Source organism: Caballeronia arationis (assembly GCF_001544975.2).
In the GTDB taxonomy this organism is placed as follows: domain Bacteria; phylum Pseudomonadota; class Gammaproteobacteria; order Burkholderiales; family Burkholderiaceae; genus Caballeronia; species Caballeronia arationis.
Genome location: NZ_FCOG02000057.1, coordinates 1 through 41,085 on the forward strand (window position 1 = coordinate 1; position 41,085 = coordinate 41,085).

Genomic DNA, 41,085 nt, shown 5'->3' on the forward strand with positions numbered 1-41,085 from the left:
CCTCGGCTGGATTGGGACAAGGATCCTGTTTCCGGCTATGGTTGCCATACCTTCCTCCATCCACACCGGTATTGCGCACGGGTAATACCGCTGATCCCAGCATTCTGAAGGGACTGCGCGTGCTGCTTGTCGACGATTCGCTGGAAGGCCTCGAAGGCTTCCGGAGTTTGCTTGAACTAGAAGGGGCGCAGGTCAGAGCGGAATCGAGTCCCGAGGCAGCTCTCGAAGCCGCGAGCGAAAGCGAGTTCGATCTGATCCTGTCGGATATCGGCATGCCGACGATGAGCGGCTATGAACTGATTGCGAAGTTGCGCGAACTGCCGGCGTGTAGGGTGGTTCCAGCGATCGCTTTAACCGGTTTCGGACGCGAGCAGGACGCTGCCGAGGCACTACGTGCAGGGTTCGATGCGCATTTGGGTAAGCCTGTGACGCTGAATGCGCTACTCGTGGCTATCGGCGGAAACTTGGGAAAAAGTAGCGAATATTGAGTCGATGCACGAAGCGCTTTCTAAAGTCGATGTGGCACAAAACAGCGTCAAAAGTGCCCGGTTTCAGAGCGGAGGTTCGTTCTCAGCAGACCGTTGCCGCTCAATTGCTGGTCCGCTTTCAGGAACAAGCCGCCGTTCAAGCGTCGACCCAAAAGCACGGGCGAAGGGCCGGTTGGCCGGTTGCATTCAGTGAGAGGCCGCGTCACAAAGCTGCCGGCGGGTTGGGCCAATTTCTTCGATAGAGGGTGCGGTGGCGCGAAAGCGATTCATGGGGTGGTCCTGAACAAACGGTCGGGTGCGCTTGCGTCCGGCAGCGGTTGAACCTGTCGACCGCGTGGTTGACGTCGCGCACCTGACCTGCGCCCAGGAGCAATACCACAGGCCTTCTGCCCGCCGTCGACGGCAGGGTCCGATCCACGCGCGCGACACACTGTCGGGTCGACGCCCTAGACTGTTGCACGACCGCCGGCGACGGTTCATCGCGGGGGCCTGGTGCGACGTGCCGTGCGGAAGATAGTGATGTCCATTGAGGACATCACTCGTGCGAAGGCGTGCAGCGCCCGAGCTCCCACCGTGAATGGACCATCCCATGAAGGAACGTGCTGCGGATGCTCGTGAACCTCTTCGCCCGGCAGCGCACCCCAAGCATCGAGGAGCAATACCTCGCGCGGGCGGTCGATGCCCAGGACTTGCAGGTTCGGCTTCTCGTTCTCGAGCGCGCACGGCCCTAAGGTTCACGACCCCGGCGTCGCGCCGGTGGGTCGCCCCAGCGGCAACTTACATCGGCCGGAAGAGGTGGCCGAACGCGCGGCTGACCTTCAGCGGCCGCTGCAGGCCGCGCACGGCTAGACTGTAGTGGCCGTTCTCGTCGCGCGCCGCGCTCAGGATGGCGTTCGCATTGACCATGACGCCGCGGTGCACCTGAATGAAGTCGGTCGAGTCGATGCGCGCCATCAGTTCACGCAGGCTCATCCGCACCAGCGCTTCGGTCGTCGGCGTCACGACGTTAACGTATTTCTCCGTCGCCTCGAAGCAGATTACCTCAGCCACTGGAATCATACGCACGGTGTTGCCCGCGCCGGCACGGATGACCTTGATGCGTTCGCTCGATCCGGCCTCTGACGCCGCGATCGACTGCATGCGCCGCATCAGCGCAGCCCTGTCGCCCGCATCGGGTGATGCCGTGCGTGCGGCCAGCCGCACTTTGATCCGCTCCACGGTCTGCTGCAGACGCTCCGCCGTGGCGGGCTTGAGCAGATAGTCGACCGCGGCGCGATCGAAGGCCGAGACCGCGAAGCTGTCGTAGGCCGTGATGAACACAAAGAGCGGCTCGGCGCGATCGTCGGGCCATTCGTCCGCCACTGCCTCGGCCACCTCCAGGCCGGTACGGCCGGGCATCTTGATGTCCAGGAACATCACATCCGGTGTCGATGCCAGCCCAAGCTCCGTTGCCCGCAGGCCGTCTTCCGCGACGCCGACGATGCGAAGCTCGGGCCACACCTGTTCCAGCAAGCGGATCAAGGTGCGCGCGAGGACGGGCTCGTCTTCGGCGATGACAGCAGTGGGGGCGTCGGTGAGGGTCATGTCGGCGTCTCGTCGGGTCAATGGCAACGATGATTGGGACCCGCGCTGCGCCGGGTCAGGTGGGGATGAACACCACGGCACTCACACCGGTCGGTTGCCTCCGTTCCAAGAGGAGCCGGGCCGTAGACCGCCTTCAGCCGGTCGCGCACGTGTCGCAGGCCATAGCCGGTGCCGGTGGGGCGGCCGACCGCTTCTTCTTCCTCGTCCGCGGGCAGCCCGAGGCCGCTGTCGTTGATGCGGATCTCGATGCCCGCGGGCATCGCGCGCGCGACCACCTCGATGCTGCCTGAGCCGACTTTGGGCTCCAGTCCGTGCTTGATCGCATTCTCCACCAACGGCTGTAGCAGCATGGGCGGGACCTGGGTGGCCTCCAGGTCGGCCGGGAGTTCCAACCGGAAGGACAGGCGCGGCCCCATGCGCAGCGCCATGATGGCCAGATAGGCGCGCAGTTGAGCGAATTCCCGGCTGAGGGCGACCGACTCGGTCTGCGACGCGGCCAGCGCGCTGCGCAGGTAGACGATCAGCTGGTCGATCATCGACTCCGCCCGATCGACGTCCTCGCGCACCAGCGAGCGCAGGTTGGCCAGCGTGTTGAAGAGCATGTGCGGTTCCAGTTGGGCCCGCAGCAGGCGCAACTGGGACTCGACCGCCAGGCATTGTGCCTCCGAGCGCGCGGCGGCTTCTTGGGCGAGTTGCTCGCGCGTCGCAAACGAGTGCAGGCCCAGACTACCCACCACCAGGGTGAAGAGGATCGGGATCAGGCTGACGCTCAAGTAGCCGACCATGCGAAACGGCTCGCCCAGCAACAGGAAGGCGAACTGGTGTCCCACGAAGAAGCCGGTCGGAATGGCAATGACCCCGGTGAGGAGCCAGCGGGTCATCGATTTGAATCGCGCGAAGGCGCGCGTGTGCCGCAGCAGCAGCACGCAGGCCACCATCATCAGGCCCACGGACTCGTGGAACACTAGCAGCCGGGGCCAGGTGTCGAGCCCAGGGGACAGCACGTACAGCAGCGTCGCAGCGAGCGCCAAGAAGACGGCGGCGAATGCGATGGCGCGCAGCGCGCCTTTCAGCGTGTCGGGCCACAACTCGTCGGTGCGCGTCGAAGAGAAATACATGGTGGGCAGTGGTGCTTCGAGAGTGTGGACCCCCCGGCGAAACTCTTGGGCCAGCGTGATGCAAACGCCAAGCCGCTAGAGGCGCGAGCCCAGCGCCATCACGACCCCGACGCCAAGCCCGTAGGGAATGTGCGAGACCATGCTGGCCAGCAGGGCATTGGACCCGCGCGGCCCACGGCGGCGGAACCAGCCCCAGCCGAAGGCCGGCAGCAACACCAGCCAGGGCAACAGCGAAGCCGCCGCACCGAAGATTACACCACCCCAGAGGTGATGGGTGGGCGCGTTGAAGCCCGCGGCATGGACGAAGGCAGCGTACAGCAGCGCGACCCCGCCGCCGCCGACGAGAAAGTGAAACGCCCAGCCCGTTCGCACCTCGCGCGGCCGTGCCGGGGAGCGGGCGATGTCGGCATGAGCCCATTGCCCGCGCAGCAGGCCCAGTGCCCAGCGGCCGACCAGGGCGACGCTGACGCCGCTCGTCAGGCCCACCCCGGCGGCGAGCGTCTCGGTGATGTCCATCAGGACGGCGCCGACGATGCCGCCCACATAGGCCAGGACAAAGCTGTTCACGGACAGGTTCCTTCGCGTGGAAGCGGGGCGGGATCGACCCGCGAGGTCAGGGTGCCGGATGCAACCCGATTCAGGGTTGGGCGCAGCTGGCGCCGGCGCCGCATTGGCATTGCGGTCCGCAGCCGCCGGCGGTCTGCTCGGTGGCTTGCTGGCAGCCGCAGGTGCAGCCGGTACCGAGACACGTGGTGCAGTTGCAGGGGAGTTGCTGGGTCGCGTTCACGGAGGCGTTCATATGGCGTTCCTTCGGGTTACATCGACGACGGGATGTCTTCGATGGCTGCACTTTCGGCGCCGCAGCAGCGTACGGACAGTCCGATGAGACGAACGGTCGGCGCGCGTGCGGGAGTGGTCTCGCCGATCGACCGAGTGGTCACGCCATCGCGGCGTGCCGGGATGCCGGAGCGCGAATGCTGCGCCGGTCGCCGCCATCGACCGTTCGAGCACGGGTTCGGACCCTTGCCGGACCGATTTCGACTATTGGGCGCATGTTGCTGTCGCTGCCCGCCCGCGTCGCCGACATTGCACAGCGGCGAACACATGTCGCGTTCGCAGGACCAGGAGCACCGACGTGGACGAAGCGTACGAACAGGAAGTGGAACGGGCCAACCAGGCGCTGCGGCGGGCTGACTTCGAGGCCGCCTTGCGGCATCTCGAGCGGGCGCATGTGCTGGCCCAACGGATGACGGGCCGACACGCCTTCATCCATTGGCGGATGTTGGTCGCCGGCCTGCGCCGCGGCGACGTGCGCGAAATCGTCGGCCAGGTGCCACGGATCGTGGCCTCTATCCTGTTCTCGCGCCTGTGGGTGCCGCGCGGCAACAGCGGGCGGGCGCGTGTTAGTGCATTCAGGCCGATGCCCGTGCCCGACGACCTGCGGCACCTCGTGCCTTGAGCCGGGAGATCAGGCTATGGAATACATCGTCGGGACCGCCCTCGCGCTGCTCTTCTGCGGCGCGGCGGCGGGGCTGGGCATGGACCGCGAGCGCGTGTTCTGGTTTTGCATGACCTTCGACGTGACTGCGGCGGCGTTCGTGGCTTTGGCCATGCTGGCTCGCGCCCGTGGGGAGCCAGCGCTGAAGAGCTTCGGTCCCTGCCGAGCCCGGGCGCCAAGCGATCAGGGGCGCAGGTCCACCTAACCGCTGCGACATGGTCGTGCCCGCAGCACGGAGAGTCGTCATGAAGGCCGTCATCCACTCGCGCTACGACAACCCCGAAGTGCTCCAGCTCATGACGCTCGAGCGTCCCGTGCCGCAGAAGAACGAAGTGTTAATTCGCGTGAAGGCCGCCGGCCTCGATTACGGCTAGTGGCACCTCATGTCCGGCAAGCCTTACGCGATGAGGCTCGCGATGGGCCTGACGAGGCCGAAGCAGCGCGTGTTCGGAGTGGGCGTGAGCGGCGTGGTGGAGGCCACCGGCGCCGAGGTGACGCGCTTCAAGGTCGGTGACGCGGTGTTCGGCGCGCCATCGCGGACGCCTTCGATTCGGTCGGAGCAATTCGATCGGTACCGAGCAGGTAAGGCGAGGGGGCCGAAGGTAATGTCAGGCCTCGTCGCTCGGGTCGAGCATCTCTAGCCGAAACTGCCATCCTTCGAATGCTAATAGCATTGCACCGAAATCGTTCCATTCGACTCGCCGTCCGTCTATGATCACGCACGGCTGACAAGCGGTTTCGTCCCCATTCCACTCAACGCGGCCGCGGACCATCATCTCGGCAATCTGCAGGCCGCCGGCATCGGATCTCAGGTGCTTCGCCGCCAACGCCCGCTGCATCTTCTGAATCGACTTTCCCAACAGGGCGAACGGCTCCGATTCAGCGTCACCGAGTATCTGAAAGCGGTAGCCTGCGGAATCGTCGTCGCCTGCAAGCTCAAATGCCTCGAGCGACAGTTGCTCTCCGAGCAGCAAACTGCGGAAGTGGAACTCGTGTTCATTGCCGCTCGCATCCAACGTGGTGGTTTTCAGCGACCCGCTCGGCGCCGGGAATTCAGAGCAAATGGTGCAAGGCAGGAGGAAAGGCGAGGTCTGCTGTTATCGCGCAGCGCGGTCAATTCTTCCAGCGACAGTTACAACGCCTCGATCCCTTCTCGGTTGAAGCATCCGCCCTTCAGCGCGGCGCCGGTGCCGCTTAGGGGCGATCGGCCCAGCGCGGTGTGTGCGCTCGATAGAGCGTGGTTCCCGTCGGCAGATCGGTGAGGATCATCCAACGAAACCTGCACTGATCGACTCCAGGTAGTCAATCGCATCCTCCGTCCTGCCGTCCTGGGCCAACTGGAGGATCGTCTTATGGCGAAAGGCAGGAATTGGATGATTTTTGATGAGAAACAGCGCGCGGTCGAGGTCCGGTTGGACCGCGACCGCCGCCGACACTACGCGCATGAGCTCACGCAGGGCGGCCTGCAATCTCGGCGACTCGGGATGCGTGCGCAGCGTGTTCCGGTGCACGCCTGCGATGGTGGCCAAATCTTGCTGCTGCAGGCCGAGCACGTTGGCGAGATTGATCGCCGAAAGTCGGGACGTTCCCGCTTCTCGGGCAGACTTCAGCACGTCGGAGCTAAATCAGATGTCGTGTTCTGGATGGATGATTTACGCTATTTTCAACGGTTTGAATCCACGTAGTGTCGAAGGACGGCCCTGATCGGACAGGGGCGAGTCAGACCGTTCAGCGAATGCAAGCAGACCGTGGGCCACGTGTCGAAGGCGTCTTCGACTGCTGCACGATTGCCTGATCCGGATCGGCCCGCGTGAATGCGCGCGGGTTCTTCGTGTCCCGGTGAGGGTTTGGGTTTGCGTACCGCCACTCGTACGAATGGTCCTGGGTTTCCACGTCCATGCAGCCATGGTGCGGCGATTGCTGTTCTGCGTGAAACGAAGATCAGAACGAAGAGCGAGGTGACAACTTGGACATCCCCCGGCAAGTCGTATCCTTTCTTGGCTCCCGCGGCTTGATGCTTGCAACGGCAGAATCGTGCACTGCGGGTTACATGGCGTCGCTTGTTTCGTCGGTGCCGGGAAGCGGAAGCTGCCTGGACGTTGGCTTCGTCACCTATTCGCCTACGGGCAAAGCTGGGTTCCTCGGCGTACGCGAGGAAACCATGAAGCGTTACGGACTAACGAGCGAAGAAGTGGCACGCGAGATGTCAGAAGGCGCGTTAAGTCAGGAAGCATGCTGCGCGGACGTCGCGGTGTCGAACACGGGAGTTGCGGACGCCGCGCCGGAAGACGGTCCGCCGCCGGGTACGCAGTGCTTTGCGTGGTCATACAAACGACGGAACGGCGCAATCGTAACGTTCAGCGAGACGAAGGTCTTCGACGGAGAGCGCAATGAAGTGCGACGCGCCGCCGCGCTCTATGCGTTGTCGCGCATCGAACACTACTTCAATGGGTTGCCAGGACATTGAGCAAATTGAGACGGAGGCAAGCATGAACGAAAGCGGAAGTGAACTGAAGCAATGGCAGCAGCAGGTCATCCGCGACCTGGGTGTTCGCGAATACTTCGATGCCAATGCGGAACGCGAGCGGCGAGTTTCGTTCCTCGCGGACTATCTGAGCGCGCAGGGGTTGCAAACCTATGTGCTCGGCATTAGTGGCGGCGTGGATTCGTCAACGGCTGGACGCATTGCGCAACTGAGCGTCGAGCGCCTCCGCGAGCGCGGTTATGACGCACAATTCGTTGCGGTCAGGCTTCCATACGGATCGCAACGCGACGAGGAGGATGCGCAAACCGCGCTTCGATTCGTACGTCCGGATGAAACATTGACCGTCGACGTGAAGGGTCCGTCGGACGAGATGATGCAGTCGCTGAAGCGGGGAGGGGCGCAGTTCGTCGATGACTTCCATGAAGATTTTGTGCTCGGCAACGTCAAGGCGCGCGAGCGGATGATCGCGCAATATGCGATTGCCGGGGCGCGGCGCGGCGTGGTGATCGGGACCGATCACGCAGCCGAATCGCTTATGGGCTTCTTCACGAAGTTCGGTGACGGCGGAGCGGATGTCCTGCCGCTATCCGGCCTCAACAAACGGCGCGTGCGCGCACTCGCACGCTCGATGGGCGCCGACGAGCGCCTCGTCATGAAAGTCCCTACTGCCGACCTCGAAACGCTCACCCCGCAACGGCCCGACGAGGACAGCTACGGCATCACTTATGAAAATATCGACGACTTCTTGGAAGGCAAGGAAGTCGGTGGAGAAGTGCTAACGACGATACGCCGCTTTTACATGGCGACGCGGCACAAGAGGTCGTTGCCGATCGAAGTGCCTCGCAATTGATGCGGAAATGCTGAAATCGATCGTCTAGCCTCGCCGGCATTCCAGACGCACCCCAGCGAAGTGAGTCGCAGACCGAGTGGCTTACTGACTCGCTGCGGCGGGGGAGCTTGCTGCTGCCGGCGCCGGCGCCGACGCCATCGGCGCGGAGGCTGACGTGTCGATTGCTGGCCCGCCGCTTGCGTCCATCTTGCGTGAAGCTCATCATCAATTGCGGTGCCCCGTAAGGGAACTCGTCACGATCAATTTGCCATGTATGGAAGGTCTTGCCGTAGGTAGACACGAGGTCCTTAAAATAGACGCGCTCGGCAAGCTCGGGAATGCCGGGCGCGACTAAAACGCCGGACTTCACTTCATAGTGGTGGCTATGCCAGAGCCGCTTTTCTTCCGCGGGCATCAACTCGCGAGGCTGAGCGCGGCGCAAAGGCGCGTATCGAGCACTTCTTCAAGAATCTGTTCGCAGACAATGATGCTCCGGAGGAAGGGGGCATTGCAGAGAAGCGATACGTCGCGGCCGAGCGGTTCTCGCCGGTCGACGAATTGCGAATCGACGGTATACACGCCACGCTGAGTAGCGCCGTCGGTAGACCTCTAGCCAAAGGTTTGCTTGCGGCTCAATGTAGAAAGTTTTCTCGTTTGAAGGCCCAGTCGGTTGCGAGAATCGTAGGAGCGGGCGCTCTGCTTGTGAGGTCCATACTGCAGGTTGATTCTTGATGTCGTCCGAGTGGTGTTGATATGCGGAACCGTCTGGCGATTATGTGGCTTTTCAAACTCTCCGCAGTTTGGTCTCACACCTCAAATCCGATCTTCGAACAGCACGGCGAACTTGCCGACCACCCGGCGCTCAAGGTTACGAAGGTAGCAGGTCGCAGCCTGCGGTTCGCACGGCGCGGACAGCCAATTCTTGGCGGCTTACATGCGAGATGGCCCGCGCGGACGTTGAATCACGTCAAAACGCTTTCTTATGACCGTCTTCATCTCGAGTGTGCGGTTCCGGCGGGCTCTCCGACTTCGCACCCTCGACCGGCTTCGATCGGCGACATCGATACCGGGTTCGCTCTGCGGACTAGCCCGATCGGATTTGCGGTCGGTTTGATTCTCGACCCGACGGAGAGGAACGCGCGTGCTTCACGTTCGGCTGTCTGCTGCGAGCCTCAGCGCAAGGGAAGGTCGCGCTGGCGTGATGCGGTCGGAGAATTGCTGCCGCGTTGTGGTTAGCGCATGCCGTCGACGTCAACATCGCGATTGAAGGGCACGAGGGTCATATCAGCATCTCCTGCGCCACCGTCGTGCTGCGAAACCGTGGTCAGCGTTCATCCTTTGCGGAATGCGGCTTGCTGAATCAGGCCCACGCTCGCATGTGGACGGCGACATCCATCTCGCCCGTGCGCGAAGCTGGCGGCGACTCGAACGATCGGGTTACGTGGGGTCACTTCATCGAGGGAAAAGAATGAAAACCGCATTGCGAATGACGCTGACGCGGGCCGTCTGGTCGGGCGGTGCCGCGGGGCTTGCATCGGCGCTCGCCGCGGCGGCGGGTGCAAAACGGTCGCGCTGCACTCCATACGCTGCTCTGAACGCAGTCACACATTGCCTGTGGCAGGACGCCGCGCTGCGCGAGGACGCGGTGAGCGTGCGTTATACGGGACTGGGCGCAAGCATTCATCTTGGTAGCGCCGTTTTCTGGGGAGTATTGTTCGAAGCGCTTTGCGGACGTGATGCGCGCGCCGGCAAGGTGGCCGCTGCAGCCGCGACGACTGCCGCAGTCGCATATGTCGTCGATTACCATGTAGTGCCCGACCGCCTTACGCCAGGATTCGAAGTACACCTGTCGCGACAGGCGCTGGGGCTCACGTATCTCGCACTTGCCGCAGGCTTCGCAGCAGCGGCGCTCGCTCGTTCAAATAGCGCCCGGTGAAGGAACGAACGACGCCTTCGCAGCGTCAATAAGCGCGTTCCACGGCCTTCCCTGGCTCGCATATTCACAGCGACTCCCGCGTGAACGCCTCCGCGTCCGGAGGAAATGCACTGCACGCCTTGTGTAACTGGCGAGTGGGCGGCCGGCACGCCGCCTGTGAACGAGATTCGCGGTCGCTTTCGCAGGTGCGCGACATGATACCGACAATGCCCTTTGTCGATATGCTTGCGGCAAGGCGCTGCACTTCGTCAAATCCCACCCATTGACACTGCCAAATCTCGCTGGACGGCTCTGCTACTGCATCCGTCGAAAAGTCCGCGACAAAGACATAGTGGCGAGTCGCCGCGCCCCAGAATTCAAATAGATAATGAACTGCAAGGGCTGCGATTCGGGTCTCTTCTAGCAGTTCGCGCGTAGCCGTCGAGGAGAGCGACTCGTCGATTTTTCGACGGCCTCCCGGAAGCGCCCACCGGCCGCGTCTCTTGCGAACGAGCAAGATCCGGCCGTTTCTCGCACATACGACGCTGGCGCGGTGTTTCATTGGTTGAGTTCTTGACTATTGCGAGACGGATGATTTGCCGTCGATAGCAATCCCCGTTCCAATGCGATCTCCTTCAGATGACTTGCGATTCAGACGTCCAGCTTCACCTTGAGCCAGCCCGGCTGTCGCAAATCGAACGCTTTATAGGCATCGATCACGTTCATTATCGGCTCGCGGTTAGTCAGCACCAGCAACGGATCGAACGACCCGTTGCGGACGCGCTCGACAAGATCCGGCACGATCGAACGGTGATTGCAGTTGCCCATCTTGAGCGTCAGGTTCTTGTTCATCGCGGCGCCTATCGGGAAAAAGCGGTCGTTCGGCGGATATACGCCGATCACACCGAGCGTGCCTGCCTTTGCGAGCGCGGCCACGGCCCAATCGAGCGCCTGCGTAGGCGCATCGCCGGGTACCCAGTTGCCGCCCGTGGTGTGTTGCTGAGGCGTGACCTCGCGGCTTTCCGCCTCGCCTTGTTGCGCCGCTTCCGAAGAAGCAGCCGGGCCGGTGTGCGCATGCTGAGCGTCGACACCGACAGCATCGATTGCGCGATCGACGCCGATGCCGCCCGTGAGCGAAAGAATGGCCTCCGCCGGGTCTTCTTCGTCGAAGTTCACTGTCTCCGCGCCTTGCGCCCGCGCAGTTTCGAGACGATCCGGCAGGCGGTCCACGACGATCACCCGCCCTGCGCCGAGCAGCCACGCGCTTGCGATCGAGAATTGTCCGACCGGCCCTGCTCCGAACACGACGACAGTGTCGCCGCCTGTCACCTCGGCGAGTTGCGCCCCGAAGTAGCCGGTCGGAAATATGTCGGACATGAGGATCGCGCGGTCGTCGTCGATACCATCGGGCAGCCTGACGAGACTTGCGTTCGCGAATGGCGTGCGTGCATATTCAGCTTGTAATCCGTTGATCGGGCCGGTGGACTTCGGTCCGCCGAAGAAGGCCGTGCCCGCGCTTGCACCGTTGGGGTTAGCGGTGTCGCACTGAGCCGTATAGCCAAAGCGACAGTAGGAGCAGAAGCCGCAGGAAATCGTAGACGGGATCAGCACCCGGTCGCCGCGCTTCAGGTTGCGCACGCCTTTGCCCACTTCCTCGATGACGCCGACGCCCTCATGTCCGAGTATCGTTCCCGCCTGCATGCCGCCGAGCGTGCCTCGGATCATATGTAAGTCGGTGCCACAGATCGCGCTGGATGTGAGGCGCACGATCGCGTCGTTGTCGCGCTCAAGCGACGGGTCGGGTACGGTGTCCAGCGAGATATTGCCAATGTCGTGGAAGACGACTGCTTTCATGGGATCTCCTTCGAAGCGGTTCGAGACGCATCTTTCAGCAACCGTTGCGCCTAGCGCGATAGCCCCCGTGCCTGAGGGGCATCCTGATTGCTATACCAACGATAGCTTGAGTCTCAACCGGCGATGACTCGTGGAGGCGATCGTGAAAGCACTCAGGTGGCATGGAAAAAAGGACATTCGATGTGACACAGTTCCTGATCCACAAATCGAGCAGCCACGCGACGCAATCGTCAAGGTCTCGTCTTGCGCTATTTGCGGCTCGGACCTCCACCTTTTCGACGGCTTCATGCCGGGCATGGAACCCGGCGACATCGTGGGCCACGAATTCATGGGCGAGGTCGTCGAGGTCGGAAAGGGCAATTCCGCGCTCAAGGTCGGAGAGCGCGTCGTCGTGCCTTTCACCATCATTTGCGGCGAATGCGAGCAGTGCAAGCGCGGTTATTTTTCAGTTTGCGAACGCTCGAACCGCAACAGGGACGCTGCCGACAAGCTGTTTGGACACACGTCAGCCGGCCTCTTTGGCTATACGCACTTGACGGGCGGTTACGCGGGCGGTCAGGCCGAGTACGTGCGCGTGCCGTTCGCGGACAAGACGCACGTCAAGATTCCCGAAGGCCTGAGCGACGAGCAAGTTCTCTTTCTCGGCGACATCTTTCCGACCGGCTGGCAGGCAGCCATGCAATGCGACATCGAGACTACTGACACAGTCGCAATCTGGGGCGCGGGGCCTGTCGGACAGATGGCAATCCGGAGCGCCGTCTTGCTCGGCGCAAAGCAGGTGATTTCGATCGACTGCGTGCCCGAGCGCCTCGCGATGGCGCGTGCGGGCGGCGCCGTCACGATCGACTTCGAGGAGGAGAGCGTGCTCGAACGCCTCAACGACCTGACTCGCGGCAAAGGCCCCGAAAAGTGCATCGACGCGGTGGGCATGGAGTCGCACGCTACGCGCTCCATCGATTCGATTTACGACCGCGCGAAGCAGGCCGTGATGCTTGAGACAGACCGCCCCCATGTGCTGCGAGATGATCTATGTGTGCCGTCCTGCCGGCACGCTGTCGGTGCCGGGTGTCTATGGCGGACTCATCGACAAGATTCCATTCGGCGCATCGATGAACAAGGGACTGACCTGGCGCAGGGGGCAAACGCACGTCAACCGCTGGACCGATGATCTGCTCAAGCGCATCCAGGAAGGGCAAATCGATCCCTCCTTCGTCATTACGCATCGAATGCCGCTCGCGGATGGACCGTCCATGTACAAGACATTCCGTGACAAGGAAAACGGCTGCATTAAGGTCGTTCTGAAGCCATAGACGTTTCTTGATCGGCCCTTGCAGATACGTTCGCTTTGCGCGGACCTCGGGCGGGTCTGCGGTGTGTTTTAGTTACGGACGCGTTGAGTCCGTCAAGGAGAGGCAATGAAAACAACCGCCATCGTTATAGCAACGGGCGCGGCAGCTCTATTGAATGTTATCGCGCCGCGCATCGCTCGCGCCAAGACCTCGGCGGCGCCGGGAACCTCGCAGTATGGAAGCGGGTCGGGAAAGTCCGCGGCGGTCGAAGGCGGCGCCGGAGCTGCGGGGCAGCAGGGCACGGACCCCGCTACGCTCAGCCGCACGGAGGAACAGCGTATCGAGCGGCAGACCGCGAGAAGTGGCAATCCCCAGGCGGGCTTGAGGCGGCAGGATTGGAAACAGTAAGCCACCGAGCCACGCGAACGGCGATGGCTCATTGACGGTGTCACCTAAATCACAATATTTTAATGAATGATAGCCCCAAGGCGAACGCACGCAGTCGTAGACCTCTCGACCCCGAACTCGAAACGGCCCTTCGGAAGGTCTTCGGCTTTCCGCATCTGCGTCCCGGTCAGGAGGAGGTGATTCGCAGTGTCATCGAGGAGCACGATACGCTTGCCGTCATGCCCACTGGCGCCGGCAAATCGTTGTGCTACCAGTTGCCCGCGCTGCAGTTCGATGGCATGACAGTCGTCGTGTCGCCGCTCATTTCGCTGATGCGCGATCAGGCGGTCAAGCTGAAAGACGCCGGCGTCGCCACGGCGGTCATCAACAGCACACTGTCGGCGAGCGAAGACCACGAGGCCATGCAATCCCTGGCGAATGGCGCGATACGCATTCTGTTCGTCACGCCGGAGCGGCTCGTCAACGCGGAGTTCACGGCAACGCTCGCTCGCGATGAAGTGCCGGGCGTATCGCTTGTCGTGATCGACGAAGCGCATTGCATTTCTCAATGGGGCCACGACTTTCGGCCCGCCTATGTGGAGCTGATTCACGCGATCAAGCTGCTCGACCGTCCACCCGTACTCGCGCTGACCGCGACCGCCACGCCTGCCGTCATCGCGGACATCGTGAACGAGCTCCAGATGCAGCGTCCGAACATCATCAACACGGGCGTGTATCGCGAGAACCTGCACTTCGCCGTCGAGCAGCTGACCAATATCGAGGACAAGCGCACGCGCGTGGTCGAACTGGCGAGTACGACCGAAGGCAGCGGCATCATCTACTGCGCGACCATCGCCGAATGTGAGGCATTGCATGCGCTGCTCATCGAAGCGGGCGTCGATGCCGGGCGATATCACGGCAAGCTGGCGGCGAGGATGCGCTCCGAATCGCAAGATGCGTTCATGGAGAATCGCACACGCCTGATGGTGGCGACCAACGCATTCGGCATGGGCATCGACAAACCGGACATTCGCTTCGTGATTCATGCGCAGATGCCCGGCAGCCTCGATGCCTACTATCAGGAAGCAGGACGGGCCGGCCGCGACGGCGAGGTCGCGCGCTGCATCTTGTTGTTCGAGTTGAGGGACAAGCAGGTACAACAGTTCTTTCTGAGCGGACGCTTCCCCAGCGCCGAGACGATTCGCCGCGTTGCTAAAACGGTAAGCGAACTCGCGCGCGAAGGCGGGGGCGACACGCTGGAAAAGCCGCTCGAACGCCTGCGTGAAGCGCTGCCGACCATTGGCGCGAACAAGCTGCGCGTGGCGGTGGCGCTGCTCAACGATGTCGGCATGACGCGTCGCACGCGGCGCGGCGGCATGAAGCTGATCGACGACGGCGCGGCTTTCGCCCGTCTGCACGACGCGGCGAGCGAATACACGGCGCGAGCCGGGCGCGATCGCGCCGTGCTGGAGCGCATGATCGACTATGCGCAAAGCGCGCGCTGCCGCTGGCGCATGCTGCTCGAGTATTTTGCCGACGACGCCAGTGACGCACGCATGCGCGGGCCGCTGAAGTCGACGGAGGTCAGCTACCGCAAACCGGAAGACGAACTCGACGGCAAGGCTTGTGGTGTCTGCGACAACTGCGTGCATCCGCCCGAAGTGGTCGAGAGTGCGCGCGAACTGCGCGAGCAGGCCTTGGCGAGTGAGCGGCAAGAGCAGCCGGCACGCGCCGTGGACACGTTCGCACAAGGCGATCGGGTGCGCGTGCGCCGCTATGGCGTGGGCGAGGTCGAACTCGTTAGTGGCGAGCGCGTCGCCGTGCGCTTCGCCGACGACTCGACGCGCGCGTTTATCGCCCGCTATGTAAAGCGTGTGCCGCAGTGAGCGAATCGGCCTGCTGAACGAATTGCCGAAAATATTGCGCGGTACGCCGCAGCCCGTCATCGAGGGACGTAATCGGACGCCAGTTCAGCACATCGAGCGCACGCGAAATATCGGGCTTGCGATGCCACGGATCATCCATCGGAAGCGGCCTGAATACGATTTCAGACGATGATCCTGTCAACGCAACGATGCGTTGCGCAATCTCCAGCATCGACAGCTCCTGTGGATTGCCGAGGTTGATCGGGCCGGTCACGTCGTCGGGCGTGTTCATGAGGCGGATGAACGCATCGATCATGTCGTCGACGTAGCAAAACGACCGTGTCTGCAGGCCTTCGCCGTACACGGTGATGGGTACGCCGGCCAGCGCCTGCATCAGGAAGTTCGACACCACGCGCCCATCGGAAGGATGCATTCGCGGCCCATAGGTGTTGAAGATGCGCGCGATTTTGATGGACAATCCGTGCTGCCTTCGATAGTCGACAAAGAGCGTCTCCGCGCAGCGCTTGCCCTCGTCGTAACACGAGCGCGGCCCGATCGGATTTACATGGCCCCAGTAGTCCTCCGGCTGCGGATGGATTCGCGCATCGCCATACACCTCGCTCGTCGATGCCTGGAAAATCCTGGCGCCGACTCGCTTTGCGAGTCCAAGCATGTTGATGGCGCCATGCACGCTCGTCTTGGTCGTCTGCACCGGATCATGCTGATAGTGGACCGGCGAGGCGGGACAAGCCAGGTTGTAGATTTCATCCACTTCGACATACAGCGGAAAGGTGACGTCGTGACGCATCAGCTCGAAGTTGGTGCTGTCCAGTAGATGCGCGATGTTGTCTTTCGTCCCCGTGTAGAAGTTGTCGACGCAGAGCACGTCGTGCCCTTGCATGACGAGTCGCTCGCAAAGATGCGAGCCGAGAAAGCCGGCGCCGCCCGTCACGAGAATACGCTTGCGATGTGCTTCTTTCATGATTGTCCCTGTCGCGTTCAATGACTCACATTCAATGGCTTACGTCGTGCAACGCGTTGCTCCAGTCGCCTATAAAGCGGTCAATGTGAAAGCGCTCGAGCGCAGCACGTCGCGCGCCTTCGCCGAGCCGACGCGCTTCAGCGGGATCGCGCAGCAGCCGGTGCATTCGATCGACGAGCGTGTCCAGATTGGTATCGATAAAGCCGCTTTCATCATTGCGGATCACGGTGGCAAGCTCGGTTGTCGCCAAGCCGATGATCGGCATCCCGATCGTCATCGCTTCGACTATTGCAAGTCCAAGGCTCGTCCATCGGATAGGATTGAAGAAGAATCGATACTGCGCGGTGAAGGCGGCAAGATCGAGGTTGCCGATTTCTCCGATGCCGCCCGCCACCTCTGCATCCATGCCGACCAGATCGAGCGGCACGCGTCCCGCAACGTCGGCAAAGACGTCGCTGCCGAGGCGCCGTCCGCGGTGCTTAAGATGATTGACTACGACGATCCCCCGTGCTTTCTCACCGGTGTAACGCACGCCCTCCGGCACGATGACGCCGTGTTCGATCACCCGTACCGGCGTGTCCCCCGAGTCCCACATCAGTCGGTTGAAGTGCGTCACATGGACGAGCAGTGTGCGCGGGTCTTGTACCCAGTGGCGTTCTTCGAACGCGTTCTGCTGCGGCGGATCGTGCTCAATGTAGACGGTCGGAAGCCGCCGTTGCGCTTCGCTCAACACGTTCGCGCGGTCATCGAACCAGTGCGTGCGATGCTGAAACAGGATGACGTCAAACTGCTGCGACGCGACCTGATCGATCGGAATTTCATGCACGTTCTCGCCCCACGGGAGCACGCCGACCTTGCCTGCGTAACCGGGCGGATGCGATGGCTTCGTGACGAGATAGAAGTCGTGCGGGACCTGCGTCAGATAATAGAGGTAGTTGCCGTGCACATGCCACGTGAGGATGTGCAGACGGCGTTGGCGGTCAGTCGGCATGGGTCGTCGAAAGCGGTTGAGAAGCATAGCGGTTCAACTGCATGCGCGCGGTATTGAGTACTTGTTGCACGTCGATTGCGAGAGCGCACGGGTGACCGAAGGGACATTCGCTATACGAACACGGGCGGCATGGCGGATAGTTGGCGAGCACGCGATGGCGTTCGTGATCGAGCGGCGCCCAGCGGCGCGTATCGCTACCCGAAGCGATCACGACGCTCGGCGTGCGCATGGCGGCCGCGACGTGTGACAGGCCTGTGTCGTTGCACACCACGAGTTGCGCGCAGCCGACGAGCGCGGCCAGTCCGCCAAGCGAAGTGCGTCCGGTGAGGTCGGCCGCCAGCGGTCGGAGCGACGCCGCGAGCGTTGACGTCAACGTCGTCTCGCTGGCGCTGCCCGTAATGGCGATCTGCCAGCCGTCGCACGCCAGTTCGCGCGCAACTTGGGTAAAGCGTTCGAGCGGCCAGCGCCGCGAGGGCAACTGGGCGCCCACATGCACGAGGACCAGGCGCCGCGCTTCGAGTTCGAAGGCGTCCATGAGCCGCTGGCGTTCGTCGAGATCTTTTGCGCCTAACGGGATCTCGAGCGGCTGGTCGCCGGCGTCGCATCCAAGCGCCTGCATGAGGGCGATATAGCGTGTGGGTTCGGGGAGATCGTCGGGCCATGCGATGAATGAGCCGGGACGCGAGGCTTCGTCGGGCTGGACGAAACCCGCGTGGGTGCGCGCGCTCCATCGCGCGACGATCTCGTTCGCCACGCCGCCGCTGCCGTGCATCTGAATCGCAAGATCGAAGCGGCGCGCGCGCATCATGGCGCAGAAGCCGTTGAGATGCTCGTCGGTTTCGCGTTGCTCAGGGAAGCCGACCGCGCCGGGAAATACGATCAACTCGTCCAGCAGATGTGAATAGCGATCCACGAAAGTCTGCGCCCACGGCAAGCCGATCAATACCATATGCGCATCCGGATATTGCTTTCGCAAGGCGCGTAACGCGGGCACGCAACACAGCATGTCGCCGAGCTGAAGCGCTCGGAAGATTGCGATACGGCGCGTGTCGGCGAGCGCGTTCATACGAAGGGCACCCTAAACTTGATCGCACCATAGAGCCGCCAAAAGACGGACAAGAACGGAATTGCCACGGACGTGTACGCCATTTCGAGTATGTGCGAGGCACGGCGCGTGGTCGTCGCGAGGCGCTTCGCGCAGAACCAGCCGGTCATCGCAAACCACGCGGCGGCTGCGACGGCCGACGTCTTCGGGTGCCCGAGGGCGAACGCGCAAGCAGCAAGCACGGTCGATGCGATGATCGCGTAGTACAGAAACGGAGGCGCGCGCCTGATGCGTTCGCGGAATAGCCGTGGATACTTCTTGTAGAGCAACGCATCGAACTGGCTCTTCTTCTGTTGAGAAAGGCTGACGCCCCAGCGCGCGGGCCGCACCGGATGGATTACGACCGCATCGTCCGCGCGTGCGAGCGCGAACCCCGCGCCGAGCAGCGCGAACTGCAAATCGGAGTCCTCGCGCCACGCCGATGTATAGCGTTCGTCGAACCCGCCGGTGCGCGTCAGCGCCGCGCGCTCGACAAATGCATTGGCCGTCGCGAATTCGGCGCCTGCAAGCCCCGCAGCGTCACGCTCATAGTCGGAAGGATGCTCGGGGATCGGCACGACGATGCGCCCCGAAACCGCTTGCGCTCCAGCGTCGAGCGCCTGCAATCCCGCCTTAAGCCAGCGAGTGGCAGGCTGCGTATCGTCGTCGGTGAAGGCGATGCGTTGTGCACGGGCGGCTCGCCACCCAGCATTGCGCGCGCCAGCGGGACCTTGAGTCGATGTCACCGGCAGGTAACGAATGCGTGGGCCCTGCACCGCATGATCGTGCGCGAGACGTTGCACGTAATCGCGCGTTGCGTCGTCGGGGCCGTCGTCGCATACGATGATCTCGTAGCGCCTCGGATCGATGTCTTGCGCGAGCACGCTCGCAAGGCAGCACGCCAGCATGTCCGGACGACGGTAGGTCGGTATCACGACGGAGACGTCGGGCAACGCGCCGGTGTAGGCGTGTTCGACTGCCGACGCGTGCGCGATGCCCGCTTCGTCGCCGAACATATCCGACATTCCGCCCATCACGGTGCTCATGCGCATGCCCCGTTCTTTTCGATGAGAAACGAGCCGATCACGAGCGCGTCGAGCGGTGACGTCCAGAACGATTCGAGCGCGTCGCGCGGTGAATTCACCATCGGCTCGCCACGCGTATTGAACGAAGTGTTCACGAGCACCGGCACGCCGGTGCGCGCCTTGAACGCGGCGAGCAAGTCATAGTAGAGCGCATGCTGTCCGCGATTGATGGTCTGCACGCGCGCGGTTCCATCGACGTGACGCACGGCGGGAATCTGTTTCTCCTTGCCGGGGCGGACATCGAATATGAACAGCATGAATGGCGCGACGCGCGCATCGACAAACCAGTCGTTGGCGAACTCCTCCATTACGACCGGCGCGACCGGCCTGAAGTCTTCGCGATCCTTGATCTCGTTGAGCTTGGCCTGCATGCCCGGATCGACGGGTGATGCGAGGATCGATCGCGCACCCAGTGCGCGCGGACCGAATTCGGTGCGCCCTTGATACCAGCCGATCACCCGGTTGTTGGCGAGGATGTCGGCGGTTTCTTCGGCGATATGGTCGAGACGACGGTAGGGGACTTTCGCCCATTGCAGGAATTGCTCGATCTCGTCGTCCGTATAGCCTGGGCCGTAATACGCGTGATTCATCACCCAGCGCCTGGTCGTTTCGCCTTGCCTGCGCCGTTCACGATGATCGATCCATAACGCAGCGCCGAGCGCCGTACCGGCATCGCCCGCGGCCGGCTGGACCCACACGTCGGCGAACGGGCCGCGATCGCGTAGTCGCGCATTCATGACGCAGTTGAGCGCGACGCCGCCCGCCATCGCGAGATGATCGAGACCGGTTTGCCCATGCAGCCAGCGCGCGAGTTCGAGTACCGTGTCCTCGAGCACAGTCTGCAGCGAATGCGCGATATCGAAGTGGCGTTGCTCCAGCGGACCGCCGCGTTCACGAGCCGCACCGAACCGCTCGACGAGACGCGGCGCGTCGACCGTGTACGTGCCATCTTGCCGGTACTTCACGATTTCGCGAAACTGGTCCACGTAGAGCGGCTTGCCATACGAGGCGAGCGCCATGACCTTGTATTCGTCGGACGAGTGCAGAAAGCCGAGATAGGCAGTCACTGCTTCGTAAAGCAATCCGAGCGAATGCGGCAGTTCCACTTGCCTCAGACGCTTATACTCGCCGTCGACGAGCTGCCCGAGGCTCGTGGTCACTCCTTCGCCGCGGCCATCCATCGTGAGCACGGCGGTCTCGGTGAACGGCGCGGCAAGAAAGGCGCTCGCTTCATGGGACAGATGATGATCGACGTAATGCCATTCGAAGCGCGGCACCCGGCCGCCGCTCCTGAAGCGCTTCTGCAAGTGATGCGGCGCGCCGTCGATGAGCTGTGCCCTGGCGTTCACGATATAGCTGAGAAAGAGCGGGTCCCACGGCGATTCCGAGGGATTCGTCATCGTCTTCTTGCCCGGTTCGAGCGGTAGCTCGATCGTGGATCGCGAGGCAGAGGGCATCGTCGAGAGAAGATGCGGATCATATGAATACGCCACGTGATCGAGATCGGCGAGTTCGATGCCCGCCTCCTTCAGGCAGTAGTCGATCGCATGAAACGGCAACTCCCAGGTCGAAAACGGTACGGGCCGCTTTGCATGCTTGACATGCGTGAAGCGCTCGTCTTCGGCCGCTGCGATGACCACGCCGTCCTTCAGGAGCGCCGCGGCGCTGTCGTGATAAACCGCATTGATTCCCAATGTGTACATGACGAGAGCCCTGTGAGGTTTCAGATTGTCGTGAGCGGCACGGCCAAGGCTTCGCGGTTAGCGCGGCGCTCTTCCATCAGTTCGCTAGCGGCGGCAACCACGTCGTCGACGGCGACGCCGTTGAGGCACGCGTGATGGCCCTCGGGGCACACGCTGCGATAGCACCAGCGGCAAGGTACGTCCTGATACAGCACGCGATGAGGCGTCTGCCACGGCATGTGCTGCGGATTCGTGAGCGCGTAGAGATCGACGACCGGCGTGCCGAGCGCCGAGGCGATGTGGACCGGCCCGCTGTTGTTCGATATGAGGACGCGTGCGCCACGGATCAACGCGGCAAGTTCGCCCAGATTCAGCGCACCGGCGAGATCGATCGCGTTCGGGTGTGCGCCGCTGACGAGCGCGGTAAGGTCCGCTTCGGCCTGAGCGCCGGAGACGAAGACGGCGCAGCCAGTCATGTGCGCCAGGCGCTCGGCGGCCTCTGCGAAGCGCTCCGGCGGATAGCGTCTCGATGCGGCGCTCGCACCCGGATGGATGACGATATAAGGCTCGTCGGCCGGCGCGTGAAGCAGCGTGAGCTTGTGCGCAAGATTCGCGGCGTCCTGCGGCGACACGTCGAAGCGCATGCGCCGATCCGGCGTCTCGGCGCCCACCTGCGCGACGAGCGCTAGTTGCCGCTCGACTTCATGACGCGTGCGATGCTGCGGTTCGGTCTCGGCGACCCAATCGGTCAGCAAGCCATAGGGATTCTCGCGGCAGTGCGCAAGCCGTTTGCCGATGCCCGCAAGATGACACAGCATCGCGGCGGGCAACGGATTCTGGCTATAGACGCTGAAGATCACGGCGGCGTCGAAATTTCCGCGCGCAAGACGCTCGCGCATCGCGAGATCGTTGCGGTAATCGGGAGGCGCATTTTGCTTAACCCATGGCGCATCGTATTCGATCACGTCGCTGACGTCCGAAAGATGGCGCGCGGCGACCGCGCCCGCACGCGAAGCGAGGAGCGTCAGATGCCGTTGCTGACCTGCCCATCGCAACGCGTGCATGGCGGGCGTGGTCATCAATACGTCGCCGAGGTTGTCAAGCCGCACGCACAGAATGCGTTTGACATCGTCGCCCCACGGGCGCACGGACGTCGCCGCCGGCGTACGGGCGTGAGCCTCCAGCGCGAGGGGGATCGGGTTGCGGCTCATCGGGCAATCTCCCGCGCGCTCACGCGCTTGTCCATGGCGCGAATTGCCAGGGCTGCGCGAAACATGTCGGTTGCGACCACATGCGGCTCGCGCAATGCTCCGCCACGCCATACGGTTTCGTTGCCGTTGTCGATCAGGATGGTGCGGCATCCCGCACGCCGGCCTGCTTCGATGTCGTCGAGGATGTCACCGACAAACCAGCAATCTGCGAGCACGACGCCGTGCTCACGCGCCGCGCGCAGCAGCATGCCGGGCATCGGCTTGCGGCAATCGCATTCCTGGTTGTAGGGTTCGACGGTCCCTGTGGCATCGTGCGGACACCAGTAGACCGCGCTGAGTGTCGCGCCGCATTCTGCAAAAAGTTCGTGCAGCCTCGCTTCGACCCCATTGAGCGATTCGATCGGAAAGCGCCCGCGTGCCACACCGCTCTGGTTGCTGATGACGAAGATCGGCACAGCGAGCGCGGCGAAGATTGAAAGCGCTTCGCGCGCGCCGGGTGCAAGCCGCATCGCGTCGGGATCGACATTGTAGGGCACGTCATCCAGCAGGGTGCCGTCCTTGTCGAGAAAGATCGCAGCGGGGGCGGTCATGCAGAAGCGCTTCCGGCTGCGATGCGCGTGCGCTCTTCGAAGCCGCCAACGCGCTCGCTCGTCGCAGTGCCTGCAACGCGCGCGTACACGCGAGCGAGCGACTGCGCGACGCCGTGCCACGTGAACATCTGCTTCGCGCGCTCTAGTCCAGCCGCGCCCATGCGCTCCGCGAGTTGGGAATCACGCTTCAATACTGCGAGGCAATGCGCGAGCGCCAGCGGGTCCTTGGGCGGGACGAGCAGGCCCGTGTGCCCGTGCGCGACTGAATAACGGATGCCGCCGACATCGGCGCCTATCACCGGCCGTGCGCAGGCCATCGCTTCAAGCGGCGTGATGCCGAAGGGTTCGTACCACGGCGTCGTGACGAATACATCGGCGGCGTTGTAGAAGAGCCTCAGCCGTTGCCGCGCGTGCCGTCCAAGGAATTCGACTTGCGGCTCGATCGAGCACGCGCGCGCAATGCCTCTTAGCCGTCCGATCTCCGGCGTCGCGAGTTCGTTCGGGTCGTCGGAGTTGCCGCCCACGACATACAGATGCGCGGCTTCACCCAGTTCGCGATTGCATGCCGCGATGGCACGGACGGCGTTTTCGATGCCCTTTCGCGGCACCATGCGTCCCAGTTGCAAGGCGATATACCGATCCTGCGGCCAGCCCAGTTCCTCGCGCGCCGCGGCGCGGTCCATCGGGTAGAACTCGTCGCTGTCGAAGCCGCAGGGCACGAGGTCGATGCGCGCCGGGTCCGCGCGATACAGCGACACGAGATCCGCTTCGTCTTGCGGACACTCCGCGATCACGGAATCCGACTGCGTGACGAGCGCGTCCTCGATGTCGAAGCGCGCGTCTGGGAAGCCGTCGTCCGTACCTTGATGAATGCGGCGAACGCGACCGAGCGCATGAAACGTCGTGACAAGCGGCGTCCCGAGCGCTTCCTGCACGCGCAGTCCTACGAGGCCTGACATGAAGAAGTTCGCGTGTACCACATGATATGGTTCGTCTTCACGGCGGAAAAATTCGATCGTAAAGCGAGCGAACTCGTCCATGAACGGAAGAAGCTGCTCTTTGGGAAGTTGTGTCGGCGGCCCGGCAGGTACATTGATCACGCGCACGCCGTCGAAGCGTGACACGAGCGGCAATAGCGACCGGTCACACCGGGTGAAAACGTCGACGCGATGCCCGCCGCGAACAAGTTGCTTAGCGATGTTCGCAACGTAGATATTCTGACCTCCGCTATCCACACCGCCCGCGACGGCTAGCGGCGATGCGTGTTCGCTGATCAATGCGATCTTCATGGCGTGGTTCCGTCAGAATTGTTCAGTAATGCAGCGTAATGGCCGGGCGAGACTTTTTTAGCATTCGTTGTGCCACTCGGATGAAAACGCGTATAAGCGTTTGTTCGGTGGGGGACGAAAGCAATTTCTCACGGAGAACGATTGGCACGTTATTACACGCAGTGTGTAGAAGCGAAAAGCGTGTATTTCATAAGTCGAGCTGTTGCTGTCCCTCGAACACGATGGCGCGCATGCGCCGCACGCTCGGTGGGATCACGCGGCGTCGCGCTAGCGCCCACGGAAGCGCCGCGAACATGGTCGCCGCGCCGCGCAGAAGTGTCCCTTCGCGACGCATGAGCACGAGTGCGCGCAGCGTCGCGCGCCATGCTTCGCCTATGGGCAGCCGAAGCCATGCGATCCATGCAGCGTTTCGCGCAAGTAGGCGTCGCCGTAGCGCGCTGTCTCGCAATGTCGAGGGGTGGTGATGGACGACGAGATCGTCCGCATACACGATCGCGAGGCCGCTCGCAAGGACGTCCAGCGCGACCAACTCTTCTTCGCCGCCGATGAAAAGTTTTGGCTCGTAGCCGCCCACGCGACGGAACACATCGGTGCGGAACACGCTTGCGCCCGCCAGAAAGCCGATCAACGCGGGACCGGGCAATCCGCGGGCGCCGAGCGGGCTGGCTTTCATCAATGCACATGTCGAGTCTAGGGCCTCGTCCTCGCCGACGACCACACGTGCGCCCAAAACAGCAACCTGCGGGGACCCGTCGAGGATCGAGACCGCGCGGCTTAGTGAGTTCGCTTGCCACCACATGTCGTCGTCGCAAAAGGCGACGTATTCGGTCGCTACACACGCGACGCCCAGGTTGCGTCCGGCCGCACCGAGATTCGTTTTGGAGGCGACGACGCGTACGGAAGGATAGTGCTGGGACACGCGCTGAGTGGTGCCGTCGGTCGATGCGTTATCGACGAGTACGACATTCGGGCAGTCTGGAAGCGCTAGAAGCTTCTCGAGCGTCTCCAGCACCTGCTCAACGCGATTGTGCGTTAGGACGACAACGGTCACGCCCGCGGCGTTCATCGGTACCGCGCTCATTGCGTCGCAAGGCCAAGGCGCCAGTAGTGCTCGTCGGCATAGACGTCGTCGTAGCCATGCGGACCGAACGCTTTCAACTGACTTGTATATGCGCCCACGGCGTTGCGCTTTGCTAGCGCGGGATGCTCGTGGCTTGCCTCGGGCGTCGCCGCAATGCCATTCGTCAGCAAGTCTGCGAGACGCTGCTGCACGAGGCCGTCCATCCGGCGATACAGTGCGTCTTCATAGGCGATGCAGGTAAGGCCGCGCGAACTGCGCCACGCATTTCGGCACGCCATGTGCGTCAAAACGTGATCGGAGTAGTAAAGGCCGAGTGGAATCACGAGGGTCGCGGGTTCGCTCGAACGAATGATCGTGCAGAGTACGCGTTCGACCGTATTAACGGTCGGCGCATCACCGTAGGGCCATACTGCGCGTCCAGAAAATTCAGGCGTTCGCCCGTCGCGCCGAGCAACTCAAGTGCTCGGTCGTCCTCGGCGATGCGTTCTCGCATCGCCTGGCGCGCATCGCTAAAGCCGCACTGATGGTCCCAGTCCGTCGCGACGCGTGTGTCGGGACAGCCGGCGAAAACGGTGCACACGACCGCATTTGAATTCGACGCGATCCAAGCGCCGCAACTGAAGACCGCGTCGTCGAAGTGCGGCGAAATGACAAGAATGCTTGAGGCTTCGGGCATATCGGAGTCCGGCGCTAAAGGTCCCGGCCGCTTCGCAATCGGCGGGCCTGATGCGTCGCCAACCGATGGTGCGACGATTGCTGACGCCCGCCAACGACAATCGACTACGCTTCAAAGACGTAGGCTCTTTCTGCAGAGGACACAAATGGAGCATGCGCACGCATCGACGGATCGTGCGGCGGTCAAGCGCCGAATTGCGCTGGATCTCTGGCAAGCCATCTGGCTCTACAAGGCTCAGACGACGGCCGCGGTCTCGCTGATGGTCTGCGCGCGGCTCGCCGTCGTCGGTGTGCCGCTTCTGCTCAAGCTCATCATCGACGACCTGAGCCAGCCGGCGCCACTCGTGTTTCCAGTTTTCATCGTGCTTGCGTACGCGATCCTCCGCTGGCTCGGAGACGTGCTCAACGAAGCACGCGATGTCGTGTTCAGCATCGTCACGCAACGCACGGTCGCATCGTTCACGCAGCGAACCTTCGCGCATTTGCAGAGCATGGGCGCACGTTTCCACGCGAAGCGGGAAACGGGCGCCGTCGTTCGCGACGTGCAGAAAGGCACGGACGGCATCGGATTTCTACTCGGCGTCGCGTTGTTCACGATCGTGCCGACGGTCATCGAAATTGGCACGGTGGTGGCGATCCTGATGAGCGGCTATGCCATCGGGTTCGTGCTGATCGTCATCGCGACGTTTGTTTCGTACGGCATTTATACGTTCTTCATGACGGGCTACCGCATGAAGTTCCAGCGCGCGGTCAACCGGATCGAGTCGCAAGCCGACAGCCGTCTGGTCGACAGTCTGCTGAACTACGAAACGGTCAATTACTTCGCGACCGAAACGACGGAGACGCGGCGTTTGTCGTCTGTCCTGGACGAATGGGTGAATGCTCGCACGGCCAATCAACGCGCGCTGACGATCCTGCATGCCGGTCAGAGCACGATTGTCGCGGCAGGCATCGCAGCCGTGATGCTGCTCGCGGCGCAGCATGTCGTGGCGGGCGGGATGAGCGTGGGCGATCTCGTGCTCGTGAATGCGTACATCGTACAGGCCTGCATGCCGCTCAATACGCTTGGCTTCGTGTTTCGCGAGACCAACGATGCGCTCGTCAATGTCGAGCGCATGTTCGACATTCTGCTGGCGCGCGGACACCGTGGCGAAGATATCGACGAATCCGGCGCGCGGCCGCTCGTCGTGTCTGCCGGCGAGATCGAGTTCGAGAACGTCGACTTTGGCTATGAACCGGCTCGGCAGATCGTGCGCGAGGTCACCTTCAACGCGCATGCGGGACGCAAGCTCGCCATCGTCGGCGGCAGCGGCTCGGGCAAGTCGACGCTCGTGAAGCTGCTGTTTCGCTTTTATCAGCCGACGGGCGGTGCGATCCGTATCGACGGGCAGGATCTGCGTCATGTCACGCAGCAGAGCCTGCGCGAAGCAGTCGGCATCGTGCCGCAGGATACGGTGCTGTTCAACGATACGATCGCCTACAACATCGCCTATGGGCGGCCGGGCGCGACTCGTGCTGACATCGCCCGCGCGGCGCGCGCCGCTCAACTCGACGACTTCATCGAGCGTCTTCCGGACCACTACGACACGCGCGTTGGCGAGCGCGGCGTGCGGCTCTCGGGCGGCGAGCGTCAACGCATCGCGATCGCGCGCGCAATCCTCAAGGACCCGCGCATCATCGTGTTCGACGAAGCAACATCGGCCCTCGACACGCGTTCGGAGCGCGCGATTCAGGGCGAGCTCGATCGGCTCGCGCGTGGACGCACGTCGATTGTAATCGCGCATCGCTTGTCGACCGTCGTCAATGCGGACTGGACGCTCGTCATGGAGCATGGGCGCGTCGTCGAACAGGGTACGCACGACGAGCTCCTTTCGCGCGAGGGCGTCTACGCGAAGATGTGGTCGCTGCAATGGCAGCAGGGCGAGCTCGAGCACACGCAAAGGAAGCTCACCGCGCAGCCGGTGCGGCTCGGCACGCTCGCGAGCGGGGTAATCGCTGCGTTGCGCGCGCAGATCGCGGAGAAACGCGTCCACTTATCCGCCGTGGTCGCAGAGAGCGACTTGCTGGTCTGGGGTGATCCTGCCGTGCTGCAGCAGGTGGTCGCCGATTTATGTCGCTATGAAATTGCGCGCGCCGAGCCGGGCGATCGCGTGGAATTGCGCTCGGAGCGCAAGCCAAATCATGTCTGGCTGAGCGTGCTCGGCGCGAGTGGCGCGCCGGCGGAACTGTCGCAGGAAGAGGCCAGACGGATCGAAGATGCACTTGCCGAGGCGGGCGGTAGTTTCACCATCAGTCCGGTTGGCAATCAGCTTTCGTACGTCGCGGAGTTGCCGCTGAGTCCATTCGTCGTTGAAGGGCCACCGTTGCCCGACGAGCTCGCTCGGCCGCCTACGGCCGAGCGTTCACTTGCGGGGCTGCGGATCATGGCGATCGACGACGAGGAACAGACGCGCGACGCGCTCGAAGCTTTGCTGCAGGCGGCCGGTGCACAGGTTCAGCTCGCCGCATCCGCGAGCGAAGCGTATGAGCTTCTCGCAGCGATCCCATCTGCGCGTTGGCCCGACGCGTTACTGGTCGACATCATGCTCGGCGAGGAGAACGGATATGAATTGCTGGGTCGTGTGCGCCATCTGGAGGAGGAGCGACGCGTCTCGCTCGATCAGCGGATTCCCGCTGTCGCGCTGACGGGCTTTGTGCAAACCGAGGACGGGGTACGCGCGCGTTTGGCGGAGTTTCAGTTGCATCTGACGAAGCCTGTCGCTGCGGAGGCATTGATCGACGCCATCCGGCACGTCGCGCCGACGGCAAAGATTCGCGCAGTCAAAAGTTAAACGGCGACGTGCTTACTTGTGGAGCCGGTCTCTCAGTGACGCGACGTCGTTCGCGGTGACCGGCCGCGCATCGTTGCCCCACGACCCGCGCACGTAGGTCAGCACCTGCGTGATCTGCACGTCGGTCAACTGTCCCGCGAAGGCGGCATCGCCTGACGCGGCGGCCCATGCTTCGTCGCGGGACTATTGCCGCCCTCAACGAGCAGGCGGATCAGCGAAGTCGTGTCCTCGCTGAGGACCGAAGGATTGCCGGCGAGTGCCGGGAACACGTTCGGAACGCCTTCACCGCGCGGCCGGTGGCATTCGGTGCAGAACGACGCGTAGGCGGCTTCGCCCATCGCGGGCGGCTTGTCGGGTGCGCGCGTCTTGAACGCGGGAGCCGGGCCGCTCGCAGCGGACCAGGCGCCGTCCGCCGCGCCGGTCGCCGGCAGACTCTTCAAATACGCGGCGACCGCGCGCAGGTCCGCATCGTCGAGATACTGGAGGCTGTCCCCGACCGTCTGCACCATGCTGCCGAAAGCGACCATGCCGCCGCCGTGCCCGGTCTTGAGGAACGACGCGATATCCGCCTCGCCGATGCGTCCGAGACCCGAGCCCGGATCGGCACGCAGATTGGGCGCGTACCAGACGAGCGCCGTCGGCTTCGAATACTTGCAATGCGAAAGCGCGGGCAGTATCTGATTCAGCGACGGCCGTCCAAGCCCGACCACCGCATAGCCGACGCGATCGTCGGGCGGCAGGCTGGCGTCCGGTGTTTCTTCCTTCTGCTCGCTGTTGGGGTCCTGAATCATCGAAAGTCTGACCTGATTCGCGTCCCCCCGGGCGCTCCGGCTGCCCACACGCTGCCCGCCGACCCTGCGGCGAGCGCAGCAGCGATTCCGGCCCCGCCGCGCTGCAGAAAGGAACGTCGCGTGTTTTCGGACAGCGGAGTGCCGTCACCGCGCGACGCGGCGTTTGTAATTTGTTCGGGATTTTCGCTTGGGCTGCGAGGTGGCATTGAACGCTCCGTGAAAACGCGCGCGTCGAGGAGGCTGCGCAAACAAGTCGTCAGGTCGTCTCAGCATCGGACATGCCGGATGAACCTGGCCCGGACGGCCAACGCTTCGTAGCAATCCGGACCGGATTTGCTCTGTTCAAAGTTTGGGCACGCTCGTTGCATCGTCCCATGTTACCCGCGCCAGGTGAAGGCGCTCGCGGTCGAACAAACCCGAGCGAGAGGAAAGCGGGATCTATTTGGAGAAGATCATGATTGATGTAACGACCACGGGCTCCGGAGACACTGCCGGGGCAAAAATCGTCGGTAGCGGTGTCGGCGATGGGCCAGGACCGGAGGTCATGGCGGCGTCAAGTCTGGACGACACGAAGGTGATCACGTCGGACGGCGAAAATGTCGGGAAGATCTCGGAAATCATGGTGGACATACGACGCGGGCGAGTTGCATACGCGGTTCTTTCGAGTGGAGGCTTTCTTGGAATGGGGGATACCCTTCATGCCATTCCCTGGAGCGCGCTGACAATGGACACCGACGAGAAATGCTTCCGCGTCGACATTCTGGCCGATCGCATCAAGGACGACCCAGGCTTCGACAAAGACCACTGGCCCGCGATGGCGGACGCCGCGTGGGGCACGTCGCTGCACGAATACTACAATCGCAGGCCGTATTGGTCAGCGGAAAGGGGGAGTGTGGAGAGTCCCGGTCTCGGTGTCTGAGGGAATCATGGAAATGCCCGCGAGCGCAAGCATCGATGTCGAAGTCACGCATCTGTAGCGGTCGTGGGTGACGGACGCGGCAGAACCGCTCGCTCTATCGAAACGAACGGCACTGGCTAAATGCGCTGCCGAGAGGGTCGACGCTTGCTTTGTGATTAGCTCGCTCGCGCCCGCAAAGACGTCCGGGCGCGACGACAGCTCGATCTTGACCGCGCTGCATGGTGCGTTTTACGTCAGAAGCCCTTGCGCAGGATTCGCGGTTCATGCGTGACTTTTGCGACCTGTACGCGCGCATTTGCGACTCCTGTGCGGACGAATGTGGCCGGCATCCGGCCGATCACTGTCAGGCATGCAGTGATGTCTGCCGCGCGTGCACTGAAGAAGTCGGTCACTATGACCCAAGGCGTGCCGAACACTATTTAACGCGGCATCCGCATTGCTAAATACCAATCACCCAATCAACTCGAAGGAAATCCGATGAAAACGAAAACGCTTTTGCTGCCGATGACGCTTGTCATGGCCGCGTTGCCTGCATTCGCGCAGACGCAGGCGGCGAGCACCACAATGGCAAACGACCTGCCACCCCAAGACAAGGAATTTGTGCAGGCAGCGTCTATGTCCGGTTCGACCGAAATCGATGCTGCCAAGCTTGCTACCAAGCAATCGCAAGACAAGGATGTGCAGAACTTTGCGCATCACATGATGGCCGATCACACAAAGCTCACGCTTGAATTGAAGATGGCGGCGCCGCACGGCGTGGCAGTCCCCAAGGACAACTCGGACGCGACTGTTCTGGATTCGCTGAAGGGTCTGAAGGGCAAGGAGTTCGACAATGCGTATATCAAGAGTGTCGGCGTAGAGGGTCACCGGAAAGCCGTCGAAGCATTCCAGAAGGAAGCTGAAAGTGGCCAGAACGCTGACCTGAAGAAGGCCGCAGGAAAGGCGTTGCCGACGATCCAGGAGCATCTGAAGATGGCACAGGCGCTAGCTGCAAAGAAAGGTGTTCAGTAAATCGAACGCGTAGACCGCAGCAGTCCCGCCCTGCACGGCGTCGCGCGGAACTCAGGGAGAAGACGATGCGCGCGTGCGAAGCTTGCGTTGAACTGAACAGTGCGCCATCGAGTTGGCCGCCCCATCCGAATCTTGCGCTGTTCGGCGCCGGGTTTTTCGGCGTGCTGGCTCATTCGGTCATGATTCGCGACCAATACAAGTGCATGACCTGCGGCCACTGGATGTACAGATACACGTCGGATGGCGATCCGGCCGCCAAGTGGCGTCTCGATCGCCAGTCGGATTCAACGGCTGAACAGACGGCATAGAGATCGAATGCACAGCGCCCCACGGTTCAGATTCGCGCATCAGGCCTTCAACCGCTCCGGCGTCGCTACAGCTTCGGCCGGATCGACGTGACTTCGAGCAACGCGGTGCGAGTCGAACCCAGCGTCCAGACGAGCGCGGTACAGACTAAGCGAGACTCCGCAAAGCGAGCCTTTTGCGCCGCGTGCCATCGCGACCTGTGCGAAATCGATGCCGCCCAGTTCGCAACCGTTAGGCAGATTGCCCAATTGCTTCTGCTCGAACACGACTTTGGCTATCATGGTTGCGCATCACGACGACCCTGACCGGTTGCCGGTTCTGACTGCCGTCGATAGCTCGGCCATCACCATAGCTATTCCGCCGTCGCCGACGATAGCGATGACCTGGCGCCCCAGATTCGCGAGTTGTGCGGCGCTGGCGAACGGCAGCCGGGGCGCCATGGTGGCGAGCATCCCGGTAGCGATGAGTTGAGGACCCCCGCGCAAGGTCAGGAAATGGGCTCCGAAATGCGTATTAGCGCGGCAGTCGCGACAGACGACTGCATCGGAGCGAACGCGTCGCTGACTGCGCGAATGACGCTTTGCGGCCGCATCGGAAGCCGCTCGGTCGCGACGGCGCGATCGAGTAACCCATACTATTGCGCCACGCTCGCCTGAATCTCGCGAAGGAATATGTCGTCTTTCTGGCGCAGCAGAGGCAGCAAGGCACGCAGCGTTTCTTTCGTGTTGCCGACCAGTCCGACTTCCACCGGATAGCGCAGTCCGATTCGTGCCGGTCCGAAGTCAGCCTGCGTATCTGCTCGATCTGATGCGCCGGTCCGCGCAACGGCTTGAACCGGATTACGATCTCGAGGTCGTCGATGTGAAGCGCGATGAATCCGACGAATATCCGGTGCACGTCACCTTGCCTCGAACGGATAGTGCGCGGCTTAGTCAAGAAGTCACCGTGCGCACGCGTTATGCCGCAGGTTGCGACGGCGCCCGAAGCCGCGTGCGTGCGACCATCGGACAAATGCTCGCCGGTGACACCGCCAACCACGCGTGGGGCGTCATGGATGCGCTCGCCGTTACCGATTTCCCGGATATCCGCCTCAAGGCGGCGATCCAGTCGGCAAGCAAAGGCAATCTGCTCATCATTCCCCGAGAAGGCGGCTATCTCGTGCGCTTCTACGTCGACCTCGGCGAAGTCACGCCGGAAAATCGTGACACCGTCAAGCAGACTACGGTCGAATGCATTATCCAGACCGCGCAACGCATTCTTCATCCCTATTCGCTGGACGTAAAAGAGGTTGCGTGGTTCTCGGTGTATGAAGTAGGACAACGCTTGACCGAGCGTTTCGACGATGCCATCGGGGTCGATGGAGCCATGCGCGAGCCACGCGTGTTCAGCGCGGGCGATGCCTGTCATACGCACAGCGCGAAAGCGGGTCAAGGCATGAACGTGTCGATGCAGGACGGCTTCAATCTCGGCTGGAAGCTTGGAGCAGTGCTGCAAGGACGCAGCGACGCAAGCCTGTTGCGCACGTATTCGGATGAGAGGCAGCCTGTCGCGCAAGAACTCATCGACTTCGACAAGGAATGGTCCGCGATGATGGCCGCCCCGCCGAAGGACCGCAATCATCCCGAGGCGGGCGGTGTCGATCCTGCGGAACTTCAGGCGTATTTCGTGCGCGCGGGCCGATATACGGCGGGCGTGGCGACGCGTTATAGGCCGGGTGCGCTGACGGGCGAAGCGACGCACCAGTCGCTCGCGAGTGGCTTCACGATCGGCACGCGCTTTCATTCGTCGCCCGTCGTTCGCATAGCCGATGCAAGGCCCATGCACCTCGGTCACGTGGCACGCGCTGACGGCCGGTGGCGCCTGTACGCTTTCTCGGATACGAGCCGAAACGCACTCGAAGCGCTCTGCGAGCATCTCGCGACGTCTCCAGAATCGGTCCTTCGTCGCGCCACACCAAGCGATGCCGATGCCGATAGCGTTTTCGATCTGCGCGCCGTGTTGCAAATGCCTCACCGAGAGGTCCGGCTCGAAGATCTGCATGCGTCATGTTGCCGCGCAAAGGCCGATACGGCCTGATCGACTACGAGAAGGCATTTACGAGTGACGCATCGACTGATATCTTCGATGAGCGTGGCATTGACCGCGAGCGCGATGCGCTCGTCGTTGTCCGTCCGGACCAATACGTCGCGCATGTGCTTCCGCTCGACGCCTCTGCCGAATTGAACGCGTTCTTGCGCCCATTTTTCGAACCGATCCGATTTCGCAGAACCACTAGAAAGTGCCAGCCAAAATCGATAGCGCTGACGCGCTTTCCAAATTCACCGGCAGCCTCGTCCGCCGTGCTCAACAGCGGCACTTGGCTGTATGGCAAAGCGAGGTCTCCGCCGAGATCACGAACGTCCAGTACGCGGCGCTCGAGATCCTGCAGAGGACGCCGGGAGTCAACCAACGCCTGCTCGGCGATAAACTCGACGTGGACCGATCGACGATCGACGATCGCCGATCTCGTCGCACGCATGGTCCGCAATGAATTGATCGAACGCTCCGACGATCCCGTCGATAAGCGTAGCTACGTGCTGTTTCTTACGTTGGCCGGCAAGGAGCTGCTTTCGACGTTGCGCCCGCGCGTCGAGGAAGTGGAGCGCGTTCTGACGGCGAAGCTGACGCCGGTCGAAGTTCGAGAGTTGCGACGCATGCTGTTGGCGTTGTTGCCGTTTGACGAATGCGCATTCTCGAAACACGAAACTGTTTCGATGCCCAAGCAATGACCCTCGAACGGGCGGCGATCTGAAACTTCGCGGGAACTATTGTGCTTGGACGAAGGCGCCCAGCAATTGAATGGACGACCAGTCGCAGGAGCCAGTGGTGACTCTACTCGAGTCCGTTCGGCGAAGGTCGTTGATGGTTACCGGTTCCTGTTGATTCGCGGTTGACCGCATTGGCCGATGGCCGACCAGCAAAACCAGGCTTCGGATGATCGCTGTACTTCAAAACGCGACTCTACGATGATCGGACGCGGCAGAGAGCGTCGCGGGCGGTCGACTCGCCCGCTCAAAGCGCCTGAACCGACGCGGAAAAGCCGGGCAAGGAAGATCGTCCGCGATTATCGCGCTGGCATCGCGCGGCAATCGCAGGGATTTTGTCGTCGGGACGACAGTGACGATCTCCCGACGAGTGACGTTTGATGGCGATCGGCCAGTGGCACGATCGGCCATCATTTTCTACTGCTTCTTTGCGGCGTCGACATTGGCTTCTGCCGCCTTCTTATTAGCGTCGTTTTGGGCCTCGACCTTCTTCTCGTCAGCCTTCGCTTGCGCTACGTTTGCATCGTTTGCTGCGTCCTGCTTCTTCCTGTCAGCTTTGGTCTGAGCCTGCTGCATTTTTCTATCGGCCTTGGTTTGCGCGTTCGCCGCATCATTTCGAGCGCCCGACGCCTCCGCGGGAGTGGTCGCTTTGGCGCCTTTGGCAGCCTTCTTATCGGCGTCGGCTTGCGCTGAAGCTTTGTCTTCATTGGCTGAAGCTTGGGCCTTCTCGGCATCGCTCTGTGCCTCCGCCTTCTTGTTCGCGGTGGCCTGCGCTTCCATCTTCTCGCTGTTTGCCTTCATCTGAGCTTTTTGCGCATCGTTTGCGTCTGCGGCCATCGCCGGCTGCTCGAATACGGTAGTGGCTAGCAGTGCGGATGCGATAGCAGCTATGAACTTTTTCGTGATTGCAATCTCCTGAGCGTCTAATTTTAAAAGGCAAACCTGCGGCATTCTCTACATCGCGGCTTTCGAGATCTCCCGAGGCAGAGCAATGTGGCGATTGAGCGGTGGTGAACCGCTCCATGCGAAATTCGAACTTCACTTCCTCAGTCATTCGCTGGTCGAGTGCCTCCATGATTGGAGCTATGATCCGACATTGAGACGATTAAAGCCACTTTGGAGTCCGTCGCCGACAGTCGTTGAGCAAAAAGTGTTCCGCCGACCTCCAAGCGCACCGCACGGTGAGTCGAGCGCCCGACGGGCCGGCGAGCGATTCGATACCCAGAAATCATTCATGGCGCCTATAAGTTACCCGCAAGAAGTCGAGCAGGTTGCCAACGAGATCGGCGCCCATCCCGACCGAGTCGAAGTCGAGGGTTCGTGCGAGCGCAGGCGGAGTCAAGTGTTAGGAGAGCCCGATGATATAAGCGCCAACATTAGACACTTCTGCTTGACCGGAGGAGTACAGGCGAGAGCCGAATTGACGGTCAAACCTATCTGCAGTGCGGCGCCCATCGCGTTTGTAAGTTTCCTCTAAGTATAAAAGCGCGGCTTCGGCGCATGATTTAGGCAAGCATCTTTCAGGCGACGTCTGAAGGATCAGTGTTTTCGAGCGAGCTGCAGAGTTCCAGTTCTTTGACATGGAAACAATTAGTAGTACGGTGCATTGCGACGGGTCTCGCGAGTCTTTGCCGCTTCCTTGAACATCATCGTCTCCAACTTTCTCGCGCGTGTCTGCTGCGAGGCGTCGAACGTTCGCCCAGCGATGCGGCCTTCTTACACGATCGCCACTGTAAATTTGGGGTGGTCAATCGGCGACTTTTGGATGCGCCGGGTGTGCGCGCTAAATTCATTTCGAACGTTTATTCTTGGTCAAACGTTTGCTTCAGCCGACTCAGTCAGTAGCTAGAGGAACACCGTTGAATTGTTCTTTTGTGGCCGAAAGGGACCAAGCCTTGCTTGTCCGAAGGGGCGCTCAAGCACAACACCTCTAACATTGATGCTCACGTTACAATCCGACCTGCACGGGAACCGGTTGCTCCAAAGTCTTCCCTGCCATGACTGGCAGGCGCTGGCTCCAGACTTGGAAGTCGTCCGGTTAGAGAGTTCAAACGTCTTATGCGGCCCTGGAGAACGCATGCAGTACGCTTACTTCCCGATCTCCGCCACCGTCTCACTCGTACAAAATATGGAGGATGGTCGGTCGATCGAGGTTGCTGCGATTGGGCGCGAAGGCACGACGGGGGCCGCCTTATTGGCTGACATCGAGGTGCTTGCGTGGAGCATCGAAGTTCAGTGCGCGGGCGCCGCATACCGCATTCGGACAAGCGCTCTGAAAAAACAGTTCAAGCGCAGTGACTGTCTTCGCCGCCTGGTAATGCTTTACGTCCAAGTGCTTTTTACTCGCTCGGCGCAGCTCGCTGCATGTCACCGGCATCATTCTGTAGAACAACAGTTATGTCGCTGGATTCTCGACGCTGTAGACGCGACCCTTGATAGCACGATCGAGACTACGCAGCAGCGGATTGCCGATCTGCTTTGTGTTCGACGCGAAGGCATCACCGCCTTCGTGGGACGGTTGCAGAAGGCGGGGCTGATCTATCCGACGAGGGGAAGAATCAAGGTGGTCAATCGGCAAGGACTGGAGGCCCGAGCGTGCGAGTGCTACGCACTTACAAAGAATGAGGCTGGCAGGCTGCTGTCCTCCTATCCAAGCGCCAGAGCCGCCTTTTGCCGCCCTCAGTACGTACGGTCGCGCGCCCGGTCGGCGGCTTTCCGATCGAAAGAAAGCAACTAACCGTCTGGAGCTTTCACCCTCACAAATTCGATCGCCCCGCGCATAGCGCACCTAGGACGGCAGCAGTGCAATGACAGTCGCTGGCAGCACAGTGTTTAAAGTGGTGGGCTCGCAGCGTTGAGATGGGTGTAGGTGCAGTCCTTTACTAATACGAGAAGCAAACCCTGACGGCGCGTGGTCGTGGCGTCGCGCTGGAGAATGGTCGAGGTCCGCTGCGGCCTCGAGGGTAAACCGACCCGCGTTGGTCATCGCGCAGTCGTGCGCCGTGTCTTGGCTCCTGCCAGCCGGTCCTCGAGCTTAGCCAGGACGTCATCGGCGGAGACATACTGACCGCTCCGTTTGGCGCTGTCGCGTGAGGCGAGGCCGCGCGCAATAAAACCACTCCATGAACGCCGGCGCTCGATGCTCGGGCCGATTGACTGCTCGACAAACGCCGACAGACTCTCGGCGTGGGACAACACGCTTTCAGCGGCCTCGCGCAATTCCGGCTCGACCCGATCGGTCAGGCAACTACGCAAACACAAACGGTCTGAGGTGAACATGCCTATGATCCCCTTGGGTTGCTGATGCAATCGGTTTATGCAGATGGGGCAGTTCCAAGTGATGATTCCGGCGTAATGCGCATGCAGGATAAGGCCGGCCGGGTACCGGCGGATAGAAGGTGGACGGACGTCATGTTTGACGCGCACGCAGCTTCACCCCATACAAAGAGATCATCTTCTACTTGTCCTTTAAAGAGCGACGCTTCTCGCGTGGCCTCGATGTCGACTCGAAGCTTCTCAAGAACGATCCTCCCCTGCGCATCGATGTCGTGCATGATCCTCGTTCTCATCCTCGAAAAAAAGCTGCACGCGATGGAAAGGTGCACCTTCAGACATGCGGGCAAGGTCACTGAACCCCCCGCCGCTATGCGCTCGATCCCGGCACGTAGCTCTCCGATAGCTGGACGCGATCCCAAATCAAAGGCACGAAGTATTCGATCGCCGTGCATGGCGCGAACGGCTTCCTGCGAGTCTTCCGCGGCGACCCAGCCACAGGGCGTCAGGACGGCGGACCCCGAGATCGCGGTGAGCTACGACGTAGCGAACAACGCGGTCTGCGTGACCATGCGGAATTCAGGCACTGCGGCCTGCCGATTTACGGTCAGATCGAATGCCTATCGCATCGGCGGCGGCCCATGGGTCTTTCTGGCGCCGGCGGGCGGTAATGTCAACAAGGGCTGGCCCGTATCCGCAAGTGGTAACTGGTACGACTTCAGCGTAACGGTCGATACCCAGCCGGCGTTTCGGCGCCGCTTCGCCTCACCCTAAGCCGCCTAAAGCCGGTGGGGGCTTTTCCCCACCGGCGGCGTTTTTATCATCGCAACGCCAGGCGCGCGATTTGTCTGAACTCGGACCCGACATCGGCTTTACTGTCGGCGAGGCTCCGAGCTCGCTATTCCACCGCCGGCCCCTACGACGTGCGTCTCCATGACGCGTCACTGCCGTCGTTCATAGAACGGCTGTTCGCGCGCGGATTTACGGGGATCTCGCAGGGCGCGCGACTCCGCCACGATGGCGTCGCTGGCCGACAAGGTCTCTCCTTCTATGCGAAGAAAAGGACCGCGCCGGACTGCTGCTCCTCGATTCACGCGGCACGCCGCTTTAGGGCGCGCAGCAGCGCGGCTACGTCTACGAGAACTTCGATCGGATACCGCCGCTCGTGGTGGCGTCGCTGCGTTTCATCGAAGACCGCAGCCCTGCTCGATGCGAGCCAGCCCAACCGCAATGCGGCGATCGGCTGGGCGCTTCTCCCGCGCGCTCTTCGATCAGGGCGTGCGTGTTTTCGACAAGCATCAGCCGGATGCCGGGCGGGCAGCACGAGCGCCACGCAGATCGAGAAGTTCCTCGATTTGCCGGGCGGGCGCACCGCGTGTCCGGCCGACAAGTTGCGGCAAATCGCGTCGGCGTCAGTGCGCGGGAATTTGGATGGGCCGCAGATGCTGCCGCGAGCGGTCGGTCGGTCGGTTGGCGAGTTTTTTGCTGATCCTACATTGCACAGGAGCCGTCATGAGACTGCAATCGATATTCAAGGGGCGCTATACAGTTCTGCCGGACATCGAGGAGCGGACCGGAGGCTACGTGTCAGTGGTTCGGGTCATGGAGTACAACGGCGAACGGCCCAAAGTGACCGTGATTCGTGGAACAAAAGTGTACGCATTAGCTCCTGATGCCCTGGACGACGCTGGACGCGAGGCGACGCGGATCGCGGAGCAGCTTGGGTAACTTTTACCCCTTCACCCCACAGCGCGGCTGCCAGTCGATGGTGATACCGCGGTGCAGTGACTTAAGACGCGCATGTCAGTCACAGAAGTGGCCCCGATCCGAACAGCGGCGTAAGTGGAAAGCGCGCCGCGGACGTTTTCCGTGCGAGCGGCACGTGTCGGCTGGTCGATTCGAAGACGCTGCATGAAAAAATCGTTCCGTGGTCGCGGCTGAGCGATTTTCATTAGGCGGAGGTTCGGCTAAAATCTCGGACTGGTATGTGCTATGCGTCCGGCGCGCTCGACGAGGCGGGCTTGCTGCGCAAGAAAAGTTTGTCCGCACTCACGCCTTTTTGGCGCCAATGCAGGCAGGGCTGGTCCGCATTGCCCGCTGCGGCGTCTATGACGCGCGAGTCCGTTCAGCGATGAGAACATCAGTTTGCCCGCGCCTGTCATGCCGCGCAGCCACCATGCCGTCCATCATCTTTGGACTACCCGTTCGTTCGATTCTGTCGAACCACCTATTTCGGCGCTCATCGTCGACGATGACAGCGCACTGGCGAAAGCGCTGGCACAGGCTTTCATCGCTGGTGGTCTGCGGCCGACAACGGTCCTCGGTGGGGCAGCCGCACTGAGGGCGACGCAACACTGGACACCGCACATCGTCGTGCTTGCTATTCAGATGCCTAGTTGCGACGGCTTCCAGGTCGCCCGAGCGTTTCGGACCTCGCCCCGATTGGTGCTCGTGCCCGTCATTGCCTACACGTCACTTACCGAGCGCGAAATCATTGAGCGCGGCAAAGCTGCCGGGATCGATGCTTATTGCCGAAAGGGAGATTCGCCGCACGCCCTGCTGAGGCTCATTGCGCAGCTTGCTCCCACGAGCCCGGCAGGCGAGAAGGTCCACGCGGATTGACTTCGCGGGAACGCAAACCCGGCCCGCCGTCGTTCGCTTCTATTTACCTGCTGCCGAGTCGGTATTCCGAGAGGCACAGCTATTGCTGTTTGGATTGCGCGTTCCTTCTATCGCGGGAGGATGGGAGGGACGTGGTTCGTAGATCATCGCCTTCTGGGCCCGCTTCGGCGGGCCTTTTTTCGGCTTGGTTACCACGCCGCCGCCAGACGTTCAGCCAGATCGCGAGCCGCTACACAGTCTTGATCAATGAGACTGATCGGCATTCCCGGGACGCTGTCCCATCGTTCTTCGTCACCTGGAGCCGCGGTTTATCCACGAGACGGAGCGCTGGCTCGTGTTCATGAGCGGGACCTCCTTGCTGCTACGCGAACTATCGGGGGCTGGCGACCCGAAAGGTGCCTTATTCACTCGAGAGTGCCGAGTTCTTGCGCCTTTCTCACGGTCTCATCTTGGCGTTCGTGAGCGCCGGTCCAGTTCTCGGTAATCCGATCCGGCTCGCTTAGTTGGCTTCGCGCGCCAGTCTCATTTTCAGGCGACTGTGCTCAA

Annotated in this window: 42 protein-coding genes and 7 pseudogenes; 25 read left to right on the top strand and 24 right to left on the bottom strand. The window is 62.0% G+C overall.

Annotation, left to right across the window (positions count from 1 at the left end; all coding sequences use genetic code 11):
- Positions 1-488, top strand: a 488-nt coding sequence (locus AWB81_RS26360; protein ID WP_144444185.1) for a response regulator, incomplete at its 5' end; no start/stop codon positions are given.
- 608 nt (positions 489-1,096) lie between these two features.
- Positions 1,097-1,219 carry a hypothetical protein gene (locus tag AWB81_RS48350; RefSeq protein WP_268811765.1) on the top strand — a complete coding sequence of 41 codons (123 nt, stop codon included), beginning with the start codon at positions 1,097-1,099 and terminating at the stop codon, positions 1,217-1,219.
- 46 nt (positions 1,220-1,265) lie between these two features.
- Here AWB81_RS48350 and AWB81_RS26365 read toward each other — a convergent pair whose 3' ends face one another.
- The 3 genes from AWB81_RS26365 to AWB81_RS26375 all read right to left on the bottom strand — a co-directional run bounded on the left by AWB81_RS26365 (position 1,266) and on the right by AWB81_RS26375 (position 3,757).
- A complete protein-coding gene (locus AWB81_RS26365; protein ID WP_062639482.1) occupies positions 1,266-2,072 on the bottom strand; it encodes a LytR/AlgR family response regulator transcription factor in 807 nt (268 codons plus the stop codon).
- 17 nt (positions 2,073-2,089) lie between these two features.
- Complete coding sequence (locus AWB81_RS26370) at positions 2,090-3,190, bottom strand: sensor histidine kinase (RefSeq protein ID WP_062639483.1); 1,101 nt, start codon at positions 3,188-3,190, stop codon at positions 2,090-2,092.
- 75 nt (positions 3,191-3,265) lie between these two features.
- Positions 3,266-3,757 (bottom strand): DUF2938 family protein, encoded by a 492-nt coding sequence (locus AWB81_RS26375; RefSeq protein ID WP_062639484.1) that lies wholly within the window; start codon positions 3,755-3,757, stop codon positions 3,266-3,268.
- Between the two features lie 568 nt (positions 3,758-4,325).
- Here AWB81_RS26375 and AWB81_RS26385 point away from each other — a divergent pair.
- From AWB81_RS26385 to AWB81_RS48840, 4 genes are all read left to right on the top strand, one after another.
- Positions 4,326-4,649 carry a DUF3703 domain-containing protein gene (locus AWB81_RS26385; RefSeq protein ID WP_062639486.1) on the top strand — a complete coding sequence of 108 codons (324 nt, stop codon included), beginning with the start codon at positions 4,326-4,328 and terminating at the stop codon, positions 4,647-4,649.
- Between the two features lie 16 nt (positions 4,650-4,665).
- Positions 4,666-4,893 carry a hypothetical protein gene (locus tag AWB81_RS26390; RefSeq protein ID WP_062639487.1) on the top strand — a complete coding sequence of 76 codons (228 nt, stop codon included), beginning with the start codon at positions 4,666-4,668 and terminating at the stop codon, positions 4,891-4,893.
- A 40-nt stretch (positions 4,894-4,933) separates the two neighbouring features.
- Positions 4,934-5,062 (top strand): hypothetical protein, encoded by a 129-nt coding sequence (locus tag AWB81_RS48355; RefSeq protein ID WP_268811766.1) that lies wholly within the window; start codon positions 4,934-4,936, stop codon positions 5,060-5,062.
- Between the two features lie 96 nt (positions 5,063-5,158).
- Positions 5,159-5,329 carry a hypothetical protein gene (locus AWB81_RS48840; RefSeq protein WP_374730515.1) on the top strand — a complete coding sequence of 57 codons (171 nt, stop codon included), beginning with the start codon at positions 5,159-5,161 and terminating at the stop codon, positions 5,327-5,329.
- Here AWB81_RS48840 and AWB81_RS46465 read toward each other — a convergent pair.
- Both AWB81_RS46465 and AWB81_RS26405 read right to left on the bottom strand, forming a co-directional pair.
- The gene (locus tag AWB81_RS46465) at positions 5,297-5,704 is read right to left on the bottom strand and encodes a DUF7713 domain-containing protein (protein ID WP_062639489.1); all 408 of its coding nucleotides are present in this window, start codon (positions 5,702-5,704) and stop codon (positions 5,297-5,299) included. The two genes, AWB81_RS48840 and AWB81_RS46465, sit on opposite strands and share 33 nt — an antisense overlap.
- Positions 5,705-5,953: 249 nt before the next feature.
- Positions 5,954-6,301, bottom strand: a complete 348-nt coding sequence (locus tag AWB81_RS26405) for an antitoxin Xre-like helix-turn-helix domain-containing protein (RefSeq protein ID WP_062639490.1) — start codon at positions 6,299-6,301, stop codon at positions 5,954-5,956.
- A 353-nt stretch (positions 6,302-6,654) separates the two neighbouring features.
- Here AWB81_RS26405 and AWB81_RS26410 point away from each other — a divergent pair, with 353 nt between their 5' ends.
- Positions 6,655-7,155 (top strand): CinA family protein, encoded by a 501-nt coding sequence (locus tag AWB81_RS26410; protein ID WP_062639491.1) that lies wholly within the window; start codon positions 6,655-6,657, stop codon positions 7,153-7,155.
- A gap of 22 nt (positions 7,156-7,177) precedes the next feature.
- Positions 7,178-8,023, top strand: coding sequence for an NAD(+) synthase (gene nadE / locus AWB81_RS26415; protein ID WP_062639492.1), 846 nt, complete (start codon positions 7,178-7,180; stop codon positions 8,021-8,023).
- A 229-nt stretch (positions 8,024-8,252) separates the two neighbouring features.
- Here the strand turns inward: nadE and AWB81_RS26420 are convergent.
- A pseudogene (locus tag AWB81_RS26420) lies at positions 8,253-8,417 on the bottom strand (DUF1264 domain-containing protein); the annotation flags it as partial.
- Between the two features lie 1,053 nt (positions 8,418-9,470).
- On the opposite strand from AWB81_RS26420, the gene AWB81_RS26430 reads away from it, so the two are divergent.
- Complete coding sequence (locus tag AWB81_RS26430; RefSeq protein WP_062639494.1) at positions 9,471-9,938, top strand: hypothetical protein; 468 nt, start codon at positions 9,471-9,473, stop codon at positions 9,936-9,938.
- Positions 9,939-10,002: 64 nt separating this feature from the next.
- Here the strand turns inward: AWB81_RS26430 and AWB81_RS26435 are convergent, their stop codons facing one another.
- Both AWB81_RS26435 and AWB81_RS26440 read right to left on the bottom strand, forming a co-directional pair.
- Entirely contained in the window at positions 10,003-10,479 is a 477-nt protein-coding gene (locus AWB81_RS26435; RefSeq protein ID WP_087135210.1) for an NUDIX hydrolase, read from the bottom strand.
- An 89-nt stretch (positions 10,480-10,568) separates the two neighbouring features.
- Complete coding sequence (locus tag AWB81_RS26440) at positions 10,569-11,771, bottom strand: zinc-dependent alcohol dehydrogenase (protein ID WP_062639495.1); 1,203 nt, start codon at positions 11,769-11,771, stop codon at positions 10,569-10,571.
- A gap of 142 nt (positions 11,772-11,913) precedes the next feature.
- Here AWB81_RS26440 and AWB81_RS26445 point away from each other — a divergent pair.
- The 3 genes and pseudogenes from AWB81_RS26445 to AWB81_RS26455 all read left to right on the top strand — a co-directional run bounded on the left by AWB81_RS26445 (position 11,914) and on the right by AWB81_RS26455 (position 15,333).
- Positions 11,914-13,081 (top strand): annotated as a pseudogene (locus tag AWB81_RS26445) (zinc-dependent alcohol dehydrogenase).
- Positions 13,082-13,186: 105 nt separating this feature from the next.
- Positions 13,187-13,468, top strand: coding sequence for a hypothetical protein (locus tag AWB81_RS26450; protein ID WP_062639496.1), 282 nt, complete (start codon positions 13,187-13,189; stop codon positions 13,466-13,468).
- A gap of 62 nt (positions 13,469-13,530) precedes the next feature.
- Complete coding sequence (locus AWB81_RS26455) at positions 13,531-15,333, top strand: RecQ family ATP-dependent DNA helicase (protein ID WP_062639497.1); 1,803 nt, start codon at positions 13,531-13,533, stop codon at positions 15,331-15,333.
- Here AWB81_RS26455 and AWB81_RS26460 read toward each other — a convergent pair.
- From AWB81_RS26460 to AWB81_RS46990, 11 genes are all read right to left on the bottom strand, one after another.
- Positions 15,299-16,294, bottom strand: coding sequence for a UDP-glucuronic acid decarboxylase family protein (locus AWB81_RS26460; protein WP_062639498.1), 996 nt, complete (start codon positions 16,292-16,294; stop codon positions 15,299-15,301). The genes AWB81_RS26455 and AWB81_RS26460 overlap by 35 nt on opposite strands.
- Before the next feature lie 31 nt (positions 16,295-16,325).
- Entirely contained in the window at positions 16,326-17,285 is a 960-nt protein-coding gene (locus AWB81_RS26465; RefSeq protein WP_062639499.1) for a glycosyltransferase family 4 protein, read from the bottom strand.
- On the bottom strand, positions 17,275-18,351 hold the full coding sequence (locus tag AWB81_RS26470; protein WP_062639500.1) for a glycosyltransferase family 9 protein: 1,077 nt from the start codon (positions 18,349-18,351) through the stop codon (positions 17,275-17,277). Before AWB81_RS26470 ends, AWB81_RS26465 begins: the two co-directional genes overlap by 11 nt.
- Positions 18,348-19,415, bottom strand: a complete 1,068-nt coding sequence (locus tag AWB81_RS26475) for a glycosyltransferase family 2 protein (protein WP_374730516.1) — start codon at positions 19,413-19,415, stop codon at positions 18,348-18,350. The genes AWB81_RS26470 and AWB81_RS26475 overlap by 4 nt, the downstream gene beginning before the upstream one ends.
- Positions 19,412-21,157, bottom strand: coding sequence for a carbamoyltransferase family protein (locus tag AWB81_RS26480; protein ID WP_062639501.1), 1,746 nt, complete (start codon positions 21,155-21,157; stop codon positions 19,412-19,414). Before AWB81_RS26480 ends, AWB81_RS26475 begins: the two co-directional genes overlap by 4 nt.
- Positions 21,158-21,177: 20 nt before the next feature.
- Positions 21,178-22,347, bottom strand: coding sequence for a glycosyltransferase family 9 protein (locus AWB81_RS26485; RefSeq protein ID WP_062639502.1), 1,170 nt, complete (start codon positions 22,345-22,347; stop codon positions 21,178-21,180).
- Positions 22,344-22,937, bottom strand: a complete 594-nt coding sequence (locus tag AWB81_RS26490; protein ID WP_062639503.1) for a D-glycero-alpha-D-manno-heptose-1,7-bisphosphate 7-phosphatase — start codon at positions 22,935-22,937, stop codon at positions 22,344-22,346. Before AWB81_RS26490 ends, AWB81_RS26485 begins: the two co-directional genes overlap by 4 nt.
- Positions 22,934-24,226, bottom strand: coding sequence for a glycosyltransferase family 4 protein (locus tag AWB81_RS26495; RefSeq protein WP_062639504.1), 1,293 nt, complete (start codon positions 24,224-24,226; stop codon positions 22,934-22,936). Before AWB81_RS26495 ends, AWB81_RS26490 begins: the two co-directional genes overlap by 4 nt.
- Positions 24,227-24,413: 187 nt before the next feature.
- Complete coding sequence (locus AWB81_RS26500) at positions 24,414-25,307, bottom strand: glycosyltransferase family 2 protein (RefSeq protein WP_087135212.1); 894 nt, start codon at positions 25,305-25,307, stop codon at positions 24,414-24,416.
- On the bottom strand, positions 25,304-25,630 hold the full coding sequence (locus AWB81_RS46985; protein ID WP_235025923.1) for a hypothetical protein: 327 nt from the start codon (positions 25,628-25,630) through the stop codon (positions 25,304-25,306). The genes AWB81_RS26500 and AWB81_RS46985 overlap by 4 nt, the downstream gene beginning before the upstream one ends.
- Positions 25,627-25,983: a PIG-L family deacetylase gene (locus AWB81_RS46990; protein WP_235025924.1), complete on the bottom strand. Its 357-nt coding sequence runs from the start codon at positions 25,981-25,983 to the stop codon at positions 25,627-25,629. The genes AWB81_RS46985 and AWB81_RS46990 overlap by 4 nt, the downstream gene beginning before the upstream one ends.
- 145 nt (positions 25,984-26,128) lie before the next feature.
- Between AWB81_RS46990 and AWB81_RS26510 the strand changes: the two genes are divergently transcribed.
- On the top strand, positions 26,129-28,813 hold the full coding sequence (locus tag AWB81_RS26510; RefSeq protein WP_062639505.1) for an ATP-binding cassette domain-containing protein: 2,685 nt from the start codon (positions 26,129-26,131) through the stop codon (positions 28,811-28,813).
- A gap of 12 nt (positions 28,814-28,825) precedes the next feature.
- Here the strand turns inward: AWB81_RS26510 and AWB81_RS46995 are convergent.
- Positions 28,826-29,439, bottom strand: a pseudogene (locus tag AWB81_RS46995) (c-type cytochrome); the annotation flags it as partial.
- 619 nt (positions 29,440-30,058) lie between these two features.
- Here AWB81_RS46995 and AWB81_RS26520 point away from each other — a divergent pair.
- The 4 genes from AWB81_RS26520 (at position 30,059) to AWB81_RS26535 (ending at position 31,842) form a co-directional block, all read left to right on the top strand.
- Complete coding sequence (locus tag AWB81_RS26520) at positions 30,059-30,523, top strand: PRC-barrel domain-containing protein (protein WP_062639507.1); 465 nt, start codon at positions 30,059-30,061, stop codon at positions 30,521-30,523.
- Between the two features lie 218 nt (positions 30,524-30,741).
- Positions 30,742-30,966: a four-helix bundle copper-binding protein gene (locus tag AWB81_RS49280; RefSeq protein WP_510183678.1), complete on the top strand. Its 225-nt coding sequence runs from the start codon at positions 30,742-30,744 to the stop codon at positions 30,964-30,966.
- Positions 30,967-31,000: 34 nt separating this feature from the next.
- Positions 31,001-31,534 carry a DUF4142 domain-containing protein gene (locus tag AWB81_RS26530; RefSeq protein WP_062639509.1) on the top strand — a complete coding sequence of 178 codons (534 nt, stop codon included), beginning with the start codon at positions 31,001-31,003 and terminating at the stop codon, positions 31,532-31,534.
- Positions 31,535-31,599: 65 nt separating this feature from the next.
- Positions 31,600-31,842, top strand: coding sequence for a hypothetical protein (locus AWB81_RS26535; RefSeq protein WP_062639510.1), 243 nt, complete (start codon positions 31,600-31,602; stop codon positions 31,840-31,842).
- Positions 31,843-31,881: 39 nt separating this feature from the next.
- Here AWB81_RS26535 and AWB81_RS26540 read toward each other — a convergent pair whose 3' ends face one another.
- Both AWB81_RS26540 and AWB81_RS48845 read right to left on the bottom strand, forming a co-directional pair.
- Complete coding sequence (locus tag AWB81_RS26540) at positions 31,882-32,106, bottom strand: hypothetical protein (protein ID WP_144444186.1); 225 nt, start codon at positions 32,104-32,106, stop codon at positions 31,882-31,884.
- Between the two features lie 24 nt (positions 32,107-32,130).
- The gene (locus AWB81_RS48845) at positions 32,131-32,511 is read right to left on the bottom strand and encodes a thiamine pyrophosphate-dependent enzyme (RefSeq protein WP_087135213.1); all 381 of its coding nucleotides are present in this window, start codon (positions 32,509-32,511) and stop codon (positions 32,131-32,133) included.
- Between the two features lie 121 nt (positions 32,512-32,632).
- Between AWB81_RS48845 and AWB81_RS26550 the strand changes: the two are divergent.
- Both AWB81_RS26550 and AWB81_RS26555 read left to right on the top strand, forming a co-directional pair.
- Positions 32,633-34,086, top strand: a pseudogene (locus tag AWB81_RS26550) (FAD-dependent monooxygenase); the annotation flags it as partial.
- Between the two features lie 32 nt (positions 34,087-34,118).
- Positions 34,119-34,608, top strand: a pseudogene (locus tag AWB81_RS26555) (MarR family winged helix-turn-helix transcriptional regulator).
- A 453-nt stretch (positions 34,609-35,061) separates the two neighbouring features.
- Here the strand turns inward: AWB81_RS26555 and AWB81_RS26560 are convergent.
- On the bottom strand, positions 35,062-35,481 hold the full coding sequence (locus tag AWB81_RS26560; RefSeq protein ID WP_235025925.1) for a hypothetical protein: 420 nt from the start codon (positions 35,479-35,481) through the stop codon (positions 35,062-35,064).
- A gap of 1,102 nt (positions 35,482-36,583) precedes the next feature.
- Here AWB81_RS26560 and AWB81_RS26570 point away from each other — a divergent pair.
- The gene (locus AWB81_RS26570; protein WP_087135214.1) at positions 36,584-37,381 is read left to right on the top strand and encodes a Crp/Fnr family transcriptional regulator; all 798 of its coding nucleotides are present in this window, start codon (positions 36,584-36,586) and stop codon (positions 37,379-37,381) included.
- 245 nt (positions 37,382-37,626) lie between these two features.
- Here the strand turns inward: AWB81_RS26570 and AWB81_RS26575 are convergent, their stop codons facing one another.
- Positions 37,627-37,923, bottom strand: a complete 297-nt coding sequence (locus AWB81_RS26575; protein WP_062639520.1) for a YlcI/YnfO family protein — start codon at positions 37,921-37,923, stop codon at positions 37,627-37,629.
- A 401-nt stretch (positions 37,924-38,324) separates the two neighbouring features.
- On the opposite strand from AWB81_RS26575, the pseudogene AWB81_RS48850 reads away from it, so the two are divergent.
- The 5 genes and pseudogenes from AWB81_RS48850 to AWB81_RS26590 form a co-directional block, all read left to right on the top strand.
- Positions 38,325-38,396, top strand: a pseudogene (locus tag AWB81_RS48850) (hypothetical protein); the annotation flags it as partial.
- A 52-nt stretch (positions 38,397-38,448) separates the two neighbouring features.
- Entirely contained in the window at positions 38,449-38,691 is a 243-nt protein-coding gene (locus tag AWB81_RS45850) for a phospholipase domain-containing protein (RefSeq protein WP_159938940.1), read from the top strand.
- Positions 38,692-38,737: 46 nt separating this feature from the next.
- Positions 38,738-39,368 (top strand): annotated as a pseudogene (locus AWB81_RS47000) (glycosyl transferase family 51); the annotation flags it as partial.
- 61 nt (positions 39,369-39,429) lie between these two features.
- Entirely contained in the window at positions 39,430-39,645 is a 216-nt protein-coding gene (locus tag AWB81_RS26585; RefSeq protein WP_062639516.1) for a hypothetical protein, read from the top strand.
- Positions 39,646-40,077: 432 nt separating this feature from the next.
- On the top strand, positions 40,078-40,539 hold the full coding sequence (locus AWB81_RS26590; protein WP_062639517.1) for a response regulator: 462 nt from the start codon (positions 40,078-40,080) through the stop codon (positions 40,537-40,539).
- Positions 40,540-41,085: the final 546 nt, after the last annotated feature.

Bases quoted from the DNA above. Each gene is read 5' to 3' on its own strand.
- AWB81_RS26435 (WP_087135210.1), bottom strand. From the start codon at position 10,479: ATGAAACACCGCGCCAGCGTCGTATGTGCGAGAAACGGCCGGATCTTG.
- AWB81_RS26535 (WP_062639510.1), top strand. From the start codon at position 31,600: ATGCGCGCGTGCGAAGCTTGCGTTGAACTGAACAGTGCGCCATCGAGT.
- AWB81_RS26450 (WP_062639496.1), top strand. From the start codon at position 13,187: ATGAAAACAACCGCCATCGTTATAGCAACGGGCGCGGCAGCTCTATTG.
- AWB81_RS26455 (WP_062639497.1), top strand. From the start codon at position 13,531: ATGAATGATAGCCCCAAGGCGAACGCACGCAGTCGTAGACCTCTCGAC.
- AWB81_RS26475 (WP_374730516.1), bottom strand. From the start codon at position 19,415: ATGAGCACCGTGATGGGCGGAATGTCGGATATGTTCGGCGACGAAGCG.
- AWB81_RS46990 (WP_235025924.1), bottom strand. From the start codon at position 25,983: ATGCCCGAAGCCTCAAGCATTCTTGTCATTTCGCCGCACTTCGACGAC.
- AWB81_RS26480 (WP_062639501.1), bottom strand. From the start codon at position 21,157: ATGTACACATTGGGAATCAATGCGGTTTATCACGACAGCGCCGCGGCG.
- AWB81_RS26570 (WP_087135214.1), top strand. From the start codon at position 36,584: ATGCTCACGTTACAATCCGACCTGCACGGGAACCGGTTGCTCCAAAGT.
- AWB81_RS26530 (WP_062639509.1), top strand. From the start codon at position 31,001: ATGAAAACGAAAACGCTTTTGCTGCCGATGACGCTTGTCATGGCCGCG.
- AWB81_RS26390 (WP_062639487.1), top strand. From the start codon at position 4,666: ATGGAATACATCGTCGGGACCGCCCTCGCGCTGCTCTTCTGCGGCGCG.
- AWB81_RS26590 (WP_062639517.1), top strand. From the start codon at position 40,078: ATGCCGCGCAGCCACCATGCCGTCCATCATCTTTGGACTACCCGTTCG.
- AWB81_RS26495 (WP_062639504.1), bottom strand. From the start codon at position 24,226: ATGAAGATCGCATTGATCAGCGAACACGCATCGCCGCTAGCCGTCGCG.
- AWB81_RS26575 (WP_062639520.1), bottom strand. From the start codon at position 37,923: ATGTTCACCTCAGACCGTTTGTGTTTGCGTAGTTGCCTGACCGATCGG.
- AWB81_RS26560 (WP_235025925.1), bottom strand. From the start codon at position 35,481: ATGGCCGCAGACGCAAACGATGCGCAAAAAGCTCAGATGAAGGCAAAC.
- AWB81_RS26520 (WP_062639507.1), top strand. From the start codon at position 30,059: ATGATTGATGTAACGACCACGGGCTCCGGAGACACTGCCGGGGCAAAA.
- AWB81_RS26430 (WP_062639494.1), top strand. From the start codon at position 9,471: ATGAAAACCGCATTGCGAATGACGCTGACGCGGGCCGTCTGGTCGGGC.
- AWB81_RS26500 (WP_087135212.1), bottom strand. From the start codon at position 25,307: ATGAGCGCGGTACCGATGAACGCCGCGGGCGTGACCGTTGTCGTCCTA.
- AWB81_RS48350 (WP_268811765.1), top strand. From the start codon at position 1,097: ATGCTCGTGAACCTCTTCGCCCGGCAGCGCACCCCAAGCATCGAGGAG.
- AWB81_RS26370 (WP_062639483.1), bottom strand. From the start codon at position 3,190: ATGTATTTCTCTTCGACGCGCACCGACGAGTTGTGGCCCGACACGCTG.
- AWB81_RS48355 (WP_268811766.1), top strand. From the start codon at position 4,934: ATGAAGGCCGTCATCCACTCGCGCTACGACAACCCCGAAGTGCTCCAG.
- AWB81_RS26440 (WP_062639495.1), bottom strand. From the start codon at position 11,771: ATGAAAGCAGTCGTCTTCCACGACATTGGCAATATCTCGCTGGACACC.
- AWB81_RS26510 (WP_062639505.1), top strand. From the start codon at position 26,129: ATGGAGCATGCGCACGCATCGACGGATCGTGCGGCGGTCAAGCGCCGA.
- nadE (WP_062639492.1), top strand. From the start codon at position 7,178: ATGAACGAAAGCGGAAGTGAACTGAAGCAATGGCAGCAGCAGGTCATC.
- AWB81_RS26485 (WP_062639502.1), bottom strand. From the start codon at position 22,347: ATGAGCCGCAACCCGATCCCCCTCGCGCTGGAGGCTCACGCCCGTACG.
- AWB81_RS26365 (WP_062639482.1), bottom strand. From the start codon at position 2,072: ATGACCCTCACCGACGCCCCCACTGCTGTCATCGCCGAAGACGAGCCC.
- AWB81_RS26470 (WP_062639500.1), bottom strand. From the start codon at position 18,351: ATGAACGCGCTCGCCGACACGCGCCGTATCGCAATCTTCCGAGCGCTT.
- AWB81_RS26490 (WP_062639503.1), bottom strand. From the start codon at position 22,937: ATGACCGCCCCCGCTGCGATCTTTCTCGACAAGGACGGCACCCTGCTG.
- AWB81_RS26585 (WP_062639516.1), top strand. From the start codon at position 39,430: ATGAGACTGCAATCGATATTCAAGGGGCGCTATACAGTTCTGCCGGAC.
- AWB81_RS26460 (WP_062639498.1), bottom strand. From the start codon at position 16,294: ATGAAAGAAGCACATCGCAAGCGTATTCTCGTGACGGGCGGCGCCGGC.
- AWB81_RS26465 (WP_062639499.1), bottom strand. From the start codon at position 17,285: ATGCCGACTGACCGCCAACGCCGTCTGCACATCCTCACGTGGCATGTG.
- AWB81_RS49280 (WP_510183678.1), top strand. From the start codon at position 30,742: ATGGTGCGTTTTACGTCAGAAGCCCTTGCGCAGGATTCGCGGTTCATG.